This is a genomic window from Mesorhizobium sp. M0854 (assembly GCF_040319815.1).
GTDB lineage: Bacteria > Pseudomonadota > Alphaproteobacteria > Rhizobiales > Rhizobiaceae > Mesorhizobium.
On sequence record NZ_JAMYOL010000001.1, the window covers coordinates 343,921 to 401,591 of the forward strand.

Consider the following 57,671-nt stretch of genomic DNA (forward strand, 5'->3'; position numbering starts at 1 on the left):
TTTCGGGCTCGATCGGTTCGCGGTTGATCGATGGCGCCGGCGGATAGAGCCTGAGCGCCTCTTCGAAGGCGGCACGGGTGAGCGGCATGGCGTCGAGCCATTTCGTCGGGTCGGGCTCACGCGCCAGCACGGCATCGATCTCGTGCTCGATCTTTTCGCGCTCCCACGGCGCTTCGGCAAGGCAGTAGAGCGTCCAGCCGAGCGCCCTGGCCGTAGTCTCGTGGCCGGCACCGATGAAGGTGATGATGTTGTCCTCGACCTCGGCCCGGGTCAGCCCGCCCGGTCCCTCCGCTTTCAACAGCAGCGTGAGAAAATCCTGCGGCACGGTGTCCGGAGCGCGCCTCAGCCGCGCCTCGCGCATCTGCACCGTGTCGGTGACGATCTTGCGGAAGTAGGCCATGGTCTTGCGGCCGCGGATGCGGGTCAGACGCGGCAGCCAATCGGGTGCCCGCAACAGGTCGAGCGGATCGACCCGACCCATGGTCTCGAACAGGCGGTCGATCTCCTTGGCAAAGCTGCCCGGCTCGCCTGAAATCTCACCGGAAAACAGCGTCTCGGCCAGGATGTCAAAGGTAAGCAGCGTCATGTCGTGAGCGATGTCGAACGTGCCGCCGCCCTCGTAGCGCGTGACGAACTCCCGCGTGCGCCTCAGCATCGGCTCGGCAAAACCGAAGATATGGCGCGGCGTGAACACCGGCGCCATGGCCTTGCGTGAACGCCTCCACACCTCGCCCTCGGCGGTCAGCAAGCCGTCGCGCAGGATCGGCCGCAGGATCAGCTGGCGAACCGTCGCCATCTTGTAGTTCTTGGCGTTATCGACCAGCACGTGGCGAATGAGACCGGGGTCGTTGGCGATGACCAGCGGCCCGCCGATGCCGGTCACCGAAATCCAGGGCTCGTTGTAGGTCGGGTCGCCCCACAGTTCGAGCGGATTGCGGTAGACGATGCGGATCATCTCCAGCGTCGAGGGCGGCGCGGTGCGCGGCTTCGGCGCCGGCGGGACGAAGGGGACGGGCTGACTGTCCATGACTTGCTCCGCTGACACCTCAATGTAGTGGCGGGCAAGGCAGGCGTCCATGTGAGCGGACGACAAGGTGATGCATCCGCTGTCTGGAATGTGACCCGGGCACCGGAAAGTGCCTGCTTGCTGTGTCCGGCTGCGTGTCTTAGGTGGCAGCACCACAGATGTCAGAACCGGCGGGAGCCTGCCTTGAAGCACCAGTTGAACGTCATCATCGGCAGCACGCGGCCGGGCCGCGCCGGACCCGCTTTCGCAAAGTGGCTGGAGAGCTTTGCGCGCGAGCATGGCAAATTCGAGCCGGTGCTCACTGACATCGCCGCATTCAACCTGCCGGTGCTGGACGAGCCGCGTCATCCGAGACTCGGCAAATACGAAAACAGCCACACGAAAGCCTGGTCGAAAGCAATCGACGCAGCCGACGCATTCGTCTTCGTAGCGCCGGAATACAATTATTTCACCGCTCCCGCGATCGTCAACGCGGTCGACTACCTGCTCAGGGAATGGCGATACAAGCCGGCCGCCATCCTCAGCTACGGCGGTGTCTCCGGCGGTTTGCGAGCGGCGCAGGCGGTCAAACCGTTGCTGACCGCCGTCGGTGTCATGCCGATTCCGGAAGGCGTGGCGCTGCCGATGTACCAGAAGCTGCTCGACGAGACCGGCGCCTTCCTGCCCAGCGAGCAGGTGCTCGGCGGGGCCAGGACCATGCTGGACGAGCTGTTCCGCTGGAGCGAAGCGCTGAGGCCGATGCGCGCCAGCTAACAACGCGAACGGCCGAACTGGCCGATGCCATAACTTGCTCATGCCATAAAGAGATGGAATGCTCCGGCAAATGACCGGGCCGGGGCGGTTCGATTTGCGTTTTCTGTTTGCCTTGCTGCTGATCCTCTCGACGGCCTCCGCTGCAATGGCGGAACGGCGCGCTGCGCTGGTCATCGCCGAGAACGACTACCGGCTGATCCGGCCGCTCGCCAATCCCGTCAATGACGGCGAGATCATGGAAACGGTGCTGAGGAAGCTCGGTTTCGAGGTCTTCCTCGAAACCAACCGCGACCTGCGGCGCATGCGCCGGGCGCTTGACGATTTCCGCGAGGATGCCAAAGGCGCCGACGTGGCACTGGTGTTCTTCTCCGGCCACGGCGTCGAGATAGCCGGCGAGAATCGGCTCCTGCCGGTCGATGCAGACGCGTCGTCGCTCGCTACGCTGGAACGGACCAGCCTGCCGCTGGAGGAGATCCGCGCGACCGTCGCCGCCACCAGCGAGGTCGGACTGATCGTGCTCGATGCCTGCCGCAGCGATCCGTTTGCGGCTACGGGCGGCGAAGGCCGCGGCGCAACGGCGCTGGTAAAAGAGGTCAGCGACAAGGTCCGGCCGGGTCTTGGCCGCATCGGGCGGGCAGAAAACATCCTGTTTGCCTTCTCGGCGGCGCCCGGCGAGACCGCCGCGGATGGGACGGACCAGAATTCGCCGTTTACCGCGGCGCTGACGAAATACCTCGGCACCGAAGGTCTCGAGATCCGCTCCGTGCTGACGCTCGTGCAGCAGGAGGTTTACGACCTCTCGCGTGGCAAGCAATTGCCCTATGTCGAGAGCGGCCTGCCGCAGCTGTTCTTTGCCGCCTCGGCCAAGGAGAAATTGCCGGAACGCGAACGCCTGTTGCTGGCCATGGCCGAGGTGACGCCTCAGATGCGCGGCGAAGTGGAGAAGATCGCCAGCGACGCCGACATGCCGCTGGCACCGCTCTATGGCGCGTTGATCAGTTCCGATGCCGGCCACCTCTCCGCGGACAGTCTGAACGCCAGGCTGCGTGAGGCAGCCGACGCCTTCGTCAAGGTGCGGAGCGAAATGCAGACGCTTGGATCCGACGATCTCAGAGTGTCGGCGTTGCGCCGGCAGGCCGAAGAGCAGCTTTCGCTGGGAGCGTTCGATGCGGCGCGGAAAAAGCTCGCCGAGGCAGCCGAGATCGACAGTGTCTCTCGCAACGCTTTGAAGGCCAATTTCGTCAGCCGCACGCTCTCCGAGGCCGCAACGCGCTATTTGTCCGGCGGGGCGGCGCGCGCCGACCTCGACTACGCCACAGCCATCAAGGACTATGAGTCCGTGCTCGCGCTTTATGGCGAAGCCGGACAGGTGGTGCTGTCGCTCGACGATGCCGACCGCTTGATCCGCACGCTGGACGAGCTCGGCAAGCTCTATACCACGATCGGCAATATCGATGCGGCCGGCCGCGCGTTCGAGGCGCTGCAAGCCGATCTTGAGCGGCGGTCGCATCATGAAACCGATCCCAACGTGAAGCGCGACTTCGCCGTCAGCCACGTCAAGCTCGGCAACGTGCGGATTGCGCAAGGCAATCTGCCGACAGCGCTGCAGAATTATGAGACGGCCAAGACCATTCTGCAGGGCCTGACCGAGGCAGAACCGGCTAATCTGGAGTGGTTCGGCGACCTCGCCATGGCCGACGACAAGATCGGCAACGTATTGGCGACGCAAGGCGATCTGGCCGGCGCCGCAGAGGTCTACCAGGAAAGCCTGTCGATCAAGAAGCAGCTCGCCGCCGGAGAGCCGGACCGTGCCGAACTGCAGCGCGACCTGACCATCACCTACGATGAGATCGGTCACCTTGCCCATATCGCAGGCCAACTGGACAACGCACAGGCGGCCTATGAAGAGAGCCTGAAGGTGCGGCTGGCGCTCGCGGCGGACAAACCGGGAGACGCCGACCGGCAGCGTGACGTCTCGGTCAGCCACGATACGATAGGCGACCTGCTGCGCGAACGCGGCGACGCCGCCGGGGCGCTGGCGGCCTACAAGGAAGGTCTGGCGATCGTCAAGCAACTGGCGAAACGCGATCCGGACGACACCGAGTTGAAGCGCGACCTGTCGGTCGGCAACGCCAAGATCGGCAATGCGCTGAGCGACCAGCAGAATTGGCCGGCGGCACTTTCGGCTTATCGTAAGGCACTTTCGCAGGCCAGCGCGCTCGCCGCCGGCGACCCGAACAACACCGAATGGCAGCGCGACCTTTCCGTGTGCATCGAGAAAGTCGCCGGCGTCCTGGCGATACAGGGCGACCACAAAGGCGCGCTGAAAGCCTATCTGGACAGCTACGCGATTGCGCAGAGGCTGGCCAAGCTCGATCCCGCCAATTCCGACTGGCAGCGGGACTTGTCGATAACGCTGTCCGAAGTCGCCACGCTGCGCCTCAGGCAGCGCGACGTCAGGGGCGCCCGGCAAGCCCTTCAGGACAGTCTGGCCATTCGCGAGAAACTTGCCCGGTCCGATCCGGACAACGCCACCTGGCAGCGCGACCTGGTGGTCGCCTATATCGACTACGCCCAAGTCGCAAAGGACCCGAAGGCTGTGCTTTCCAAGGCGCTCGACATGACGCTCGAGCTCGACCGGAGCGGGCGGTTGGCACCGCGCCACAAGTTCATGATCAAGTTTTTACGTGAGCGGCTGGCCAGGATCGAAGCCAGGCGCCGATAGCCTGCTCACGCGATGGTCATTCCGTTCCGAAATGCCTGCAAACCTTGGAAAAACCGCCTTTTGCGCCTATATCTACGACATTAGAAATGCGCGATTCGAAGCCGATTTTTCGCGCTCTGCACACGGCATCAATCAGACAGGTTTTCATGAGCGACCAGACCGACATCGCCAACGGCGTTGAAGCCGAATACGGCGCCGATTCCATCAAGGTTTTGAAGGGCTTGGATGCCGTTCGCAAGCGGCCGGGCATGTATATCGGCGATACCGACGACGGCTCGGGCCTGCACCACATGGTCTATGAGGTGGTCGACAACGCCATCGACGAAGCACTGGCCGGCCATGCCGACCTGGTGACGGTGACGCTCAATCCGGACGGATCGGTGACGGTCATCGACAATGGCCGCGGCATTCCGACCGATATCCACACCGGCGAAGGCATTTCAGCGGCCGAAGTGATCATGACGCAGCTGCATGCCGGCGGCAAGTTCGACCAGAACTCCTACAAGGTCTCAGGCGGCCTGCACGGCGTCGGCGTGTCAGTCGTCAACGCCCTGTCGGCCTGGCTGAAACTGAAGATCCGCCGCAACGGCCAGATCTACGAGATGAGTTTCACGCATGGCAATGCCGACGCGCCGCTGCGCATCACCGGCAGTTATGAACAAGACAAGGTCCCCGGCACCTATGAAGGGCGCAGCGGCAGCGAAATCACGTTTCTGCCGTCGTCCGAGACTTTCACCATGGTCGAATTCGACTACGGTACGCTGGAGCATCGGCTGCGCGAGCTCGCCTTCCTGAACTCCGGCGTGCGCATCGTTTTGACCGATGCCCGCCATGCCGACATCATGCGCCATGAATTGCACTACGATGGCGGGCTGGAAGAGTTCGTCCGATATCTCGACCGGACGAAGAAGCCGTTGCTCGACAAGCCGATCTCGATCCGCGCCGAGCGCGACGGCATCACGGTCGAAGTCGCCATGTGGTGGAACGACAGCTACCATGAAAACGTGCTGGCCTTCACCAACAACATCCCGCAACGCGACGGCGGCACGCATCTGGCAGGCTTCCGCGGTGCGCTGACGCGCCAGATAACCGGCTATGGCGACTCCTCGGGCCTGACCAAGAAGGAAAAAGTGGCGCTGATCGGCGATGATTGCCGCGAAGGGCTGACCGCGGTGCTGTCGGTCAAGGTTCCCGACCCGAAATTCTCCTCGCAGACCAAGGACAAGCTGGTGTCGTCCGAGGTCCGCCCGGTGGTCGAAGGGCTTGTCAACGAAGCGCTCGGCACCTGGCTCGAGGAGCACCCGACCGAGGGCAAGGCGGTCATCGAGAAGGTCATCCAGGCCGCTGCCGCGCGCGAAGCCGCGCGCAAGGCACGCGACATCACCCGCAAGAGTTCGCTCGGCGTCACCTCGCTGCCCGGCAAGCTGGCCGATTGCCAGGAGCGCGATCCGGCGAAATCCGAGATCTTTATCGTCGAGGGCGACAGCGCCGGCGGCTCGGCCAAGGGCGGCCGTTCGCGCCAGAACCAGGCCATTCTTCCGCTGCGCGGCAAGATCCTCAATGTCGAGCGCGCCCGCTTCGACCGCATGCTCGGCTCCGACATGATCGGCACGCTGATCACCGCGCTCGGCACCTCGATCGGCAAGGACGAGTTCAACGCCGACAAGCTGCGCTACCACAAGATCATCCTGATGACCGACGCCGATGTCGACGGCGCCCACATCCGCACCTTGCTGCTGACCTTCTTCTTCCGCCAGATGCCGGAACTGATCGAACGCGGTCATCTCTACATCGCGCAGCCGCCGCTCTACAAAGTGACGCGCGGGAAGAGCTCGCAATACATCAAGGACGAAGCCGCCTTCGAGGAATTCCTGATCGGCTCCGGGCTGGAAGAAGCGTCGCTTGCGCTCAGCACAGGCGAGGTGCGGGCCGGGCAGGACCTGCGCAGTGCCATCGACGACGCCTTGGCTGTCCGCCAGCTCATCAACGGATTGCACACGCGCTATAACAGAGGCGTGGTCGAGCAGGCAGCGATTGCCGGCGCGCTCAACCCGGAGATCTTCACCGACCTCCGCCGCGCCAACGAGACGGCCGAGCGTGTTGCCCGTCGTCTCGACATTATCGCCGAGGATACCGAGCGCGGCTGGATCGGCCGCATGTCGACCTCGAACGAGGGCATTGGCGGCTATGTCTTCGAGCGAACGGTGCGCAGCGTCAAGGAGTTCGCGCATCTCGACCTGGCGCTGATCAATTCCGCCGACGCACGCCAGCTCGACCGCTATGCGCCGCGCCTGGCGGAAATCTACGGCGAGCCGCCGGTGCTGCGCCGCAAGGATGTCTCGGAAACCATTTCGGGGCCGCTGGCACTGCTCAATGCCGTGTTTGCCACCGGCCGCAAGGGCCTGACCATGCAGCGCTACAAGGGCCTTGGCGAAATGAACGCCGAGCAGCTCTGGGAAACGACGCTCGACCCGAATGTGCGCTCGCTGTTACAGGTCAAGGTCAATGACGCGACTGATGCGGACAGCTTGTTTTCACGGCTGATGGGCGACGAGGTCGAGCCAAGGCGCGAATTCATCCAGGAAAACGCGCTGTCAGTTGCCAATCTGGACATCTGAGCCAAGGCCGAGATACCCAGCCAGCAGGCATGAAGTGTATTGGTGCGCCTTGGCGCACCAATACGACTGCTGCAACGCAACAAAGATCACCAGGACCGCCGGAACGGAAAGGCTTTCAAGGCATTGTAGTTGATCACAATCGCCGCAGGAGGCATCCATGGGACGTGGCATTTTGCTCTGGCTTCTCGGAGTCCCAATTCCGATCATTATTCTGATCATGCTGTTCGCACGGTAGGGAGGCTTCGATGCAGTCCACCGTAACAGCTGTCGACGTTTCCGCCCCGACGGAATCCGCTTCCACTGCTGTCAGCTGGGGGCCAATCGTCGCCGGCGCCTTTGCTGCGTCAACGCTTACCTTCATCTTGATGCTGCTCGGCTCCGGGCTTGGGCTGAGCATGGTATCGCCATGGTCCGGCTCGGGTGCGTCAGTCACCACTTTCGCCGTTTCCACCGCCGTCTGGCTGATCGTCGTGCAGTGGCTGTCCTCGGCCCTGGGTGGCTACCTCGCCGGACGCCTGCGCACCAAATGGGTCGGCATCCACACCGATGAAGTCTTCTTCCGCGATACCGCTCACGGCTTCCTGGCCTGGGCGCTGGCGACGCTGCTCGTCGCCGGCGTGCTCGGCACGGCGCTTTCGGCCGCGATAGGTACCGGTGTCCAGGCTGCTTCGACTGTGGCATCGGGCGCGGCAATGGGCGCTTCGGCAGGTGCTGCTGCAAACGCGGGTAGCGCCTCGACTGACAACGCCACATCGTATTTCGTCGATACGCTGTTCCGCCCGGCCGATCCGGCAAGGCTCGCTGCCGCCAATCCGGAGAGCGACGCTGCGGCAACGGCGCAGGCATCGCGCATTCTAATCGCGAGTGCCGCAGCAGGCGAAATATCGGCCGACGACAAGACCTATCTATCGCGGCTGGTGGCCGCCCGCACAGGCCTGTCCGAAGCGGATGCCACCGCTCGCGTCGATACGGTAATCGCCAGAGCGCAGGACGCCAAGGTCAAGGCCCAGCAGGCGGCCGACACCGCCAGAAAGGCAGGCGCGACCTTCTCGTTGATTGGCGCGCTGTCGCTGGTCGTCGGGGCCTTCATTGCCAGCGCGGCTGCAGCACTTGGCGGCAGGCAGCGCGACGACGAGGAAGCGATTTTCCTGACCAATCGTTGATCGGTGACTAAGCGAACTCGGTCCGCTTCGGGAAGATTACGCCCGAAGGGGACCTTGCTTTGAACTGCCGCCGCGCATTGCTTGCCGCCTACAGCTCAGCTTCCAGTTTGCGGCCGAGATCGACCGCATCGCGCAGCACGGCAAGGTGCGAGCGCGGCTGTACGCCGGCCAGCGCGTCGACCTCGACGCCGCTCGCCGTCAGCGACCAGTAGAGCCTGTGCGTGAAGACGCGGCCGCCCGAGCCGCGCAGCTCGACCTGGATGTTTTCCACGCCGGGACCAAAATTTTCCGTCATCCGCCCTGAAATCGGGTCGCCGGTCAGCCAGCCATTGCCCCTGTCGAAAATATTGGTCCAGCGTGTCGCGGCAAACACCGCGCCATGATGCACTGCCCGCTGCGGCTTGCCGGAATGGCTGCGCCCTTCCTGGTAGAGCATGGTCCCGCCCGCCGCTCTGTCGGCGATCGGCGGGCATGCTGAAAACAGGCGCTCGGCGATGCCGCGCCTGAATTCGGCGAGGTTGTAGGTCACCAGAAACTCGCTGTGGGTCAGCGGACTGCCGAGCGTGACGAAATCGCTGATCTTCCACGGCAGCGGATGATCGGCGTCGCCGACGCGAAGCTGCCGGTAGAGCTCCCATTGGCTGCGCCGGAATGCGGGGAGGTCATCGAGGCTGTCGGGCCAAGCGGAGGCATCGGCGACCAGCGTCGCCTTGTCGACGGCGTGGATCGCCTTCAGCCTCGCTTTGTCGCGAATGGCTTCCAACTTTCTAGGCCTGAAATCGGCCCACAATATCTGCAACAGATCATAGGCGATGATCGACCCGAGGCTGTGCGAGACCAGCACGATGCGGTCATAGGCATCGTCCATCATGAGACGCTTCAGCAGCTTGAGGCCACGCTCGCGGACCAGCGCCCGCTTCTCGACCGTTGCCGCTTCGGCCCGCACATAGGCGGCGACGTCGCCGAAATAGGGCAAGCCAAACTGGTCCACCGACCAGATGACGAACGACGCCAGAACCGTGACAAGCACACCCGTCGTCCAGGAGATGTAGCCTTGCCAGGTCGACGTTGCGAGCGCCAGCGCCGCGCCCAGGACCACGAGGGTGGCCAAAAGCGTGACGACATAGAGTTTGAGCACATCGCGCGGAATATCGGCCGGCTTGCGCCAGAGCAGGGTCGTCACCCAGGCAGCAAGGCGGCTTCGGGTCGTGCCCTGGGTGATGTCGGCCCAGTAAAGCTCGTAGAAATCGGTGCGGCGGCCATCGACATCATAGGGCGTGGTGATCCGGCGGAGTTCGTGCGAATTGGTCCGGCTGTCGGGCGTGATCCAGCTCTGGTTGATCTTCGCACCCATCGGGTCGGCCGGATCGGGGACATGGGCATAGAACGGTGCACGGGCCGGATCGTGGCTCCATACGGCCTGGACAAACTCCCTCAACGTGTCCATGGGCCGCTGCTCGCCCATGCCGTGCACGACCACTACCGCCTGGCTGCGCTTGCGTGGCGCCTTCTCTGCTGCGGTCAGATCGGCGGCCGGCGATGCAGCAGAACCAGGGTCGGGCACCAGCACCTCCACGATGACGCCGTTAGCAAGACGACGGGTCGGCATCGTAGCTTCAGAACCGGTAACAGCCAAGAAAAAGCCCGGCGCGGAGCCGGGCTGTATTCGACGATCGGCAGTGAGTTGGCAGCGACGCCGTTTCAGTGATCCATCGCTTTGACGATCTCCTCGGTCATCTTCTTGGCGTCGCCGAGCAGCATCATGGTGCCGTCCTTGTAGAACAGCGTGTTGTCGATGCCGGCATAGCCGGAGCCGAGCGAGCGCTTGACGAACAAGCAAGTGCGCGCCTTGTCGACGTCGAGGATTGGCATGCCGTAGATAGGTGAGGACTTGTCGTCACGAGCCGAGGGATTGGTGACGTCGTTGGCGCCGATGACATAGGCGACGTCGGCCTGCGCGAACTCAGAGTTGACGTCCTCCAGCTCGAACACTTCGTCATAAGGCACGTTGGCTTCGGCCAAGAGCACGTTCATGTGGCCGGGCATGCGGCCGGCAACCGGGTGGATGGCGTATTTGACGTCGACGCCGTTGGCCTTGAGCTTGTCGGCCATCTCGCGCAGCGCGTGCTGCGCCTGGGCGACGGCCATGCCGTAGCCCGGCACGATGATGACCTTTTGCGCATTCATCATCAGATAGGCGGCGTCCTCGGCCGAGCCCTGCTTGACCGTGCGCTCGATGCCGTCGTTGGCAATGGCTGATGTCTCGCCGCCGAAGCCGCCGAGGATGACCGAGATGAAGCTCCGGTTCATGCCTTTGCACATGATGTAAGACAGGATGGCGCCCGACGAGCCGACCAGCGCGCCGGTGATGATCAGCGCCAGATTGCCGAGCGTGAAGCCCAGGGCGGCCGCGGCCCAGCCCGAATAGGAATTCAGCATCGACACGACCACCGGCATATCGGCGCCACCGATCGGGATGATGAGAAGCACACCCAGCGCCAGCGAGGCGGCAACGATCAGCCAGAACACCACCTTGGACTCGGTGGTGACGAGCAGCACGATCAGCACGATCAGCGCAATGCCCAGGGCCGCGTTGATGAAGTGGCGGCCACCGATCATGATCGGCTTGCCCGACATGCGGCCGTCAAGCTTCAAGAAGGCGATGACCGAGCCGGTGAAGGTGATGGCACCTATGGCAACGCCGAGGCTCATCTCGATCAGTGCCTGGGCATGAATATCGGCGACCGTGCCGATGCCGAAGCTTTCCGGTGCATAGATGGCGGCGGCCGCCACCATGACCGCGGCAAGACCGACCAGCGAGTGGAAGGCGGCGACCAGCTGCGGCATCGAGGTCATGGCAATGCGCCGTGCCGTGACCGCACCGGCCGAGCCGCCTATCAGCAGCCCGAGCACTATGAGGCCGAAGCGCCCGGCCGAAGGGGTCGCCAGCGCCAGCGTCGTGGCGATGGCGATGCCCATGCCGATCATACCGTACATGTTGCCCTGGCGGCTGGTGGTCGGATGCGACAGGCCGCGCAATGCGAGGATGAACAGGATGCCGGAGACCAGATAGAGAAAGGAGGCGAAGTTGGCGTTCATAGCGGCCTACTTTTCCTTCTTCTTGTACATGGCCAGCATGCGCTGGGTGACGAGGAAGCCGCCGAAGATGTTGACCGATACCAGCATCAGAGCAACGAAGCCGAAGCCGGTGGCAAGCCCTGAGGCCGAGATGCCGACGGCCAGCAGCGCGCCGACGACGATGACCGAGGAAATGGCGTTGGTGACCGCCATCAGCGGCGTGTGCAGTGCCGGTGTGACGGACCACACGACGTAGTAGCCGACGAAGATCGCCAGGACAAAGATGGCGAAGCGAAAGACGAAGGGATCGATGGCACCGCCGGACAGCGCGTGAGCGGCGTCACCCGCCGCCTCGGTGCCGGGCGCGGCCGCCAGGTTCTGCACAGCGAGCCGCACGGCAGCTGTCGCCTGGTCGAGCTGGTCGAGGGCTTTCTGCAGCGTCTGATCCATCACGCGATCCCTCCGGTGGTCTTAGGCTTCCTCGCAGCGGCCGTTTTCTTCGCAGCCGGCTTCGCCGAAGCCTCGGCAACCATCGTCCTGGCCGGAATGGCCGGTGGCTCGACATATTGGCCCTTTGGCGGCTCCTGCTCAGCCTTTGCGAAAGCCGGATGCACGATCTTGCCGGCATCGGTCAGCATGGTTGCCTTGACCAGCTCGTCGTCGCGGTTGATGGCCAGCATCTTCGCCGCCTTGTCGACCAGCGTCTCGAGGAAGGCATAGAGGTTCCTGGCATAGAGAAGCGAGGCCGAGGCGGCGACGCGACCGGGAACGTTGAGATGGCCGACGATCTTTACCCCGTTGGCGGTGGTCATCACCTGCCCGGGCACGGCGCCCTCGACATTGCCGCCGCGCTCGACCGCAAGGTCGACGATCACCGAGCCGGGTTTCATCGAGGCGACCATCGCCGCCGAAACCAGCTTCGGCGCCGGCCGGCCGGGGATCAGCGCCGTGGTGATGACGATGTCCTGCTTGGCGATGTGCTCGGCAGTCAGCGCCGCCTGCTTGGCCTGGTATTCCTTCGACATTTCCTTGGCGTAGCCGCCGGCCGTCTCGGCCGCCTTGAACTCCTCGTCCTCGATGGCCAGGAATTTTGCGCCGAGCGAGGCGACCTGCTCCTTGGCGGCCGGGCGCACGTCGGTGGCGGTGACCACGGCGCCGAGGCGGCGCGCGGTGGCGATGGCCTGCAGACCGGCGACCCCGACGCCCATGACGAACGCCTTCGCAGCCGGCACCGTGCCCGCCGCCGTCATCATCATCGGCAACGCCCGGTCATATTCGGCAGCCGCATCAATCACCGCCTGGTAGCCGGCGAGGTTGGCCTGGCTGGATAGAACGTCCATCGACTGCGCCCGGGTGATGCGCGGCATGAACTCCATGGAGAAGGCAGTAACACCGGCCCTGGCAAGGGCTGCGACGGCAGCGTCGTTGCCGTAAGGATCCATGATCGCAACGATAGCGGCGCCGGCCTTGTAGCCCTTCAGCTCGGCGTCCGTGGGGCGGCGCACCTTCAGCACCACATCGGCCCTGGCTGCATCGCCGGCCTTGCCGATCGCGGCGCCCGCCTTGGCAAACTCCTCGTCGGGAACGCGCGACGCCGTGCCGGCGCCGGTTTCCACGATTACGTCGAAACCCAGTGCTGCCAGCCGCTTCACCGTATCGGGCGAGGCCGCGACGCGAGGCTCGTTTGCGTCGAGCTCACGAGGGATGAAAACCGTCTGTCCCACCGCACGATCCTTTCGGCCGGAACCCTGTTACCGCAAGACACCAACCGACCCCGGCGGCGCCTTCGACAAAGGTTGGAGGAGTTATCGGAGAATAAAGGCGCCGATGGCCAGGATCAGCACGAAGAGGATAGTCGCCGAGAAGAAGCCGCCCACAAAGAAGCCGAACGCCATGGCAAGAAGCACGGCGGCGCAAAATAGCGACCCATATTTGGCCAGCATCACAAAGCCGGCATAGGTGCGGTCGTGCTCGGCATAGTCCATCTTCGCGCCCAGTTCGACAGGACCGGTCGGCGTGTGTTCAGCCATTGGAATACCCCTTCGAAGACATCTTTCAGGCACATAGCGAAAAGCCGCGTTAAGGGCAATGGCGCTATTGCCGCATCGCCGCAGCCAACAATCTCAAGTAAAACTTGAAATCGCTGCGCGGAGCGCGGCGATACCAATCACAATGGATGGCAGGTCCGCTATTGCCGATGCCGTTAGCCGGCGAGATGCGGGAACAGCCCGAGCAGGCCGACAACGATCAGATAAAGGGCGACGATATAATTGAGCAGCCGCGGCATCACCAGGATCAGCACGCCTGCGATCAGGGCGATGAGCGGGGTGAGGGCGAGCGTGGAAATGGTCATGTCGGTTCCTTTGATCGGATGGCTATCGAAGCGATGCTTGGTGGATGCCGGCCATGCCGACCTACCACCAGCACCCTTGCCCAGAACGCCGAAGCGACCGGAAGGCTCCATGGGCTCGTTCAGGCGGCTTCGCGAAAATACTTGGCGGTGGGCAGGATGGTCAGCGGGGCGAGTTCGCCGGCACCGGGCGTATCGAACAACATGCGCTGCTCCATTGGCGTCGAACGGAAGAACGGAAAGCGAGCGTAGGTTTCATTCTTGATCGCCAGGACATCGGCTTGATAAAGCAGCGCGAAACAGTTGATCACGCCGGCATAGGGCCGCGCATCGCCAATCGGTCGCGCCCGATAGATGCGCTTGTAGAAAGCCGCATGGTCCTCGCGGATCATGGATATGCAATAAGGCGCGCCGAAATGGAAGCAAGCCATGCCCGCAAGGCGCAGCGTCACATACGGGATCTGCGGGTAAAGCCGTGACCATTCGGCGTCCACGGCAAAACGGCTCGGGTCGATAAAGACTTCGCCGGCCGCCAGACGCGGCATCAACAAGTCCTTGTAGACGCTGAGCGCTGGTGATGTGGCGTTATCAGCAGACACGTTATGCAGGCGCATTGTGCTGACCAGCCGCCCCTCGATGTAAATTCCGAACGTGTGGCAATTGGGCAGTTCGTCAAACTCGTCATGGACCTGACGGGACGCATTCTCGGGCACCAGATCGTTCATCCGATAGGAATTGTAGCGCAGCCTGTAAATGCTTTCGAAGTCCTCGCCGCTTTCACAGCGTCGGTACTCCGTCCGGTCAAGCAGCGCATAAACATGTTGCGCGAAGCTGGACATGGTCTCGGACGCATCTTTCCCACCAGCGCCCGCCGCATGGCCGAGCGAACTCAACTGGGCACACATGAACTCTATTCCCCGCGATTACCGCCACCAGCCGACACTACGGACGGGTCATGAGATGTAAAGATGAAAATAAATAGGAGCTCGTTTACCGCTCGTTAGGGTTAACAATTAATAAAATTATACTAAAATACGCGGTTTTTCAGCGCGAAGTCACCGCCGCGGCGCCTTCCTTGCCATCTGGATGTCCTTGGCGAAGGGCCAGACGGTGCTCGACATCGTCTCGATGCCGGACGCGCTGAGTGCCGACCCGAACAGAAAGCCCTGGACCAGGTCCGGCTTGACCTGCAATGCCAGGATCTTGAGCTGTTCGAAGGTCTCGACACCTTCGACGGTAACCGAAAGTCCCAGCGGCCGTGACAGGTTGACGATGCCCTTGAGCAATTCGAGCGACCGGCTGTTCTGAGTGACATCCATCAGGAACGAGCGGTCGATCTTGATTTTGTCGAGCGGCAGTTTGTGGAGATAGCTGAGGCTCGAATACCCGGTACCGAAATCGTCGAGCGCAATGCGCACGCCGAGCCGCTTCAACTCCTCGATATATTGGCGTGTCAGCGACTTGTCGTCGAGCAGCGCCGTCTCGGTGACCTCAATCTCCAGACGTCCGGCGGAGAGACCGGATTCAGCCAGCGCGTCGCGAACCTTCTGGATGACATCACGGTTGCGGAAATCCTTGGCCGAGAGATTGACCGACACGCTGGTCTGGGCCGGCCATTTGGCGCATTCCGTGCAGGCCGCATGCAGGACGAAGGTGCTGATGTCGGAAATAATCCCCATTTCCTCCGCCAGCGGAATAAAGATACCGGGGGAAATCGGCCCGAGATCGGGATGATCCCAGCGGCACAGCGCTTCGCAACTGGCGATACGCATCGTGCTCATCGCGACGATCGGCTGATAGACCACCCGCAATTCGTTGTTTTCCACGGCGCTGCGCAGGTCCGCCTTCATCAGCTGACGGCTGCGGAAGGCAGCATCCATGGAGGCCTCGAACAGCCGCCAACCGTTCTTGCCAAGCTCCTTGGCCTTGTAGAGTGCAAGGTCGGCTTTGACGATCATGGCGTCAACGTCGGTATCCTTGACCCGCGACAGCACCGCGCCGCCGGAGGCCTGGATGCGTAATCCGTGGCCGGCGACATCGACCTCGCCCTGTAGATTGACAAAGATCTCGTCAACCTGGCCGGTCAGGTGGCTTTCATCCTCGATGCGCTCGAAGAAGATCATGAACTCGTCGCCGCCGAAGCGGCTGACGGTGATGCCTGGCCCAGCGACTGCCGCCAGCCGCTCGGCAACGGCGTAGATCAATCCGTCGCCGACCGGATGGCCGAGCGTGTCGTTGACGCTCTTGAAATCATCGAGATCGAGCACCACCAGCCCGCAGAGACGCTCGGGATCCCCTGAGGCCATGGCTTCCACCACCAACTCGTGGAAGTAGGCGCGGTTGGGCAGGCCGGTGAGACTGTCGTAGCGCGCCATGAAGCGGATCTTGTCTTCCGCCTCGACCCGGGCGGTCACATCCTCGAAAGTGACGACGCCCAGTTCCTGGCTGCCTTCGCGCGCCGAAAATTCATAGTGCTGGCCGTTGGTGAGCGAGACCAGGACCTTGCGGTCGCGGCCCTCGCGCAACGCACGCGTCAGCTGGGCTTCGATGTAACGGCAATCTTTCGGCGCCAGCATGCCGCCTGCAGCGCCGCGCATCAGCAGACCGTGGATCGAGCGGCCTAGCAGCGCATCGGCCGATTTGAGCGACATCAGGTGCGCGGCTTCGGCATTGGCCACCGCCACCCGGCCGTCGGGACCAAGCATGACAAGGCCATGCGACATGGTGTTGAGCGCGCGGTTGAAACGCTGCGCGATGCGGTTCGCCTTCTTTTCCTCCGACAGGGCGGTAAACAGGACTTCGCGGACGATGTCGGCGAACCGCTTGATCGCAAACAGAAAAGGGGCCGACATCAGACCGAGGATGATGTGGTAGATATCGCCGCGCAGGATAAAGCCAAGCGATATGGGCCATGTGGTGGTTATGATAAAAATCATGACCATCCGCGGCGACCCATAATTGCGGCCGGCAATCGACGTGACCGATGCCAGAGTGACGCAGACAGAGGCTATTTCGGCATAATTGTCGTGGCTGTCATTTGCCAGATAGATACTGACGAAACAGAACGCGCCAAGCATGAAACCATGCATCGAACCGAAAATTATGTAATCGTTTTCGCGATCATGGGCTTCTTCCCACGTCGTCGGGGAAGGAAGTCGCCCGTATTTTCGGATGTTGCGAAGGCGCAGAGTACCGACAATGATGAGCCCAGCGGCAACTAGAAGATACGCCAAGTCCATGGTCTTCCAATAGACCAGAATGACGAGGAGTGTCTGCGCAACAAGGCCGATCGACAGCGTGAACCCGTCGCGAAACAGCGTTTCCACGAACGGAATGTAAACGTCGACCGGAATCTCGTTTTTTCGTCTCAGATTCACGCCTGGATCCCAACCCTGGGGAACCCAGCAGTGTCACATTGGCCTTAAGAAAGGTTTAGAGCGGCGTTTCGAACCCTGCCAGCATCCATTGGTGACGCGGCGGAAGCAGGGAAACTACCGTTCAGGTAAACAAGGCGTATCACAGCGCTGAATTATTCGGCGGCTTGAAGTTGCGGCCGCAGCGGCGCCGTCGAGAGGCGGTCGAGCAGACGCTGGCGTTCGCCGGCGGCTTTTTCGGCACTGGCCTGCTTGACGTGGCCAAAGCCGCGGATGAGCGCCGGTACCGAAACAAGCGCGGCAGCAACCTCGATCTTGCCCGGCGCCAGCGCGCCGGCGACAAGTTCCAGGTCGGCTTCATAGAGGGCAAGAAGCTGCCGCTCCATACGCCTCTCGGCGCTGTAGCCGAACAGGTCGAAAACGGTGCCGCGCAGGCCCTTCATCGCCGCCAGCAGGCGGAACGCGTTCATCATCCACGGGCCAAAGCTCGATTTCTTCGGCTTCCCGTCACTGCCGCGCCTGCCCATGATCGGCGGTGCGAGATGGAATTCAAGCTTGCCGTAGCTCTGGAACTGCTTTGCGAGCTCTGCGGCAAAGGAGCCGTCCGTATAAAGCCGCGCCACCTCGTATTCGTCCTTGATCGCCATCAGCTTGAACAGGTTCTTTGCGGCAGCCTCGGTCACCACGGTCGACCCGGGCACAGCATTGGTTTCGGCCTTGCGCAGCGCCGCCAGTCTGTCGGCATAGCGCTTGCCATAGGCGGCGTTCTGGTAGGCGGTCAGGAAGCCGACGCGGCGAGCAATGATATCGTCCAGCGTCTCGGCAATGGCGGCATGCTGCGTGGCCTTGCCCGGCTGGGCGAGAAGGCTGCGGACGAAATCCGGCTGGTGGGCGGCGCGGCGGCCCCAGCGAAATGCCGCGACATTCATCGCTACCGCCTCGCCGTTGAGCTCGATCGCCTTCTCGACCGCCTCCGCCGACAGCGGCAAGCCGCCATGCTGGAAGGCGAATCCGAGCATGAACATGTTGGCACCAAGCGAGCTGCCGAACAGGGCAGTGGCGGTGCGGGTAGCGTCGAAGAAATGCGTCCTGTCGTCGCCCGCGGCCGTTCTTATCGCCTTCTTCAGCCGCTCGACGGGCAGCGAGAAATCGGCCGAACGGGCGAACTCGCCCGGCATGATCTCGGCAGTGTTGGCGAGGAAGATGGTATGGCCTTCGCGCACCGCGGCCAACACCTTCTTGGCACCTGAAACGACGAGATCGCAGCCGAGCACGAGATCGGCCTTGCCGGCCGATACCCGAATGGCGTGGATGTCGTCCGGCGTGCGGGCGATGCGGACATGGGTGAACACCGAGCCGCCCTTCTGGGCGAGGCCGGCCATGTCGATCATGCCGCAGCCCTTGCCTTCCAGGTGCGCGGCCATGCCCAGCACCGCGCCTATTGTGACGACGCCGGTGCCGCCGACACCGTCGATAATCGCCGCCCAGCCTTGTTCACCGAGCGTAAATTGCGCCGGCGCCGGCACGCCCGCGAGCGGGTCGGCCGCGCCGGCTATGCCTTCGGCTTTCCTGATTTTGGCGCCGTGAACGGTGACGAAGGAGGGGCAGAAACCGTTGACGCAAGAGAAGTCCTTGTTGCAACTCGACTGGTCGATCTTGCGCTTGCGGCCGAATTCGGTCTCGACCGGCTGGATCGAGACGCAATTCGACTGCACGCCGCAATCGCCGCAGCCTTCGCAGACCAGCTCGTTGATGAAGATACGCTTGTCGGGATCGGGGAAGGTGCCGCGCTTGCGGCGGCGACGCTTCTCGGCGGCGCAGGTCTGGTCGTAGAGCAGCACCGAGACGCCTTTGACCGAACGCAACTCGCGCTGGACGAGATCGAGGTCGTCGCGGTGATGGATGGTGGCGCCGGCGGGAAATTCCACCTTGCCGGTATATTTGTCCGGCTCGTCGGTGACGATGGCGATGCGCTCCACGCCCTCGGCGCGCACCTGCCTTGCGATCATGTCTACCGTCAGGCCGCCCTCGTGCGGCTGCCCACCGGTCATCGCGACGGCGTCATTGTAGAGGATCTTGTAGGTGATGTTGGCGTCGGTCGACAGCGCGAAACGGATCGCCAGCACACCCGAGTGGTTGTAAGTGCCATCGCCCAGATTCTGGAAGATGTGCTCGCGCTTCGAGAACGGCGCCTGGCCGACCCACTGCGCGCCCTCGCCGCCCATGGCGGTGAAGCCGACGGTGTTGCGGTCCATCCACAGCGCCATGAAATGACAGCCGATTCCGGCGGCGGCGAGCGAGCCGTCCGGAACCTTGGTCGAGGAATTGTGTGGGCAGCCGGAGCAGAAGAACGGCGTGCGCGAGGCGATGTCTGACGTGTCGGCCAGCATCGCCTGGAACTGGCGCAACTTCGCCACCCGCGCGGCGATTTCTTCCGACGGGCCGATCGTTCGCAAAATCCTCTCGCCGAGCTCGATGGCAATATCGTTGGGGTCGAGCGCGCCCTTGGCCGGGAACAGCCAGTCGCCGCGCTCGTCCTTCTTGCCGACGATGACCGGCTGCGTCGCGGTGCCGTAAAGGTTCTCGCGCAGTTGTACCTCGATCAGCGAGCGTTTCTCCTCGACGACGACGATAGTATCGAGGCCGCGAGCAAAGTCGGCGATGTGTTGCAGGTCGAGCGGCCACGGGCAGCCGACCTTGAACAGCCTGATACCGATACGACTGGCGGCCGCTTCGTCGACGCCGATATCCTCCAGCGCCTGGCGAACATCGAGATAACTCTTGCCGATGGTGACGATGCCAAGCTTGGCGCTGGTGCCGCCCGAATAGACGATCCGATTCAGCCCATTGGCGTGGATGAACGCTGAAGCGGCGGCGCGCTTGTATTCATGCAACCGCTCCTCCTGGCCGAGCATGTCGATCTCATTACGGATGTTGAGGCCGCCGGGCGGCATGTCGAAGTCCGGGATGACGATATCTAGCCGGTCGAGCGCGGCATCGACCGAGGCTGTCGATTCGATGTTGTCCTTGACGCATTTGATCGCCGCCCAGGTGCCGGCAAAACGCGACATGGCAAAGCCGTAAAGGCCGTAGTCGATGATCTCCTGGACGCCGGCCGGATTAAGGATCGGCACCATGGTGTCGACGAACAGGAACTCGGTGGCATGCGCGTTGGTCGAGGATTCGGCCATGTGGTCGTCACCCATCAGAGCCAGCACGCCGCCATGTTTCGACGACCCGGCGAGATTGGCGTGGCGGAACACGTCGCCGGAGCGGTCGACGCCCGGACCCTTGCCGTACCAGACCGAAAAAACGCCGTCATGGGTACCCTCGCCCAGCAATTCGGCCTGCTGCGAGCCCCAGCAGGCGGTGGCGGCGAGCTCCTCGTTGAGACCGGGCTGGAAGACGATGTCCGACTGCGCGAGCTGGTTCCTGGCCTTCCACAGCTGCATGTCGAGGCCGCCGAGCGGCGAGCCGCGATAGCCGGAGACGAAACCGGCGGTGTTCAGGCCAGCCCGGCGGTCGCGCTCGCGCTGCATCAGAAGCATGCGGATGACTGCCTGGGCACCCGACAGGAAGATGCGCTCCTTTGCCAGGTCGAACTTGTCGTCGAGCGCGACATTGTGCAGCGTCATCAGGCATTTCCTGTGCGGAGGCCGCGCGCCTGGAGGTGCGCGGCCAACGTCGGAGTCGAGTGCCCACAGTCTTTCTTCCCTTGCCGGGGAGGTCAAACAAAATCGAAGGTGCCAGGCGGTCCGCAACAAACGATCCGTGCGCGGCCGTGTGGCGCCACGAAACGCCTGTCGGGGAGGATGGCCGAGCATGAAAAATTCCGGCGGCGGTCAGTGCCGCTGGTGATGCATCATGCAGCCTTTGGGCAACTGGGCTTCGGTTCACCGGGCAGCTTGCCGTCGACATGGCCGGCCAGGTCCTTGTTGAGCTCGTAGACTGGCCCGACCACCAGAGGCCGGTCGGGCAGGACCGACTGGTCGAGTGAGGACGTCAGAGTGGTCGCGAAACTCTGCAGCAACTTGCCGCTGGAATCCTCGATGCGGATCGACACCGCATAGGGCTTGTCCTTGACAACGCAGGTAAGCGGCGGGCTGGTGAGCGTCACATGCGGCAGCTTCGGCCATATTTTCTGGGTGACGATGATCGGATCACCGCCGGCCGGGTTCTGGAAGGAGACCACAGCGACCTGCCCCTCACCCACCGGCCGCAGCGGATTGAGAGTGATGACATAGGTGGCGATACCCAGCCGGTAGTTGAACTCGAACAGCTTCCCGGAAATGGCGAACAACTGGTCCTTGCCGGAATCACGGCAGGCGCCGAGCGCGGCCGCCGCGAACAACGCCGCGACGACAATCATCGCGCGTGAGAATCTTCTAGACATTGGTGACCTCCCTGGCCGCGGTCCGGCGGCGATAGTGTCGGTTTGCCTTCTGGCGGTTGCCGCACACCGCCATGTCGCACCAGAGGCGGCTGGAATTCCGGCTTTTGTCGACAAACAGCCAGCTGCAGTTCGGACATATCCTCAGCCTGGCAATGGTGTCGCTACGCAGCAGCGACAACGCCGAGACCGCAAGCGCGGCCTCGAAGGCAATCGGCGTCGCCGGATCACCGAACGGTTTTCCAGGCGTGCCGATTTCGGTGCGGCTATGAGCGAGGCCATCGGCGCAGGCTTCCAAGAATTTCGGCATATCGCCGGTCGCGATCGCACCTTTCGATACCGCGCCGCGAAACAGCCGATCGGTCGTCTCCCGGATCGACAGCACCACCGGTGCGATCTTTTCAGGCGCCGGCGCTACGAGCCGCCTGCCACCGAGCTCGGCGGCGCGAAAGGCACTCGCGGCTTCGGCAAAGCGGGCGATCTCGGCCGGATCGTCGAAACGGTCGAAAGTTTTCTCCGGATCGTTCCGCAAAACGACGGTGTTCGCCGTATCGAGCGCCAGCATGCCACCGGTAAAGCGGTGCGGAGTCCAGGATACTGTCATATGGCGAATCTAACTGATAACTCGCGTTTGACAAGTTAGATTCCGGGTGCAACGCTTGTCACTGAGGCGATCGCCGTACTGAGAATATCGTTCGTCCCAAACCTCTGCCCCGATTGCGGGGCATGCATAGAGGGTCTTGCATGCTCTATTTCTTCCAGCAGGTTCTGAACGGGCTGCATTCGGGCGCGCTCTACGCATTGCTTGCATTCGGCTACGTGCTGACCAACGGCATCCTGCACCGTACCAATCTTGCCTATGGCGCGCTGTTCGCCTTTTGCGGGCATACGATGATCCTCACTGCGGCGTTCGGCTATCAGGCGCTGTGGCTGACGCTGTTTGCATCGGTCGCGCTCGGCGTAGCTGCGGCATTCCTTTATGCGGCGCTGCTCAGCCATGTCCTGTCGCGAAGTATCTTCGAACCGCTGGCCGACCGCTCGCCCAACGCCATCGTGGTGACGACGCTCGGCATATTGCTGGTCTTGTCGGAAGCCAGCCGCATCGCCGCCGATACCCATGACCTATGGTTGCCGCCAATGCTGGCCCAGACCATCGTCTTCGCGCAGAATGCCAGCTTCAAGGCGACGTTGACGCTGATCCAATTGCTCGATTGCGCCGCCGTACTGGCGGCCATAGCGCTGGCTGCCTGGGGCTTCGCATATTCGAGCTTCGGCCGGAGCTGGCGCGCCGTATCCGACGATCCCAAGGCGGCTGCGATGTGCGGCGTCGATGTCCGTGCGGTGTTTCGGCGTGCGGTGCTTTTCGGCGGCCTTTGCGCGGCACTGGCCGGCGTGCTCGCCGCCTTCTACTACGGCAACATCAGCTTCGGCACAGGGTTGGTCTACGGGTTGAAAATCCTGTTCGTGACCGCAGTGGGCGGCTATCTTTCGCCTTTGCGGGCGGCACTGGGCGCCGCCGCTTTCGGCATGGCCGAATCGCTATGGGCCGGCTATTTTCCGCTCGAATGGCGGGACGGCTGGATGTACCTGTTCCTCGTCGCCATGCTTGTGCTGATCGGCGCCGGCCGCGACCAACAGAAGATCGCCTGAGCCGCACCCGACTTTGCTTGGGTGAAAGCGCCGCATGTCCTTGGACATGCAAAGGACGCGGCAGCATTTTGCCGCCCGTCATCTCACAACTGTGTTTATGCGGGCTGTCCCGTGTTGACCCGCCGGACCACGCACTGCATACCGTTGGTCCACAGCGACACGACGGACAGGGAACCGCCGCGCTCTGACACAAGGGAGGAATGCATGGCAGGGCTTCTCGCTCTTTCCAGAACCATTGACCGTTTGAACGAATTCATCGGCAAATGGGTTTCGTGGCTGATCCTGCTGGCGATCCTGGTAAGCGCCGCCAACGCCGTCATCCGCAAGGTGTTCGACATGTCCTCGAACGCCTGGCTGGAATTGCAATGGTATCTGTTCGGCGCCGCCTTCATGCTGGCCGCCGCCTACACGCTGAAGCAGAACGACCATATCCGCATCGATATCGTCTACGGCATGTTCTCGCGCCGCGTGCAGCACTGGATCGACCTTTTCGGTCACGTCTTCTTCCTGATGCCGTTCGTGACGTTGATGGTGGTCTATTTCGTTCCCTATGTGTCGCTGTCGTATCGCAGCGGGGAGATGTCGAACAATTCCGGCGGGCTGATCATCTGGCCGGCGAAGGCGATTTTGCTGGTCGGCTTTTTTCTGCTCGCGCTGCAGGGCATTTCCGAAATCATCAAGAAAATCGCCATCATGCGCGGTCAGATGGACGATCCCACTCCGTTCATATCGGTGCATGAGCAGGCCGAGCTCGAAGCCAAGGCGCTCGTCGAAGAGGTGCGCTCGTGATCGAGTTCATCGCCCAGAACATGGCGCCGATCATGTTCGCCTCGCTGGTCGTCTTCCTGCTGATCGGCTATCCCGTCGCCTTCTCGCTCGCCGCCAACGGCCTGATGTTCTTCTTCATCGGCGTGCTTCTGTCGCCCTATTCGGGCGGCTCGATCAATCTCGCCTGGCCGTTGCTGCACGCGTTGCCGGATAATTTCTACGGCAGCCGGGTGATGTCGAACGATACGCTACTGGCGATCCCGTTCTTCACCTTCATGGGCATCGTGCTCGAACGATCCGGCATGGCCGAAGACCTGCTCGACACGATCGGCCAGTTGTTCGGACCGGTCCGTGGTGGCCTCGCCTATGCCGTGATTTTCGTCGGCGCGCTGCTCGCCGCGACGACCGGCGTGGTGGCGGCCTCCGTCATTGCCATGGGTCTGATTTCGCTGCCGATCATGCTGCGCTACGGCTACGACCGGCGGCTGGCATCCGGCGTCATTGCCGCGTCCGGGACGCTCGCCCAGATCATCCCGCCGTCACTGGTGCTGATCGTCCTGGCCGACCAGCTCGGCCGCTCGGTCGGCGATATGTACAAGGGGGCGCTGATCCCCGGGCTCATTTTGACCGGCATCTACATGCTCTACATCCTGCTCATGTCGATCTTTCGGCCGAAGTCGATGCCGGCACTGCCGCTGGAGGCCCGCACGCTCGGCCACGGTGTGCTGTCGCTGCTGGCGGCGCTGCTGGCGGCGGTGGTTGTTTCCTATGCGGCGTATCGCTACCTCGCACCGAACCATGGCGGCAACGCCGATATCCTCGGCGCCACTACTGGCGTCATCTTCATCTATGTCGTGGCGATCGTCGACCAGCGCCTGAAGATCAACCTGATGTCCAGACTGGCACAGCAGGTGATCATCGTGCTGATCCCGCCGCTGGCGCTGATCTTCCTGGTGCTGGGCACCATCTTCCTTGGCATCGCCACGCCGACGGAAGGCGGCGCCATGGGCGCCGTCGGCGCGCTGGCAATGGCGGCGATGAAGGGGCGGCTGTCGCTCGACGTGGTCAAGCAGGCGCTGGCCTCGACGACCAGGCTGTCGTCCTTCGTTCTGTTTATCCTGATCGGCGCGCGGGTGTTCTCGCTGACCTTCTACGGCGTCAATGGCCACATCTGGGTCGAGCACCTGTTGACATCGCTGCCGGGCGGTGAAGTCGGTTTCCTGATTGGCGTCAACATCCTCGTCTTCGTGCTCGCCTTCTTCCTCGACTTTTTCGAGCTTGCCTTCATCATCGTGCCGCTTTTGGCGCCAGCGGCTGACAAACTCGGCATCGACCTGATCTGGTTTGGCGTGCTTTTGGGCGTCAACATGCAGACCTCCTTCATGCATCCGCCCTTCGGCTTCGCGCTGTTTTATCTGCGCTCGGTCGCCGCGCGCGTGCCCTATCTCGACCGACTCACCGGCAAGCAGATCGCGCCCGTCACCACAGGGCAGATCTATTGGGGCGCAGTGCCCTTCGTCTGCATCCAGGTGATCATGATCGGCCTGACCATCGCCTTCCCGCAGATGGTGATGCACTACAAAGGCACTGTCGTCGATCCTGGCACCATCAACTACCAGGTGCCGGAAACGCCTGGCATCGGCTTGTCGCCGCTTGGCACGCCGCCGGCCAACGGCGGCACTGCCCCGGCCTCACCTTCCCCACCGGATTTGTCGCAGCCGCCGAGCTTCGACGAAAAGCCGCCCGCGAAACCGGCGGCGCCGGCAATCGATCTGTCGCAACCACCGAGTTTCAACTGAGGAAGGCCCGGCAGCCATGAAGGCGGTTCGGTTGGAGCGAGTGGGCAGCCTCGCCGTGTGCGAGGTCGAGAAACCGACCGCCGGGCCGAACGATCTGCTGGTGCGCATCGAGGCGTGCGGCGTCTGCGGCACCGACAGGCATCTTTTCCATGGTGAATTCCCGTGCACGCCGCCGGTGACGCTCGGGCATGAATTCTCCGGCATCGTCGAGGCGGTCGGACCTGCCGTATCCGGCTTTTCCGTCGGCGACCGCGTCACCGGCGATCCCAACATTGCCTGTGGCCGATGCGAGCATTGTCAGGCCGGCCGGGTCAATCTCTGCGGCAATCTACGCGCCATCGGCATCCATCGCGATGGCGGCTTTGCCGAATATCTTGTCCTGCCCCAGAAACAGGCCTTCGTCTTGCCAGGCGATCTGAAGCCTACGCATGGTGCTTTCTGCGAGCCGCTCGGCTGCTGCCTGCATGGCGTGGACCTTGCCGCGATCAAACCAGGCTCGTCGGTCGCGGTGCTCGGCGGCGGCGTGATCGGCCTGCTCACCGTTCAACTGGCAAAGCTCGCCGGTGCGACGACCATTATCTTGTCGACCCGTCAGGCCTCGCGGCGGGCTCTTGCCGAGCAATTTGGCGCAACGGCGACGCTCGATCCCAGCGCCTTCGATGTCATCGATGCGATCGTCGGCCGGTCGGGTTTGATGCCGGGCGGCGTCGACGTGGTGTTCGAATGCGCCGGCGTGAAAGACACTGTTGAGCAGGCGATGCGGCTGGCCAAAGCGGGCGGCACCGTCGTCGTCGTCGGCGTGATGCCGCAAGGCATGAAAGTGGCGTTCGAACCGTTCGATCTGCTGTTCCGTGAGTTGAAGGTCCTGGGTTCCTTCCTCAACCCCTTTACCCATCGCCGGGCCGCCAATCTTATCGCCTCGGGGACGATCGAAGTAGATCGGCTGATATCACGACAGGTCAGCCTCGACGAGGCGGTGGCGATCATTGCCAACCCGCCGGCGCCAGGCGAGGTCAAGGTCGTGGTGGTGCCCGACTGATCGCAAATGAATGCGCTACGGCGCCAGTGTTCCGAAAGGAACACTGGCGCCGCGAAGCAACAGGATCAGAGCTTGGCATTGCGCTGCTGGACCATCATGAAGGTGTCATAGTTGTACTCGGCCACCTGCGCCCAGAGATAATGCTCCTTGCGGAACGCCTTGATCGAATCCCAGATCTTCTTGAACGGCGCATTCGAGGCTTCCATCTCGGCATAGACTTCGTTGGCCTTTTCGAAACAGGCGGCCATGATCTCCTGGCTGAACGGGCTCAACTTGGCACCGCCGGCAACCAGCCGCTTAACCGCCGCCGGATTGAGATAGTCGTATTTCTGCAGCATGTTGGCGTCGGCCGCTTGAGCGGCAGTATGCACCAGCGACTTGTAAGCCGGCGAAAGTTCGTCGTATTTCGCCTTGTTGAACATCAGATGGACGGTCGGTCCACCTTCCCACCAGCCGGGATAGTAGTAATAGGGCGCAACCTTATAGAAGCCGAGCTTCTCGTCGTCGTAAGGGCCGACCCATTCGGCGGCGTCGATCGTGCCTTTTTCCAACGCCGGATAAATGTCGCCACCGGCGATCTGCTGCGGAACCACCCCGAGCCTTTGCACCACTTTGCCGGCAAAACCACCGATACGCATCTTGAGGCCGGAAAGGTCGGCGACCGTTTTGATCTCCTTGCGGAACCAGCCACCCATCTGCACGCCGGTATTGCCGCCCGGCAGCCCGAACAGACCTTGCGTCGCCAGGAACTCGTTGAACAGATCGATGCCGCCGCCATGATAGTGCCAGGCGTTGATGCCGCGCGCGTTGAGCGAAAACGGAACCGCCGCTCCCAGCGCCCACGTCGGGTCCTTGCCCCAGTAATAGTATGCCACGGTATGGCAGGCCTCGACCGTGCCGGCTGTGGTGGCATCGGCGGCCTGCAGGCCGGGAACGAGTTCGCCGGAGGCGAAGACCTGGACCTGGAAGTTGCCGTCGGTCGCCTCCGACAGCATCTTGGAAAACACTTCGGCGCCGCCATAGATCGTATCGAGCGACTTCGGGAAGGACGACGCCAGTCGCCAGGTCACTTTCGGATTGGACTGGGCGATGGCCGGCGCAGCAAGTGTCGCGGCAGCGGCCGCAGCGCCGAAACCGGTGGTGCCGGCCTTGCGGATGAACGAACGACGATCCATGAAGTTCCTCCCTTTTGGATCCACTGACCGACATTCGGGACACTTCGGCGCCCGGATCGGCTTCGAGCCGACAATACACAGGCAAGGAGTCGAGTCCAGCACGGCAGCCCGGTTTGAGTGGCGCATTTCGGGGAAATTCACGGCGTTGGGGCAGATCTTGCAACTATAGTCTAAGGTCGATTAACTGGCCTACGCGACACGCCGAAACTTGCCATGGAAATGCGCCTTCGGATCGCCTATTTTGCAGGCAGATAATTCGTTGCACCCGATGGGATCCGGACCAAATGCACCAGCCGCTCGTCGCCGTATCGACCGATGTCCGCCAGTTCGACAATTACACCTGGCATGCCGCGCCACAGCAATATCTCGAAGCGGCGCTTTCGGGTGCAGGCGTGTTCCCGCTGCTGGTACCGTCCTTCGGCGACCGGCTCGACTTCGACGAACTGCTTTCCGCCGTCGACGGCGTCATGGTCACCGGCTCCAAATCGAACGTTCATCCCTCGCTCTATGGCGGTGACGCCAGCGAAGCCAATGGTCCTTACGACTCCGCCCGCGACGCGACGACGTTGCCGCTGATCCGCCGGGCGGTGGAGCGCGGGGTGCCATTGCTCGCCATCTGCCGCGGCATCCAGGAGATGAATGTGGCGCTGGGTGGCACGTTGGCCACCGAAATCCAGGAACGCGCCGGTTCGCTCGATCATCGTGCGCCGGCAAGCGACAATCAGGACGAACGCTTCGCCATCCGCCAGAGCGTGGCGATAAAACCCGGCAGCTGCCTGGCCGGGGTCTTCGGCGCCGGCGATATCATGGTCAATTCGGTGCATCGCCAGGCCATCGACCGGCTTGGCCCAAAGCTGCAGGTCGAAGCGGTCGCCGCCGACGGCACTGTCGAGGCGGTTTCGGTGCGCGATGCACGGGCTTTCGCTGTCGGCGTCCAGTGGCATCCCGAATACTGGGTCAAATCGGACAGTATCTCGGTAAAGATATTTCGCGCATTCGGCGATGCGGTGCGCCTGCATCAGGCGGCGAAATCGGGTGTGCGCGCAGCCGCGGAATAGTCCTGCCGCGCTCGCTAGTTGCCGGCTGACGCCAGCGTCAGCAGCGGCAGCGCCGGCGCGTAGGATTCGTAACCATCGCCGTCGGCGACTGAGAACATGACGATCGGATCGGTGCCGTTGGCGCTGAAGGTGACCGTGCCGTCATCCTGCTCTCGCCAGAACTTCGCCTGCTCGACGCCGGGCAACACCCGGCGGCAATTTGCTGCGACCGTCAACAGCGACAGGCCTTGCGAAATCTCGGCGCCGCGGCTGACCGCACAAGACCCCTCGTTGCCATGGGCTACCAGCCTGTAGTTGCCGGATGAAAGCGGTGACTCACTGGCCGCACGGCTTTCACCGCTACCGGCGTAAAACAGCTGGGCGCTGCCGAACAGCACAGCGACTGCCATCAATGCAGGAAGCGTCTTCATCCTGGTTCTCCGCGCATTTCAAGCGCGCCGGTTCGAAGAGATCAGGGAGGCGCGCTTCATCTTGCTGTCATGTCCTGTCAGGCGGACATACACTGCGAGGGGACCAGAATGATTCCGAAGGGTTAAGCTGAAGTTAATAGATATGGCAGCCCGCTTACGGCCTTGCCTTGACATTTGCCGTCTCCGGCACCGGCGTCAGCGCCTTGCGCTGCGAAAACCACGAGACCAGATTGTCGACGCAAAGGTTGGCCATGGCGCGGCGCGTATGCTCGGACGCCGAGCCGACATGCGGCAAAAGCGAGGTGTTGGGCGCGGCAAGCAACGCCGCTGGCACATTCGGCTCGTCGGCAAAGACGTCTAGCCCGGCAGCGGCGATGCTGCCGCTGGCAAGTGCGGCGGCAAGGGCTGGTTCGTCGACCGTGCTGCCCCGGCCGATATTGACGAAGACGCCGTTCGGCCCCAGAGCCGAGAGGATTTCGGCATTGACGGCCTTTTCCGTCGAGGCCCCGCCGGGCGCCACCGAGATCAGTGTGTCGACCGCCTCGGCGAGACCTTTCAGCGTCGGGTGATAGTCATAGGACAGGCCTTCGACGCGGCGCCGGTTGTGATAGGCGATGGGCAGTCCGAAAGCATCGAGCCGCCGGGCAATGGCGAGGCCGATGCGGCCCATGCCGAAGATGCCGACATGGCGACCGCGCAAAGTCAGCCGGCTCAGCGGATAGTTGCCGTTGCGCAGCCAGCTTCCGTCGCGCAGCCAGGCCTCGGCGCGCGGCAGTTCGCGGACGGCATTGATCAACAGGCCGAGCGCCGTATCGGCGACCTCTTCGGTCAGCACATCCGGCGTGTTGGTGACCATGATGCCGCGCCGTGCGGCGTGGCGGATATCGACCGAATCATAGCCGACGCCGAAATTGGCGATAATCTCGAGCTTTGGCAGCGCGTCCATCAACGCGGCGCTTATGCCGCCAAAGGCGGCTATGCCGCGCACCGTATGACGCATCTCGTCGGTGACCAGCGACGGATCGGCGCGTTCGATCCGGACGCGGCTGAACGCCCCGTCGATGCGGCCGACCGCATGGTCGTTGAACTGGCCCGGCACCAGAATGGTAACAGCTTGCTGTTCGGTTTTTGTCATGCACGTTCCACCGGTTTGCCGGTCGACTGGCGCACATGCAGTTCCGGCTTGATCAGTTCCTGCGACGGCCGCACCGTCTGTCCGTTGAGTTTGTCGAGCAGCGCGCTGGCGGCGCGGCGGCCAACCTCGCGCTGGCCGTTCCACACGGTAGTCAGCGCCGGCGTGGCGATCGCCGCTTCCTCGAGGTCGTCATAGCCGGTAACCGAGATGTCGATGCCCGGCACCAGCCCGGCGCGGGCAATGCCATTCATCAGACCGATGGCGACGAGGTCGTTCCAGCAGCAGGCCGCGGTCGGCCTGTCCTTCAGCGCCAGGAACTGCCCGGCAGCCTCGAAGCCGGCCTGCTTCGTGCGCGGGCCGGCAATGCGCCAGGACGGCCTGACCTCAAGCCCTGCCGCCTCCATGGCGTTGACATATCCCTGATAGCGGTCGCGGCCGGTCGACGTCTGGTCGGTACCGCCGATCATGGCGATGCGCTTGTGGCCAAGCGAGATCAGATGGTTGGTGGCAAGCCCGGTGCCATAGGCATCGTCGCCGCGAAACACCGGCACGTCGGCACCTTCGACGGTGCGTGCAATCAGCACTGCCGGGAGACCGTTCTCCTCGGCCAAGATTATGTCTTCGGGCGGCGTGCCGATGGCCGGCGACATGATGACCCCGTCAGCGCCAAGCTGCAGAAGCGTGTCGATGAAAGTGCGTTGTTTCTCGAGCTGGTCGTAGTGGTTCGACAGGATGAAGGTTTGCCGGCTGCGGTCGAGCTCGCTCTCTATCGAACGCAATATCTCGGCAAAGAACGGGTTCATGATGTCGTGGACGACGACGCCGACTATGCCCGAGCGCGAGGTGCGCAGGCTGGCGGCGCGGCGGTTGTAGATATAGCCGATGGCGCGTGCATGTTCCTTGATGCGATCGCGGGTGCCGCCGGCGACCAGCGGGCTGTCGCGCAAGGCCAGCGAGACCGTGGCCGTGGACACGCCGAGCGCATCCGCGATGGTCGAAAGCTTGATCTTCTGTGCCAGCGCCCTGCGCTCCCGAAGCAATTTAAACTGTTTAAAGGCCGGCTCTTATGCCATCGATTCCGAGCAAATCAAAGTTTTTTTGCCAGCGCTTCCGCGTCCGCGCCCAGCGTTGCGCGGTTGCGCAAGCGGAGCCGGTGCTCGCGGTGAACGATGTAGAGGCCGCTGGCGACGATGACTGTGGCACCGACCAGCGTCCAGCGATCGGGAAACTGGTTGAAGACGATCAGGCCGGAGATGATCATCCAGATCATCTGCGAATAGGGATAGGGAGCCAGGGCCGTGGTGGTGGCAAGGCGATAGGCCTGCACAATAAGCCAATGACCGATGGCGCCGAAGACGCCAAGCATCAGCAATATGAACCAGTGCCAGCCATCCTGCGGCAGCGAAGGCGAAAACGGCAGTGTCGGCAGCAGCAGCACGGCCGGCGCCAGCGCCGAAAACAGGATCAGGCTTTCCGAGGTTTCCGTCGCCGACATGCGGCGCGTCATGATGACGTAGAAACTGTTCGATAGCATCGAGCCGAGCGCAAAGAGATGGCCGACGCCAAAAACGCCGACGCCCGGCCGGGTGATGATGAGGACGCCGACAAAGCCGCTCATGATGGCCAGCCAGCGCCGCCAGCCAGCCCATTCGCCGAGCAACGGACCGGCAAGCGCGGTGATCACCATCGGGCCGAAGAAGTAGATCGAGGTGGTTTCCACCAGTTGCAGCGTCCGCAGCGCCAGAATGTTGAACATCGTCGATCCGAACAGGAGCAGACCGCGCGTGATGTGCGCCGGCAGGTTGGCGGGACGAAAGCGCAGCGGCTCGCGCCATCCGCGCAGAAAGACGCCGACGATCAGCACATGGACCGCGAAGCGGGTCCAGGCGACGATCAGCGCCGAGACGCCGGCCAGCACAAGGTACTTGCTGCTGGTGTCGAGGAAGGTGAAAAACACATAGACGGAAAGCATGCACACGATCGCCGCTGGCGATGTCGCGCTTTCGTCATGTCTTGGGGGAGCATTCAATTTCAGGCCGGACGGGAAGCAAGGCGGTCCCTCACCAATGCGGTAATTGTCGCCTGCGGGCAAGCCAAAACAGGCTGGCACAACGACAGCCGCCGACAGGCTCAGTTTGTTTCCCAGTGGCCGACCTAGTGGCCGACGACTCAGGCGTGCATGCGGGCGCCCTTGGTGATCTTGTCGACGAGCTTCTTTTCGGCGCGAAGCGCGATGCCGACCACCTTGGCATCCTCCGGCGCAAATTCGGCAAAGACGGCGCGGTTGGCCAGATCATACCCGGTCGAAAACATTTCCTCGACATAGAGCGAAACCGTCACACCACGCTCCAGCGCCCGCCGCTGGATCGCGCCGAGCGTCTGGCCGTCCGCCGAAAGCACGATGACCGGCTGGATCGACAGCGGGTTGTAGATATTGCCGGCGCGATCACGGTAGGGGTCGCCGATAATGTCGGGAAATTGCGCGACGATGCCGCTGGTCAGAAAGGCGGTGACATTGAGCTTTTGCCAGACGGGAAGATCATCCTTGAGCACGATTGCAAATTTCGTATCGAACATGCGACAGTTTCCAATCCGAAAAGGGGGCCAATCCGAGGCTGCGAGTGAAGCGATGGCGCACGATCTGGACCGGGAAGCCTTTCAGGGTCTTGGACGTTTGTGCGTGGATGCAGCCGAGAACTGCATCGTACCGGCACCCGGTGCTGCCGGGATGGAACGCATCGAGGCCCGGTTCCACGGCAATGCCTTCGATCTCCATCGCCACGACACCTATGCGATCGGGGTGACGCTTTATGGCGTGCAGCGCTTCCGCTATCGCGGCCAAACGCATCAGAGCCTGCCTGGCCAGATCATTATCCTTCATCCCGACGAACTGCACGATGGCGGTGCCGGCACCGAAGACGGCTTGCGATACAGAATGCTCTATTTGGAGCCGTCCCTGATGCTCGATTGTCTCGGCGGCGGATCACTGCCATTCGTCGGGAATGCCGTGGTGACAGACCGCGATCTCCGGGCGACGCTGCTTTCCGCGCTCGGGCCGTTGAATCAGGAACTGGACGAGCTGTTTGTCGTCGATTTCATGACGCAGCTTATGCAAAGCTTGGCCCGGCACGCCGGTCAGCGGACGAAACCGGTAGCGAAAACGGCGTGGCGCGCCGCCAGCCTGGCGCGCGACTATCTGGAGGAAAATGTCGCGCGGATTGTACGTTCAGACGAATTGGAGGCGATAACCGGATTGGACCGTTATGCCCTTTCGCGGCATTTCCGCGCCACCTTCTCCACCAGCCCGCACCGGTTCCTGGTGATGCGCCGGCTTCAGCGGGCCCGTCGGATGATCGAAGCCGACGAGCCGCTGGCGCAAATCGCCATCGCAGCCGGCTTCAGTGATCAAAGCCATTTCAATCGGCATTTCAAGAAGGCGTTCGGCGTCACACCGGGACGTTGGTCGGCACTGACGCGACGGCCGCCAGCGGCGAACGCGTGACCTTATTCAAGGATCTTGTCCTCGATATCCAGTTCGTCATCGGGGAGCACCATTTCGCCGTTCGAAAGGTTCGCCTCGACACGGGCAAGCAGCTTGAACAGCGCTTTCTGATCCTTCTTGTCGAGACCCTTCAATGCCTGCTTTTCGGTCTTCTTCACCGATTTCTCGATGGCGTGGATGATTTCGCGGCCGGTGTCGGTGAGGAAAATATGCGCCTGGCGGGCATCGGCGGACGAGGCCCGCTTCTCCAGAAAGCCCTGCGCCTGCAGCCGGTTGATGGTCTTGGTGATGGTCGGCGGACGCACGCCGAGGCGGCCGGCAAGGTTGCCGGGCGTCTGCCCGTCCTCGCGGTCGAGCGCCAGCATGATCTGGTCCTGACCGGCATAGAAACCATGCGCCAGAAGCCGGGCGGCGAGCGCCGTGCGCGCCAGCCGCGCCGCCGAATGCAGCCGGCTCATTGTTGCAGTCTTGTCCGCCTTGGCCATGCTCATCCCTCCTCGGCCGAACCGGAACGGGCAGCATAGAAGCAGGCCGCCGATTGGCAATGACGATCGAAACATTCCGGCTCGGAAAATAGCTTTGCCGGCAAGCTTCGCGGTGTTCGCCGTGGCTAATGCCAGATGTTTATTTCAGTTAGATGACAAACGACTTTCCGCAATGGCTGGATGGGGACGTGACGAGGTGTTCTCAACCAGGTTTCACCGCGACCACCATCAACGCCTGATAGGCGTCCGCCATTTCCCGCAGCGCTGCCTGCGACAGCGGCCCGGCCTGCCGCGCAATGCCGTCCCGCGCGTTCGATGTATCGCGTTTGCAGGGGCGATCTTTATAGGGCGCGACGGTGGCGAATATCTGCTCGCTGAGGCTGTCGGGGAAGAACATCTGGCCGGTCATCACCGAGCGGTCGTCGGGGAAGATCTTGAAATGGATGTGTGTGGTGCGGCCGCGATACCAGCCGGGATAGATGGTGGCGAAAGAAGCGATGCCGCTTTCATCGGTTCTCTGCCAGCCGCGGAGAAAGCTCTGGCCGGACGTGTCGATATCCTGCCCGTCGCCCTGTCCGGGATATCCGGAATAGGCGCCCTGGGCATCGCAATGCCAGATATCGACGCGTGCGCCGGGAAGCGGGCGGCAGGCGGCGTCGACGATTTGCAGCCGCACATTGAGGGCGATGCCCTTCTTGCCCTCGGTGATGTCGGCGCGTTCGAGCTTCGGGTCGAAATAGAACGGCCCTTCGGTGACCTCGGGCGTGATGGCGCAGACGCCGGCACCGGCCTCGAACAAAGCAAGCCCGGCATAGGGCGAAACCTGCCCGGCCCTTGCACCGGCGGGCAGGAATATGCCGCCAGCGGTAACCGCAACGAGACCGAGCGCCTGCCGACGGCTTAGTGGCAAGGACTTGTCGGACATCTGGCGCCTCTTCAACCCGAACAGCTCCGTAAATGACCCCGCCTATCTAGGGCCCGCTGTCAGGCGGCGCCAATGAAAGTTCGGTAATGTGAGGAAAGTTCGGCAATACCAGCCCCTCTTTGGCCCACCGGTTTGCCTCGTGCAAAAGCCGAGCACACATCCTATATGGAGCCGACAATCCCTATTCGAGGCACAATATGAGCGACGCACAGACGCAGATCCCCGTAACCGTCCTCACCGGCTATCTCGGCGCCGGCAAGACGACACTGCTCAACCGCATCCTTTCGGAAAACCACGGCAAGCGCTACGCCGTCATCGTCAATGAATTCGGCGAGATTGGCATCGACAACGAGCTGATTGTGGAATCCGACGAGGAAATATACGAGATGAACAATGGCTGCGTCTGCTGCACCGTGCGCGGCGACCTGATCCGCGTCGTCGAAGGCCTGATGCGCAGGCCTGGCCGCTTCGACGCCATCGTCGTCGAGACCACAGGCCTCGCCGATCCCGTGCCGGTGGCGCAAACCTTCTTCATGGACGACGACGTGCGTTCCAAGACCAGGCTCGATGCGGTGGTGGCGCTGGTCGACGCCAAGCACTTGCCGCTGCGCCTCAAGGATTCCCGCGAGGCCGAGGACCAGATCGCCTTTGCCGATGTCGTCGTGCTCAACAAGACCGATCTGGTCACCCCCGAAGAGCTGAGCAAGGTGGAGGCGACGATCCGCGCCATCAACCCGGCGGCACGAATCCACCGCACCACACGCGCCAGCGTGGCGCTGTCCGAGGTGCTCGATCGCGGTGCGTTCGACCTGTCCCGGGCGCTGGAGAACGATCCGCACTTCCTCGAGGCGCATGACGATCACGACCATCATGATCATGATCATGACCACCATCACCATGATCGCGACGGCCATGATCACCACGATCATGACGGGCATCATCATGCGCACCCTTCCGACATCCATGACGTGACTGTGCAGTCGGTGTCGCTGCGCGGCGGCGAGATGGACCCGAAAAAGTTCTTCCCGTGGATCGAGAAGGTCACCCAAATGGAAGGCCCGAACATCCTGCGGCTGAAAGGGATCATTGCGCTGAAAGGCGATGACGAGCGCTATGTCATCCAGGGTGTGCACATGATCATCGAGGGCGACCACCAGCGCGCCTGGAAGGACGACGAGAAGCACGAGAGCCGGCTGGTGTTCATCGGCCGCGAACTCGACGCCGAGCGACTGAAGACAAGCTTCGAGGCCTGCCAGGCCGCTTGATTTAGCTGCCCTTTCTTCCTTCTGGGAGAAGTGCAGCCTAAACGCTGGCGGTCTCTCCTCACCACGATCCGAAGCACGGGTTGAGACCCGCAGCTCAACCCCTTAAGGGTGAGGCAGCAGAAATCTCGAACGGAATGATCTCTCATGCCGACAGTCGCCCCGCTCGATCTCGAAGGCCACTGCCTCGCCGCCGTGTTTCTCGGCGACGTGCCGCATTTTGCGCTGGCCGACGGCACAATCCATCGGCTCGACCACGGCCACAAGACGGTGCAGGCCAATGACGGAATGCTCGCCGCCTTCCATGATGCGGCAAACGACCGACTGATCACCGGTGGTGAGGACGGCAGGATCTTTGCCGTGACCCCAGGCGGCAATACAACGGAATTGGCGACCGCAGGCAAAAAATGGATAACCAGCGTCGCCGCCGGGCCGCAAGGCGCTGTTGCCTATGCTTCGGGCAAGATTGCCTATGTGCGCTTTGCCGACGGTAAAACCAGGGAATTCTCGCATCCGCGCTCAGTCGAGGGGCTTGCCTTCTCGCCCAAGGGCATGCGCTTCGGCGTTGCCCGCTACAATGGCGCGACGCTGCACTTCCCGGCTGCCGACGGCAGGCCGGTCGAGCTCGAATGGGCCGGCGCCCACACCGGCATCACCTTCTCGCCGGACGGCGGCTTCCTCGTCACCACCATGCAGGAAAACGCGCTACATGGCTGGAAGCTCGCCGACGGCAAGCACATGCGCATGTCCGGCTACCCCGGCAAGGTCAAAAGCCTGTCGTGGAGCGCCAAGGGCAAATGGCTGGCGAGTTCCGGCGCGCCGGCGGCGATCGTCTGGCCGTTTTCGGGCAAGGACGGGCCGATGGGCAAGGCGCCGCTGGAACTCGGCACGCGCGGCAATGCGATGGTCACCTCCGTCGCCTGTCACCCGAGCCAGGACGTCGTTGCTATCGGCTATGATGACGGGATGGTGATGGCGGTGCGCTTCGCCGACGCCAAGGAAGTGCTGTTGCGCCGGCCCGGCAAGGGCGCCGTCACTTCGATGATGTGGGACAAGGAAGAGCGCCGCGTCGCCTTTGGCAGCGCTGCTGGCGACTGCGGCGTCATCGATATTTCGGCGTAGCCTGTTACTTACTCGGCTCCGCAAGATACTTTGCCGGTCAATTCAGCCTGCTTGCCGTCCTTTTCGGCCTCAGCCGTTCCATCATAGATTGAGAGCAAATAGCGGCCGTCATAGACGCCTTCGTCGCTGGCCTTGGTCAGGATCGCCAGTTCGACGTAGCCGTAGGCGTTTTCGACCTGCCGTTCGTGGTAGACGAGCAGCCGCAATTCCTTGTTGTCGAGCCAATATTGCGTGAGGTTCTGATCCTCGAACACCGTCTTGCGCAGACTGTCGGCAGCCGGCCTGCCCAGAATCTCGAGCTCGCCGCTAAAATTGAAGGTCGGCCCGCCCATGCCTCTGGTGACCCCGGCACCGATCTGAAATTTGACGGCTGCATCCTCGGCGGAACACCAGATGCCGCCGGACGCCAGAGCCGCACCAACCGACGACAGCAACGTTGCTGCGCAGACGATCGCCCGCGCCATCTTATGCCCTCCAGCCGAAGTACCATTGGCGCCCGAAGGCGGCTCGCGGTCAAGCGCCTGATTTCATTCAAATGACCGCTGACCCAACACAGGGCAGCCGCCCGGCCAATTGCGGTAGCGGCCGCCGATTGTCTAATGTGCGACTGAGAGGGCCGCCATGAACGTCATGAACCATGCAAAGACTTCCATCGGCGGCATCGGCCCGGCCCGGATCGCCGAGTTACGCGCGACCGAGGCAGAAGTCTTCTGCCGGGCGCGGCCGAAATCGATGGCGAAAATCGGCAATGGCCTGCCCGGCTTCTTCGGCGGCGTGCCGATGCATTGGATGAACGACTGGCCGACGCCGTTCCCGATCCTTGTCGATAGTGCCAGGGGCGCCATCATCAGAGATATCGACGGCAACCGGCTCGACGATTTCTGCCTTGGCGACACCGGCTCGATGTTCGGTCATTCGCCGCCGCCGGTCGCACGCGCCATCCGCAGGCAGGCCGGACGCGGCCTGACCTACATGCTGCCTGCCGAGAACGCCCTCGCCATCGGGCCGCTGCTGCAGCAGCGTTTCGGCTTGCCATTCTGGCAGATCGCGACGACGGCGACCGATGCCAACCGCTTCGCGCTGCGGGTTGCCCGCGCCGTTACCGGCCGGGAGAAGATACTGGTCTTCAACGGCTGCTATCATGGCTCGGTCGACGAGACGATGGTGCGGCTGGTCGCCGGGAAAGCGGTGAATCGACCGGGACTGGCCGGCGAGTTCCGCGACCTGACGCGGGCGACTGATGTCGTCGAGTTCAACGATCTGCCGGCGCTCGACGCGGCACTCCGGGGCAACGATGTCGCCTGCGTCATCGCCGAGCCGGTGCTGACCAATTCCTGCATGGTGCTGCCCGAAGCCGGCTTTCATGATGGCTTGCGGCGTCTCACCCGTGCGACCGGCACGCTGCTTCTAATCGACGAGACGCATACAATCTCGACCGGTCCCGGCGGCTATACAAGCAAATACGGGCTGGAGCCGGACCTGTTCGTGCTAGGCAAGCCGATTGCCGGCGGCGTACCGGCGAGCGTCTGGGGCATGAGCGAAGACGTTGCGGCCCGCTATGCCGCTTATATCAGCCGGAAAGAGCCCGGCTACTCCGGCATGGGGACAACGCTGTCGGCCAATCCGCTGCAATTCGCAGCGATGCGCGCCACGCTCGAATATGTCATGACCGACGAGAACTACAGCCATATGGACAATCTGGCGCGGCGGCTCGACGCCGGGCTGACCGCCGTAATCGATCGCTATCGTCTGCCCTGGCATGTTGCTCGCGTCGGTGTCCGTGTCGAGTTCATCTGCGCGCCGGGCCCGCTGAGGAACGGCGGCGAAGCGGAGGCTGCGCACGTGCCGGAGCTCGAGGCGGCAATCCATGTCGCGCTGGTCAATCGCGGCGTGCTGATCGCACCCTTCCACAACATGATGCTGATCTCTCCTGCGACCAGCGCCGCCCAGGTGAACCGGCTGATCACTGCCTTCGGCGCGGTTGCGGCAAAGCTTACGGCGTGAGACAAGCTTGCGGCATGAAACAAGCGCCCAAGCAAAGTTTGAACCTGGTCACGGCATCCCCTTCGGGCTCGACGCCCGCCGAGGCGCTGGCCTTTCTCGACGCTCATCCCGAGATCGAAGCGTTCGACATCGTGCTGACCGACGCCAATGGCGTCGGGCGCGGCAAGATCGTGCGCCGGCATGAGTTGATGAGCATCTTCGAGGGGGGCCGGCACATGCCGATCTCGATCCTCGGCCTCGACATCACCGGCGAGGATGTTCACGAGACCGGGCTGATCTGGACGACGGGCGACGGCGACCTGCGGGCGTGGCCGATCCCCGGCACACTGGTGCCGCTGTTCGGCACCCAGCCGCCGCGCGGTCAGGTGCTGATGGCGATGTACCATCTCGATGGCCAGCCGATGTCGTCCGACCCGCGGCTGGCACTCGCCCGCCAGGTAGACATCCTCGCGGCCCAGGGCCTGCATCCGGCCGGCGCCTTCGAGCTCGAATTCTTCCTGCTCGCCAACGAGCGCGACGCCGAAGGCAAGGTGCAGCCGGCGCACGCGGTGCTTGACGGACGCCGCTCGGCCAAGACTGAGGTCTATTCCGTCGACCATCTGCACGGCATGGAGCCGCTGTTTTCCGACATCTACGCCGCAGCCAAGGTGCAAGGCATCCCGGCCGAGACGGTCATCTCGGAATATGCGCCCGGCCAGTACGAGCTGACGCTCAACTACCGCAAGGATGTGATGCGGGCGGCCGACGATCTCGTGATGCTCAAGCGACTGGTGCGGGCGCAGGCGCGCCGTCATGGTGTCACCGCTTGCTTCATGGCCAAGCCGATCGAGAAATATGCCGGCTCGGGCATGCACTTTCATGTCTCGCTGCTGGACGATGCCGGCAAGAATGTCTTTGCCGAAACCGGCGGCGAAAGCTGGTCGCTGCCGCTGCTGCGCGGCCTCGGCGGACTGATCCAGACGATGGCGGAATCGATGCTGGTCTTCGCGCCGCATGCCAATTCATGGCGGCGCTTCGTCTCGCAATCCTATGCGCCGGTGGCGCCGACCTGGGGCGTCAACAACCGTTCGGTGGCACTGCGTGTGCCGGCCGGCGATGCCAAGAACCGCCGCATCGAGCACCGGCCATCGGGCGTCGACGCGAATCCTTACCTAGTGGCAGCAACGGTGCTGGCCGGTGTCGTCAAAGGCCTCGACGAAGGCCTCGATCCCGGTCCCGAAACCACCGGCAATGGCTACGAATCGGCCGTCACGCGCACGACGATGCCGGTCGACTGGCGTGCCGCGATCGAGGCGGCAAGGGCGTCGACCTTCCTCAAGGGCGCATTGGGCGAAGACCTGCACCGGACGTTCGTGGCGATCAAGCAGTCGGAATATCTGCGCGTGGCGCGCACGGTCAGCGAACTGGATTATCACCTCTATCTGCACGAGGTGTAGGGCATCACATCGTCGGCCATCCGCCGGTGAAGGCCCATGCGGAATAATTTCAACGGAACCTTCGGCGGGCTTTGCTCATTGCGTGTCTGATTGCAGGAGCGAGCAAGGCCGCCTTAGTCATGATCGCCAGGATGCAGACAACCCCGACGCCGCACCATGCCAAAGTGCAGGCAAGACGCTTGCCTGCAAGCAAGTCTCCGGAAACGACAGAAATCGACGCCAGGACGATTCCTGAACTGCGCGAAACGGCCAAGATCTGCCGCCGCTGTCCGCTATGGCACGACGCCACGCAGACCGTGTTCGGTGAGGGCCCTGATAAAGCTAAGGTGATCTTCGTCGGCGAACAGCCGGGCGACCAGGAGGACCTGGCGGGCAAGCCCTTCGTCGGTCCGGCGGGCAAGGTGTTCGACGCGATCCTGGACGATGCCGGCGTCGATCGGCTGAAAGTCTACGTCACCAACGCGGTCAAGCATTTCAAGTTCGAGCCGCGAGGCAAGCGGCGCATCCACTCCAAGCCGAACGCCGGCGAGGTGCAGGCTTGCCGCTGGTGGCTCGACAAGGAAATCGATCTGATCAAGCCCAATCTGGCGGTGGCGCTCGGCGCAACGGCGGCGCAGGCGCTGCTTGGCAAGGTGGTGCCGATCATGAAGATGCGTGGGGCCGTCGTGGAGCGCGACGATGGCTTGCGTGTCTTCGTCACCATCCACCCGTCCTTCATCCTGCGCATTCGCGAGCCGGCGGACAAGCAGGCAGAACGCGACCGGTTCCTGCAGGATATGAGAGCGGTGAAAAAGCTGATGGCCGCCTGAGCTATTTGATCAATATCGCCCGGAGATCGTTGACGTTTGTGCCGGTCGGACCGGGTGCGAAAAGGTCATCTACGGCATTGAATGCCGTCCAGGCGTTGTTGCCGGCAAGCATGGCCTTGGCATCGATGCCCGCCTTATGCATCCGCGACACTGTCGAGCCGTCGGCGAAGGCGCCGGCATTGTCTTCCGAACCGTCTATGCCGTCGGTGTCGGCGGCCAGTGCGTGGACGCCCGCCATGCCGCTGATCCCAATGGCGAAGGCGAGCAGGAATTCCGAGTTGCGGCCGCCTTTGCCTTTCGCGCGCAAGGTCACGGTCGTCTCGCCGCCCGACAGGATCAGCACCGGTTTTGCGAATGGCCGGTTGCGCGTCGCCACTTCGCGCGCGATTGCAGCGTGGACGCCGCCGACCTCACGCGCCTCGCCCTCGATGGAATCGGAGAGAATGACCGCTTCGATACCTTGGTACCTGGCTTCGGCCGCAGCCGCTTCCAGCGATACGCCGGCCGAGGCGATCAGATGTACCTCGTTGCGCGAAAAACGCGGATCATCGACAAGCGGTGCATCGGCGGCCGGCGAATTGATGTGCGCCATCACTGAAGCCGGTAGTTTCATGTCATAGGCGGCGATCGACGCTAATGCATCTTCGCGGCTGCCGGAATCGGGAACGGTCGGGCCGGAAGCGACCAGCGCCGGGTTATCGCCCGGAATGTCGGAGACCACCAGCGACACCACCTTGGCTGGATAGGCAGCGGCCGCCAGCCTGCCGCCCTTGATCGTGGAAACATGTTTGCGGATGGTGTTCATCGCGGCGATCGGCGCGCCGGAGGCGAGCAGCGCCTCGTTGACAGCGATCTCATCGGCCAGCGTCAGACCTTCGGCAGGTGACGGCAGCAGCGCCGAGCCGCCGCCCGAAACGAGCGCCACGACGAGGTCGTCCGCAGTCAGTCCCTGGACCTTTTCGAGCAGCCGTCGCGAGGCCTCCAGCCCCGCGGCATCCGGCACCGGATGCGCCGCCTCGATGATCTCGATGCGCCGGCAGGCCGCGCCATAGCCGTAGCGGGTGGCGACCAAACCTTCGATCGGCCGGTCCCACACTTTCTCGAAAGCCGCCGCCATCTGCGCCGAGCCTTTTCCTGCACCGATGACGATCGTCCGTCCCTTCGGCCTTGCGGGCAAATGATCCTTGATCGTCCTCTGGGGATCGGCGGCGGCAACGGCGGCGTTGAAGATCGAAATGAGAAAGGACTTGGGATCGAGCGCGGTCATACTGAGCTACCACGGACGCTGTGCGAGCTTCTGCGGCGTTTGCGCTGCCCCTCACCCTTACCCTCTCCCCGTATAGAGACGGGGAGAGGGGATCGCCAGCGTTGGAGCGTTTCCCTTCTCCCCGTCAATACGCGGGGAGAAGGTGCCGGCAGGCGGATGAGGGGCAGCGCCAACGTCACGATGTTGCTTCTGGCGGCAGGAGCAACTCCTGGTTATCGACGCCCAAGTAGCTACACAGCGTATCGACGACCACTCCGTGGTCCTCGCGCTCCGGTAGACCGGAGACGGCGATCACGCCGATGACGCCAGCGCCCTTGACAGTGATGGGAAAGCCGCCACCGGCCAGCACATAGTCGGCAATGTCCAGCCCCTCGCCGGGCTTGAAGCTGCGGTCGGGGCGCTGCTGCTCCAGCACAATGCGGTAGGTGCTTTTCAGGAACCGCCGCACGACGTTGATCTTGCGCCGCGCCCAGTCCGGATTGGAGGCGTTCGAGCCGGGCATTGCCGCATAGAACAGCGGCCGGTCGAAAGTTCTGATATCAACGATGATTGGCAGGTTTTCCTTGAGGGCCCGGTCGCGGATCGCCGAGCCGATCTCGAAAGCGACGGCTTCGTCGAAGGCCGAAAAGACAAGCGTGGCTTCCTGTTTCTTGATCAGAGCGATGTCGTCCGCAACGGCCATGTCGTTCCCCTGTCGATCTCGCCTGTTGCTTTGGCGGATGGCTGCCGCCCGGTCAAGCCGGCCGCATACGACGGCTAAACCGCTATATCCGCCTTGGCCGCCCGGCCGGCGACATAGACCTCGCGCACGGCGCGGTCGTCGCCGAGTGTCTGCAGCAGAAATAATTCCTCGGCGAGCGTGTCCGCCGTCTCCACCCGCAGCCGCATCGCCGGCGTGGCGCGGGCGTCGAGCACGATGATATCGGCGTCGCTGCCTTCCTCCAGGGTGCCGATCTTTTCCGCAAGCGACAGCGCCTCGGCATTGCCGCGGGTCAGCTGCCAGAAGGACTGGAACGGATTGAGCTTCTCGCCGTTCAGCGCGATCACCTTGTAGCCCTCGTCCATGGTGCGCAGCATCGAATAGTTGGTGCCACCGCCGACATCGGTGGCTGCGGCGATGCGAAGCGGCTTCTCGCGGCGGCTATAGCGCTGATAATCGAACAGGCCCGAGCCGAGAAACAGGTTGGAGGTTGGGCAGAACACCGCCACCGAGCCGCTATCCGAAAGCGCATCCGCCTCGCGTTCCGACAGGTGGATGCAATGGCCGAACAGGCTTCTGCGCCCGAGCAGCCCATAGTGTTCGTAGATGTCGGTGTAGTCCCGCGTCTGCGGGTATAATTGCTGCGTGAAGGCGATCTCGGCGTGGTTTTCCGACAGATGTGTCTGCATGTGCAGATCAGGATATTCGCGGCAGAGCGCGCCCGCCATCTCCAATTGCTCGGGCGACGAGGTGATGGCGAAGCGCGGCGTGATGGCATAGTGCTGGCGCCCCTTGCCGTGCCACTCATCGATCAACGCCTTGCTGTCGTCATAGCCCGATTGCGGCGTGTCGAGCACGCCGTCCGGCGCGTTGCGGTCCATCATCACCTTGCCGGCGATGTTGAGCATGTTGCGGTCGTGCGACTCGGCAAAGAACGCTTCGGCAGATTCCTTGTGTACCGAGCAATAGGCCGCCACTGTCGTGGTGCCGTGGCGCAACACTTCATCCAGGAACAGCCTGGCGATACGGCGGCCATGCTGGGCGTTCTGGAATTTGGTCTCTTCCGGAAAAGTGTAGGTGTTCAGCCAGTCGAGCAGTTCGGCGCCGAAGGAAGCGATGACCTGCATCTGCGGAAAATGTGCATGCGCATCGATGAACCCGGGCAGCAGCAGATGTGGCCTGTGGTCGATTTTTTTTGTTCCCTCGCCCGCCTTTTTCTCGACCTCGGTATAGGCGCCAGCGGCAACGATCCTTCCGTCGCGCATCAGCAGGCCGCCATCTTGCTCGTAGCGCCAGGCGGAATGGTCGTCGATAGTTTCTGGCCAGCGCAAAAACGACAGCGTGCGGCCGCGCAGGAGCGTGCTGGTCATGCTATTTCCCCGCGCCTTCGAACCAGGCTACCAGCAGTGCCCGTTCCTTGTCGGTGATCTGGGTGACGTTGGCGGGCGGCATGGCGTGGCTGCGTCCGGCCTGCAGGTAGATCTCGCCGGCGTGCTCGGCGATGCCGGCATCGGTGTCGAGCATCACGCCCTTCGGTGCGTGGTAAATGCCCGCGTAGGACGGCTCCGCCGCATGGCACATCGAACAGCGGCCAAGCACCGTATCGCGCACGGCAGGGAAATGCGCCGAGGCAACGTAGACCTGTGCCGCCGAGGACGTTTTGACCTCGCCGGTCAGCAGCTTCGGTGCCGTCGACAGCCAGATGATGACGACGAACAGGACGGCGGCCGCCAGCCAGGTCCAGGTAGGATTGCCTTTGCGCGCATGCCTGGTGTTGAAATAGTGCCGGATCAGCACGCCGATGATGAACACCAGCGAGGCGATGACCCAGTTGAACTCTGTCCCGAACGCCAGCGGATAATGGTTCGACAGCATCAGGAACAAAACCGGCAGCGTCAGGTAATTGTTGTGCAGCGAGCGCTGCTTGGCGATCTTGCCGTATTTCGGATCAGGCTTACGGCCGGCGATCAGGTCGACGACGACGATCTTCTGGTTGGGGATGATGACCATGAAAACGTTGGCCGACATGATAGTCGCGGTAATGGCGCCGAGATGCAGGAAGGCGGCGCGGCCGGTGAACAGGTGGGTCAGTCCCCAGGCCATGAATACCAGCACCCCATACAGCACCAGCATCAGGCCGGTGTCGCTGTTGCCGAGCGGCGAACGGCACAAGAGATCGTAGACCACCCAGCCGACGCCGATGGTCGCCAGCGACAGCAAGATGCCTGTAGGCACCGACATGGCAAGGACATTCGGATCGATCAGGAACAGGTCCGCCCCGGCATAGTAGACGACGCACAGCATGGCGAAGCCCGACAGCCAGGTGGCGTAGGATTCCCACTTGAACCAGGTCAGATGCTCGGGCATCTCAGCCGGCGCCACCAGATATTTCTGCACATGGTAAAAGCCGCCGCCATGCACCTGCCATTCCTCGCCGAAGGCTCCGGCAGGCATGCCCGGACGCTGGCGCAGCCCGAGATCGAGCGCGACGAAATAAAAGGACGATCCAATCCAGGCGATACCGGTGACGACGTGCAGCCAGCGCACGGCGAAACTCAGCCAATCCCAAAAAATCGCGAAATCCATCATGAAAAAATCGTCCCTGCCGATCCACTGACTTTACGGACTGGAGCGCAAACGGAAAGGGCCGAGCTGCACGATGACTTTCAAAAAAAATTGGAAAATACTAGGCTGATCATACGCAGCCACATGAGAGCCACGGAAGCCGCATGGCCTATCTCGACAACATCGCCGTTTTCGTCCGCGTCGTCGAGCTCGGCAATTTGTCGGCGGCTGGGCGCGACATGCGCATTTCGCCCGCGGTCGCCTCTAACCGGATCAAGGAGCTCGAGAAGCACCTGGGCGTCAGGCTGTTCAACCGCACGACGCGACAATTGATGCCGACCGAGCACGGCACGGTGTTCTACTCTGGCGCCAAGCAGGTGCTGGAGGCGGTCACCGAGGCGGAAGCGGCGGTCAGCGCGCTATCCGGCCAGCCGCGCGGCACCATAAAGGTGACAGCGCCGCTCGGCCTCGGGCGGCGGCTGGTAGCATCCGGAATCCCGGATTTCCACGACAGGTACCCAGATATCGAGGTGCGGCTCCGGCTTTCCGATCACAATGTCGATATCATGAAGGAAGGCATCGACGTTGCGTTCCGGCTGGGCATCATCGAGGATTCCAGCCTCAGGATGCGCGGCATCATGGACTGCGAACGCGTGCTGGTAGCGGCTCCGCAATATCTGGACGTGCGCGGCGAGCCGACCGAGCCGCAGGAGTTGATCGGCAAGAAACACGATTGCCTGATGCTGCGCTATTCCGGCGCGCGCGAATATGTCTGGACGCTGCAGACGCCGAATGGGCCGCAAAAGTTCGAGGTGCACGGCCCCTACGATACTGATGATGGCGACGTGCTGACCGGCTGGGCGCTGTCCGGCCGCGGTATCATCAACAAGCCGCGCTTCGAGGTCGAGCCGTTTATCCGCGACCAGCGGCTGAAGGTGATCCTGAGCAATACGCCGCCGACGCCGGTGCAGTTCGCCGCCGTCTACCCGCACAAGAAGCTGCAGGATCCGAAGGTGCGGCTGCTGCTCGATTTCATGGCCGAGCGCTGCCAGCGGCTGATCAGGGATATTCTGGCCGGCAAATGATCGCTGGCTGGCCGGTTGCTTTCCGTCCAGCCGGCGAGATAATTCTCAAGGAATCTCGCTCAACGGGGAAAAGCGATGGCCAACGGCGCCACAATGTGTCTCGCCGTTTCACTGTCTCCGGAAGCCGCTCCTTCCCATCCGCCCGACGCCGGCCCGGACTTCAGTCTGCTGACGCGGTTCGTGCAAGAAGCCGAAGCGGCCGGTCTGGATATGGTGTTGCTCGGCGATTCCGCGCCGGTTGCAGGCGGGCTGAACCGGCAAATGCGCTTCGAAGCAACGACCTTGGTGGCGGCCCTGGCGACGGTGACAAGCAGGATCGGCCTCGTCGCTGCCGCGTCGACGGTCGCCCACCAGCCCTATAATCTCGCGCGCCGTTTCGCCTCGCTCGATATCATCAGCCATGGCCGCACCGGCTGGAACACGAGCATGATGCCCGACCCGCGCGAGGCCGCCAATTTCAGCCGGCCGGAAGGGTTTTCCTGCGACGATTTCCGCCTGCGCGCCGATGAATTCATCGGCATCGTGCAAGGCTTGTGGAAAGGCTGGGACGCAGACGCGCTGCTGTTCGACAAAGTTGGCGGCCGCTTCTTCGATCCCGAGAAGATGCACCTTCTCGACCACAAGCGCGAATACTTTTCCGTGCGCGGGCCGCTCAACGTGGCGCGGTCGCCGCAGGACACGCCGGTGCTGGTCATGTCCGGCCTGTCCGAGCCCGCCATGTATATCGCCGCCCGCACCGCCGATGTCGTCCTGCTGGATGAGCCATCGATCGAGCCGGCGAAGGCTGGCGATCTGAAGCGCCGTGCGCTTGCCTTCGGGCGCAGGCCGGAGGCGCTGAAAGTGCTGATGAACGTTACCGGCAGCGCCGAAATAACCGCCGCGCCGGACCTGTTTGCGGACAGCCTCGAAGAGTGCTTTCGCTCGAAAGCCTGCGACGGCTTCAATATCGCCATGCCGTTCACATCGGCGCTCGACGATTTCGTCGGTCTCGTGCTGCCGGAGCTTCGCCGCCGCGGCCTTGTCCAGTCCGGCTACAGCGCGGCGACACTGCGCGCCCATCTCGGGCTTGCAGGGGAGGATCGGCAATGAGCGCCGGTCGAGGCCAGATGAAGCTCGGCGCCTTCCTGTGGGCGACAGGCCACCACATCGCCGCCTGGCGCCATCCGCAGGCGCATGTCACGGCCGGCATCGACATCGATCATTACATCCAGCTGGCGCGGACGGCGGAAGCGGCAAAGTTCGACATGATCTTCTGCGAGGACGCCGCCGGCGTGCGCGAGGCCAATGTCAACATCGCCAGCCAAACGTCGCGCTCGATCGGCTTCGAGCCGATCAGCCTGCTTGCCGCGCTCGCCGTCCAGACGGCGCGCATCGGCCTCGTCTCCACGGCGTCGACGAGCTATAACGAGCCTTACGGGCTGGCGCGAACCTTCCTGTCGCTCGACCATCTGAGCGGCGGCCGTGCCGGCTGGAACCTTGTCACTTCCGCCAGCCAGATCGAGGCCGCCAATTTCGGCTCGACCGGTCTGCGCCCGCATGCCGACCGCTATGAACGGGCGCGCGAATTCGCTGCCGTGGTCGCTGGCCTTTGGCAAGGCCAGGGCGGACACGAAGGCAGAAGCTTTTCGGTGCGCGACCCGCTTGATCTGCCGCGCTCGCCACAAGGTGCGCCGGTCATGGTTCAGGCGGGAGCGTCGGACGAAGGCCGCGATCTCGCCGCCCGGACCGCCGATGTGGTGTTCACTGCGGCGCAGACATTCGAGGAGGGGAAGGCCTTCTACGACGACCTCAGGGGACGGCTGGCGGCCTATGGGCGCGAGCCGGACGACCTCAAGATCATGCCTGGCGTCGCGCCGGTCGTCGCGGCAAGCGAAGCGGAAGCCCGGGCAAAACATGATGAACTGCAGGAGCTGATACCGGACGATGTCGGTGTCGCGCTGCTTTCCAGCTATCTCAGCATACCCGATCTCGCGCGCTATCCCATCGACGGACCGCTGCCCGAGCTGCCGGCCAGCGAAGGCATGCAGAGCCGGCAGGCGCTCGTCATCGAGCAATCACGCCGCGATAAGCTGTCCATTCGCCAGCTTGCCCGTCATTTCGCCGGCGCGCGCGGCCATTGGCGCGTCGTCGGAACGCCCGCCCAGATCGCCGACGAGCTCGAGGCACGCTTCGAGGGCGGCGCCGCAGACGGTTTCAACGTCATGCCATCCTATTTTCCCGGCCAACTCGATGCCTTTGCCACACTAGTCGTGCCGGAGCTACAGCGGCGCGGGCTGTTCCGTACGGATTATGAAGGCAGCACGCTGCGCGACCATCTGGGCTTGAAAAGGCCGGCGTAAACGACGAGCGGAACGAAAGTCGGAGATCGCCGTTTTGGGATGCTGTGCCGCGCGGCGATGAGGGCGTCTGCGCGCATGTTCGATTGACCTTCCACAAACTTCGCCCTCTTCAAACCAAGCGGACGCAACCGCCACAGGAGCCGATCATGGATGCCATCGCCACCCGCAACGACCTGCAATCCAATGCCAAGAAAGAGTGTATCGATCTTCTCAATGCCCGCCTCGCTGACGCCATCGATCTGGCCTTGATCACCAAGCAGGCGCACTGGAACGTTAAGGGACCGCAATTCATCGCCATCCACGAGATGCTCGACACGTTCCGCGAGGAGCTCGACGGCCATGTCGACACCATTGCCGAGCGCGCCGTACAGCTCGGCGGGACGGCGCTCGGCACATCGCAAGAGGTGTCGAAGGCGACTATGCTCGAGGCCTATCCGACCGACATCCACAAGACCCGGGATCATCTGGCGGCGCTGATCGACCGCTATGCCGCAACCGCCAAGCGGGCACGCGCGGCGATCGACGAGGCGGCCGGCGCGGGCGATGCCGACACCGCCGACATCTTCACCGCCTATTCACGCTCGCTCGACAAATTGCTGTGGTTCCTTGAGGCGCACACGCAGGAGAAGGAATAGCCAAAACGTCAGCCAGCCATCGCCTTGCGGTGAGGGGCTTTGGACTGAGCGAACGGTGCCGCCGCATGGCCGGCCAACGCTGTCATAATCTCGGCTACGGCGAGTGCGGCGATCACCTGCGGGCGCTTGTCCTTAACGGCATCGCCGCCGATCGGCGAGACGAGGTGGGCAAATTCCGCCTCGCTTCCGTCCGCCGATTTCAGGAACCAGTTCCAGAAGGTCGCCTTCTTGGTCCTGGAGCCGATCATGCCGACATAGGCGGCATCCCGGCGTTTCAGAGCCTCGGCGACGATCAGGAAGTCCAGCGCGTGGTCATGTGTAAGGACGACGAAGGCGGATCCAGCCGGGGCTTCGCGCACCATCGCCTCAGGCATCGGCGTCAGCTTGGTTTCGACCGCTTCCGGCATGCCTTTGAGCGCCTCGGCTCGCGTCTCGACAACGACGACATGCACCGGCAGCAAGGCCATCGCGGAGGCCAGCGCTTGGCCGACATGGCCGCCGCCGAGGATGTAGACATGCGGTCGCTGCGCTTCCTCGGTTTCCGCCGCCGCAACCAGCTTGGCTTCAAGCGCAGGGTCGACTAGCTGGATCAGGAGCTCGACCCTGCCGCCGCAGCACTGCCCGATGTCCGGGCCGAGCGCGATGTCGAGGGTGGCGCGGATATCCCTCCCCGTTGAGGGGAGGGTGGCGGCGAAGCCGCCGGGTGGGGTCGCCGCGGCAGTGCTCGACGCGCTGGCGGTACCTTCTGAGACGACCCCCTCTGGCCGCTCCGCGGCCATCTCCCCCTCAAGGGGGGAGAAAAGCATCTGTCGCGCTTTGTCGATCGCCATGTATTCGAGCTGGCCGCCGCCGATCGTACCGAAAGTGGCCGATCCTGAGACGAGCATGAAGGCACCCGTCTCGCGCGGCGTCGAACCTTTTGTCCGGGCCACCTCAACGAAGGCGACCCGGCCGGCGCCGGCAAGAAAGGCTTTCAGGCTCTGCACTTTCGCGTTCATCATTTGCGTTCCCTATCGGGAAATATAGAGTTTTTCGGCCTGAATTGCACGTTTTCCGGGATTCAAGTGCCGGTTTTGGCTTCGCGCTTCAGCCGTTCGATCGCCATCAGCACACGCTCCGGCGTGGCCGGCGGGTCGAGGCGCGGGCAGATCTTGTGGCTGGCAACGCTCGCCACTGCGTCCGACAGCGCATGCAGCACCGACATTGCGAGCGGAAAGGGCGGCTCGCCGACCGCCTTGGAGCGGTACACCGTCGGCTCGCCTGCTTGCGCCCAGTCGGCCAAAGTCACATTAAAAATCTTCGGCCGGTCCGACGCGAGCGGGATCTTGTAGGTCGATGGCGCATGGGTGCGCAGCCGCCCCTTGTCGTCCCACCACAGTTCCTCCGTTGTCAGCCAGCCCATGCCCTGGATGAAGCCGCCCTCGATCTGGCCGAGGTCGATGGCGCGGTTCAGCGAGCGGCCGGTTTCGTGCAGGATGTCGGTGCGCTCGACGATATATTCGCCGGTCAGCGTGTCGACAGACACTTCCGAGCACGCGGCGCCGTAAGCGAAATAGTAGAAGGGATGGCCCTCGCCCTTGTCGCGGTCCCAATGGATTTTCGGCGTCTTGTAGAAACCCGCCGCCGAAAGCTGGATGCGCGCCATATAAGCCTGCCTGACGAGATCGGCGAAGGCGATCTCCTGGTTGCCGATGCGCACGCGGTTGGGCAGGAACAGCACCTGGTCGCGCGGCACCTGGTATCTCTCGACGGCAAAATTGGTCAACCGGTCCTTGATCTGGCGGGCGGCATTCTGCGCCGCCATGCCGTTGAGGTCGGAGCCGGAAGACGCGGCGGTGGCCGAGGTATTCGGCACCTTGCCGGTCGTCGTCGCGGTGATCTTGACCTGATCGAGGTCGATCTGGAACTCTTCCGCCACAACCTGCGCCACCTTGACATAGAGGCCCTGCCCCATCTCGGTGCCGCCGTGGTTCAGATGCACCGAACCATCGGTATAGACATGCACCAGCGCGCCGGCCTGGTTGTAATGGGTGGCGGTGAACGAGATGCCGAACTTGACCGGCGTCAGCGCCAGTCCGCGCTTGATGAAGCGGCTGTTGGCATTGAAAGCATCGATGGTGCGGCGGCGCCTCGCATAGTCGGAACTCGCCTCCAGCTCGGCGACGATGCGGTGGATGATGTTGTCCTCGACCGTCTGGTGGTAGGGAGTGATGTTGCGGTCGCTGGTGCCGTAGAAATTCTTCTTGCGGATTTCGAGCGGGTCCTTGCCGACGGCAAACGCGACTTCGTCGATGACGCGCTCGGCGCCGACCATGCCTTGCGGGCCGCCGAAGCCGCGAAAGGCGGTGTTCGATACCGTATTGGTGTAGAGCGGCGCCGATTGCGCGTGCACCGCCGGCCAGAAATAGGTGTTGTCGCAATGGAACAGCGCGCGGTCAGTGACCGGGCCGGAGAGGTCGGCCGAGAAGCCGCAGCGCGCCGCGAACATGAAATCTACGCCCAGAATATTGCCTTCGTCGTCGAAGCCGACCTCGTAGTCGACGAGGAAATCGTGGCGTTTGCCGGTGGCGATCATGTCGTCGTCGCGGTCAGGCCGGATTTTCACGGCCCGATGATGTTTCTTCGCGGCGATAGCGGCCAATGCCGCAAACTGATTGCCTTGCGTTTCCTTACCGCCGAAAGCGCCGCCCATCCGGCGGATTTCCACCGTCACCGCATGGCTCGGCACACCCAGCGCATGGCTGACCATGTGCTGGATTTCGCTCGGGTGCTGGGTCGAGGAATAGATGGTGACGTCGTGGTCCTCGCCGGGGATGGCCAAGGCGATATGACCTTCGAGATAGAAATGCTCCTGGCCGCCTATGCGCATTTTTCCCTTCAGCCGGCGCGGCGCCGCATTGATCGCAGCCGCTGCATCACCGCGCCTCAGCGTCAGCGGCGGCGTGACCAGCTTATCTTTCCGGGGATCGAGCTCACCGACATCGGCGACGAACGGCAATTCCTTGTATTCGACCTTGGCCAGCCTCGTTGCACGGCGCGCCTGCTCGCGGGTTTCGGCAATGACGCAGAAGATCGGTTGGCCAAAGAATTGCACCTTGCCGTCGGCCAGCACCGGCTCGTCGTGACGGCCGGTCGGCGAAATGTCGTTCTCGCCTGGCACGTCGCTCGCCGTCAGCACGTCGATGACGCCGGGTGCGGCGCGCACCGCCGACAGGTCCATGCTGGTGATGGTGGCATGCGTCGCCGTCGAAAGCCCAAGGCAGCCGTGCAGCGTGCCGGCCGGTTCCGGCATGTCGTCGATATAGACGGCCGTGCCACTGACATGCTTGTGCGCGGAATCATGGCGCTGGTCGGTGGCGACGCCGCCGGCGATTTTTTGCGCCTTCAGGTTGGGGGTGGCGTGCTTGTTCATCATGCCGCCTCGTGCCGTGATACCTGGATCGGCGCCCGGGTGCCGGTGGTTTCGGCAAAGAAGCGCAGCAGCAGGTTGCGTGCCGCCAGCGCCCGGTATTCGGCGCTTGCCCGCATGTCGGTCAGCGGCGTGAAATCGCCGGCGTACGCGGCCATCGCCGCCTCGACCGTCGCTTCCGTCCAGGGCTTGCCAAGCAATGCCTTTTCGACGCCAAAGGCTCGCTTCGGCGTTGCCGCCATGCCGCCATAGGCGATGCGCACATCCGCCACCGTGTCATGCTCGGCGAGCTTCAGGAAAAACGCGCCTAGCGCTGCTGTGATGTCTTCGTCGCGGCGCTTGGTGATCTTGTAGACGGCAAATTTCGTCTCGCTACCTGGCACCGGAACATGCACGGCCTCGACGAATTCGCCGGGCTGCCGGTCCTGCTTGCCATAGGCGATGAAAAACTCCTCTAGCGGGATCGTTCGACACTTGTCGCCGCGGCGCAGCGTCAGGCGGGCACCGAGTGCGATCAGCGGCGGCGGCGTGTCGCCGATCGGCGAACCGTTGGCGATATTGCCGCCGATGGTGCCCATGTTGCGCACCTGATCGCCGCCGATGCGGTCGAACAGCGGGCCGAGCGCCGGGATGCGTTTCGCCAGTGTCGAGAAGGCTTCGCTATAGGTGACACCGGCGCCGATCGAGACGACGCCCTTGTCCTCGGAAATCCCGCACAGACCATCGAGATTGCCGATGAAAACCGCCGGCGCAATATCGCGCATGTGCTTGGTCACCCAAAGGCCGACATCGGTCGAACCCGCGACGATAGTGGCGCCCGGCTCCTTGACGAGTACGCTGGCCAGATCGTCGGCATTGGCCGGCACGATCAGCCGCTTGTTGCCGGAGCCGATCTCGATGCGCGAACCGTCCTTCATCGCTTCGAGCTTGGCCGTGACTGCCTTGCGCTCCGCCGCCAACGGATCCTTTGCCGCCGTGCCGTAGCTGGAGATGGCGCGCGCCGCGCGCATGATCGCCTCGTATCCGGTGCAGCGGCAGAGATTGCCTTGCAGCGCCTTTTCGATGGCGGCGTCCGACGGCTCCGGCGCCCGCATCCACAGAGCATAAAGCGACATGACGAAACCCGGTGTGCAGAAGCCGCATTGCGAGCCGTGGAAATCGACCATGGCCTGCTGCACGGGATGCAGTTTTCCTGCGTCGCCGCGCAGATGCTCGACGGTCACGACATGCGTGCCGTCTAGCGAGCCAAGGAAGCGGATGCAGGCATTGACGCTTTCATAGACCAGTGTTCCACCGGAGAGCCTGCCGACCAGCACCGTGCAGGCGCCACAGTCGCCCTCGGCGCAACCTTCCTTGGTGCCGCGCAGCGAGCGGTCGAGCCGCAGCCAGTCGAGCAGGGTCTGGTCGGGTGCAATCGTGCCGAGCGCGACGTCCTCGCCATTGAGGATGAAGCGGATTTCGTTGCGTGTCTTGATCCCTGCCATCTCAGCTTCCCCGGTAGGTCGAATAGCCGTACGGCGACAGAAGCAGCGGCACATGATAGTGCATCGGCTCGGCCATACCGAAGCGGATCGGCACATGGTCGAGGAAGGCCGGTTCCGCCAGTTTTGTCCCTTGCCCGCGCAGATAATCGCCGGCCGCAAAGACCAGCTCGTATTCGCCGGTGCGGAATTCCGCGCCGGCAAGCAGCGGAGCATCGCAACGGCCGTCATGATTGGTGACGACCGTTTTCAGATGCGTCCGGGCCTGACCGTCAAGATGATAGAGCTCGATCGACAGACCGGCCGCCGGTTTGCCGGCCGCAGTGTCGAGGACGTGGGTCGTCAGGCGCCCGCCTTCGGCTTTCGACGTTTCCGCCACTGGCTGCTCCATTCCCTGAACGGTCGAACACTATTCATGAATTGTGCGCCAATTAAAGGCGATGCATAAGTCCCGGTCGAGCGGAGCGCGACAAAAACACTTTCAAAAATTTCGGGGGAATGCGCAGGCACTCCTTTCGACTATCCTGATCACAATTTCCGGCAGGAGCGAGAATGCGTTACGAACGAGACATGCGCGGCTACGGAGCCAATCCGCCGGATCCGAAATGGCCCGGCGGGGCGCATGTCGCGGTGCAGTTCGTCGTCAATTACGAAGAGGGCGGCGAGAATTGCGTCCTCCACGGCGACAAGGCTTCGGAGGCTTTCCTGTCGGAGATCGTCGGCGCCGCGCCCTGGCCCGGCCAGCGCCACTGGAACATGGAATCGATCTACGAATACGGCGCCCGTTCCGGCTTCTGGCGATTGCTGCGCCTGTTCAGCGAGGCACAGGTGCCGATCACCTGCTATGGCGTCGCCACGGCCCTGGCGCGTTCGCCCGACCAGGTTGCGGCGATGCAGGAGGCCGGCTGGGAGATCGCCTCGCACGGGCTGAAATGGATCGACTACCGCGACCATACCCCGGAAGACGAGCGCCGCGACATGGAAGCGGCGATCCGGCTGCATTATGAGGTCACAGGCGCGCGGCCGACCGGCTGGTACACCGGGCGCACCTCGATCAACACGGTGCGGCTGGCGGCGGAAGAGGGCGGCTTCGACTATGTGTCGGACACCTATGACGACGAACTGCCCTACTGGTTCGAGCATGTGGCACAGGACGGGTCGGCGAAGCCGCAGCTGGTCATCCCCTATACGCTCGACGCCAACGATATGCGCTTTGCCACGCCGCAAGGCTTCAACTCGGGCGACCAGTTCTTTGCCTATCTCAGGGATAGTTTCGATACGCTCTATGCCGAGGGCAAGGCAGGACGGCCGCGCATGATGAACATCGGCCTGCACTGCCGCCTCGTCGGCCGGCCGGGCCGGGTCGCGGCACTGAAGCGCTTCATCGACTACGTCAAATCACACGACAAGGTCTGGCTGGCACGGCGCATCGACATCGCAAAACATTGGCAGGAGACGCATCCGTTCCGGTTGCCGGCGCTGCGCCCGTCGAAAATGGAATTCGAGGCCTTCGTCCATACATTTGGCGGCGTGTTCGAGCATTCGCCGTGGATTGCCGAGCGCGCTTATGAGCTGGAGCTCGGCCCGGCGCATGACAGTGCCGGCGGCCTGCACAATGCGCTCTGCCGTGTGTTTCGCGCGGCCAGCGAGGCCGAGCGGTTTGCCGTGCTCAATGCCCACCCCGATCTTGCCGGAAAACTGGCACAGGCCAAGCGGCTGACGGCGGAATCGTCGAGGGAACAGGCTTCGGCAGGGCTCGACGCGTTGACCGAGAAGGAGCGCGAGCTGTTCGCAAAACTCAATGCCGCCTACGTCACCAGTTTCGGTTTCCCCTTCATTATTGCGGTGAAAGAAAAGACCAAGGCGGAGATCCTGGCCGAGTTCGAGGCGCGTATCGGCAACAGCCACGACGTCGAATTCGAAACCGCCTGCAGACAGGTCGAGTGCATCGCGCTGCTTCGTCTCAAGGACATGCTTCCGCAATAGGCTTCGGCTGCCGCCATGGGCCCTGGCTTCCGCAACAGGCTTGAATTTATGGATATGATGAAAATGGCCGAGCGAACCTATTATGCGCCGCAGGGCGGACATCCCGGCCAGAGCGAATTGCTGACCGGCCGCGCTGTGTTCACACAG

Annotated in this window: 50 protein-coding genes (2 of these 50 only partly in view); 21 read left to right on the plus strand and 29 right to left on the minus strand. The window is 63.1% G+C overall.

Annotated elements, in window-relative coordinates; genetic code table 11:
• On the minus strand, positions 1-1,027 hold the 5' portion of the coding sequence (locus NKH99_RS01520; RefSeq protein ID WP_353012190.1) for a cytochrome P450. 347 nt of this gene lie to the left of the window's left edge; the window shows 1,027 of its 1,374 coding nt (coding positions 1-1,027); the start codon lies at positions 1,025-1,027; its stop codon lies beyond the left edge, outside the window.
• 183 nt (positions 1,028-1,210) lie between these two features.
• Between NKH99_RS01520 and NKH99_RS01525 the strand changes: the two genes are divergently transcribed.
• From NKH99_RS01525 to NKH99_RS01540, 4 genes are all read left to right on the plus strand, one after another.
• Positions 1,211-1,780 carry an NADPH-dependent FMN reductase gene (locus NKH99_RS01525; protein ID WP_353012193.1) on the plus strand — a complete coding sequence of 190 codons (570 nt, stop codon included), beginning with the start codon at positions 1,211-1,213 and terminating at the stop codon, positions 1,778-1,780.
• A 58-nt stretch (positions 1,781-1,838) separates the two neighbouring features.
• Positions 1,839-4,505: a caspase family protein gene (locus tag NKH99_RS01530; RefSeq protein WP_353012196.1), complete on the plus strand. Its 2,667-nt coding sequence runs from the start codon at positions 1,839-1,841 to the stop codon at positions 4,503-4,505.
• Positions 4,506-4,651: 146 nt separating this feature from the next.
• Positions 4,652-7,123, plus strand: coding sequence for a DNA topoisomerase (ATP-hydrolyzing) subunit B (gene gyrB / locus NKH99_RS01535; RefSeq protein ID WP_352578576.1), 2,472 nt, complete (start codon positions 4,652-4,654; stop codon positions 7,121-7,123).
• 245 nt (positions 7,124-7,368) lie between these two features.
• The gene (locus NKH99_RS01540) at positions 7,369-8,286 is read left to right on the plus strand and encodes a hypothetical protein (protein ID WP_352501122.1); all 918 of its coding nucleotides are present in this window, start codon (positions 7,369-7,371) and stop codon (positions 8,284-8,286) included.
• A gap of 88 nt (positions 8,287-8,374) precedes the next feature.
• Here the strand turns inward: NKH99_RS01540 and NKH99_RS01545 are convergent, their stop codons facing one another.
• The 11 genes from NKH99_RS01545 to NKH99_RS01595 form a co-directional block, all read right to left on the minus strand.
• Positions 8,375-9,895, minus strand: a complete 1,521-nt coding sequence (locus tag NKH99_RS01545; RefSeq protein ID WP_352681484.1) for a hypothetical protein — start codon at positions 9,893-9,895, stop codon at positions 8,375-8,377.
• Between the two features lie 92 nt (positions 9,896-9,987).
• Positions 9,988-11,385, minus strand: a complete 1,398-nt coding sequence (locus NKH99_RS01550) for an NAD(P)(+) transhydrogenase (Re/Si-specific) subunit beta (protein WP_353012199.1) — start codon at positions 11,383-11,385, stop codon at positions 9,988-9,990.
• Between the two features lie 6 nt (positions 11,386-11,391).
• On the minus strand, positions 11,392-11,814 hold the full coding sequence (locus tag NKH99_RS01555) for an NAD(P) transhydrogenase subunit alpha part 2 (protein WP_036238371.1): 423 nt from the start codon (positions 11,812-11,814) through the stop codon (positions 11,392-11,394).
• Positions 11,814-13,088, minus strand: a complete 1,275-nt coding sequence (locus tag NKH99_RS01560) for a Re/Si-specific NAD(P)(+) transhydrogenase subunit alpha (RefSeq protein ID WP_353012202.1) — start codon at positions 13,086-13,088, stop codon at positions 11,814-11,816. The genes NKH99_RS01555 and NKH99_RS01560 overlap by 1 nt, the downstream gene beginning before the upstream one ends.
• Before the next feature lie 81 nt (positions 13,089-13,169).
• A complete protein-coding gene (locus NKH99_RS01565; RefSeq protein WP_254816044.1) occupies positions 13,170-13,394 on the minus strand; it encodes an aa3-type cytochrome c oxidase subunit IV in 225 nt (74 codons plus the stop codon).
• A 173-nt stretch (positions 13,395-13,567) separates the two neighbouring features.
• The gene (locus tag NKH99_RS01570) at positions 13,568-13,717 is read right to left on the minus strand and encodes a DUF3096 domain-containing protein (protein WP_352469885.1); all 150 of its coding nucleotides are present in this window, start codon (positions 13,715-13,717) and stop codon (positions 13,568-13,570) included.
• 119 nt (positions 13,718-13,836) lie between these two features.
• A complete protein-coding gene (locus NKH99_RS01575) occupies positions 13,837-14,619 on the minus strand; it encodes an N-acyl amino acid synthase FeeM domain-containing protein (RefSeq protein WP_023676258.1) in 783 nt (260 codons plus the stop codon).
• A 150-nt stretch (positions 14,620-14,769) separates the two neighbouring features.
• Positions 14,770-17,091: a putative bifunctional diguanylate cyclase/phosphodiesterase gene (locus tag NKH99_RS01580; protein WP_353012205.1), complete on the minus strand. Its 2,322-nt coding sequence runs from the start codon at positions 17,089-17,091 to the stop codon at positions 14,770-14,772.
• A gap of 152 nt (positions 17,092-17,243) precedes the next feature.
• Positions 17,244-20,723 (minus strand): indolepyruvate ferredoxin oxidoreductase family protein, encoded by a 3,480-nt coding sequence (locus tag NKH99_RS01585; protein WP_353012208.1) that lies wholly within the window; start codon positions 20,721-20,723, stop codon positions 17,244-17,246.
• A gap of 227 nt (positions 20,724-20,950) precedes the next feature.
• Entirely contained in the window at positions 20,951-21,481 is a 531-nt protein-coding gene (locus tag NKH99_RS01590; RefSeq protein WP_352452209.1) for a hypothetical protein, read from the minus strand.
• The gene (locus NKH99_RS01595) at positions 21,474-22,082 is read right to left on the minus strand and encodes a CGNR zinc finger domain-containing protein (RefSeq protein ID WP_352469881.1); all 609 of its coding nucleotides are present in this window, start codon (positions 22,080-22,082) and stop codon (positions 21,474-21,476) included. Before NKH99_RS01595 ends, NKH99_RS01590 begins: the two co-directional genes overlap by 8 nt.
• A 140-nt stretch (positions 22,083-22,222) precedes the next feature.
• Here NKH99_RS01595 and NKH99_RS01600 point away from each other — a divergent pair, with 140 nt between their 5' ends.
• The 4 genes from NKH99_RS01600 to NKH99_RS01615 all read left to right on the plus strand — a co-directional run bounded on the left by NKH99_RS01600 (position 22,223) and on the right by NKH99_RS01615 (position 26,734).
• Positions 22,223-23,128, plus strand: coding sequence for a branched-chain amino acid ABC transporter permease (locus NKH99_RS01600; protein ID WP_023676253.1), 906 nt, complete (start codon positions 22,223-22,225; stop codon positions 23,126-23,128).
• 204 nt (positions 23,129-23,332) lie between these two features.
• A complete protein-coding gene (locus NKH99_RS01605; RefSeq protein ID WP_023676252.1) occupies positions 23,333-23,917 on the plus strand; it encodes a TRAP transporter small permease subunit in 585 nt (194 codons plus the stop codon).
• Positions 23,917-25,695 (plus strand): TRAP transporter large permease, encoded by a 1,779-nt coding sequence (locus tag NKH99_RS01610; protein WP_352540496.1) that lies wholly within the window; start codon positions 23,917-23,919, stop codon positions 25,693-25,695. The genes NKH99_RS01605 and NKH99_RS01610 overlap by 1 nt, the downstream gene beginning before the upstream one ends.
• Before the next feature lie 16 nt (positions 25,696-25,711).
• Positions 25,712-26,734, plus strand: a complete 1,023-nt coding sequence (locus tag NKH99_RS01615; protein WP_352540377.1) for a zinc-dependent alcohol dehydrogenase family protein — start codon at positions 25,712-25,714, stop codon at positions 26,732-26,734.
• Positions 26,735-26,799: 65 nt separating this feature from the next.
• Here the strand turns inward: NKH99_RS01615 and NKH99_RS01620 are convergent, their stop codons facing one another.
• Positions 26,800-27,909 (minus strand): TRAP transporter substrate-binding protein, encoded by a 1,110-nt coding sequence (locus NKH99_RS01620; protein WP_352540376.1) that lies wholly within the window; start codon positions 27,907-27,909, stop codon positions 26,800-26,802.
• A gap of 284 nt (positions 27,910-28,193) precedes the next feature.
• Here NKH99_RS01620 and NKH99_RS01625 point away from each other — a divergent pair, with 284 nt between their 5' ends.
• Positions 28,194-28,967 (plus strand): gamma-glutamyl-gamma-aminobutyrate hydrolase family protein, encoded by a 774-nt coding sequence (locus NKH99_RS01625; RefSeq protein ID WP_352540375.1) that lies wholly within the window; start codon positions 28,194-28,196, stop codon positions 28,965-28,967.
• A gap of 14 nt (positions 28,968-28,981) precedes the next feature.
• Here NKH99_RS01625 and NKH99_RS01630 read toward each other — a convergent pair whose 3' ends face one another.
• The 5 genes from NKH99_RS01630 to NKH99_RS01650 all read right to left on the minus strand — a co-directional run bounded on the left by NKH99_RS01630 (position 28,982) and on the right by NKH99_RS01650 (position 33,089).
• Positions 28,982-29,377: a hypothetical protein gene (locus NKH99_RS01630; protein WP_352469876.1), complete on the minus strand. Its 396-nt coding sequence runs from the start codon at positions 29,375-29,377 to the stop codon at positions 28,982-28,984.
• A 154-nt stretch (positions 29,378-29,531) separates the two neighbouring features.
• Positions 29,532-30,512, minus strand: a complete 981-nt coding sequence (locus tag NKH99_RS01635; protein ID WP_352818653.1) for a 2-hydroxyacid dehydrogenase — start codon at positions 30,510-30,512, stop codon at positions 29,532-29,534.
• On the minus strand, positions 30,509-31,531 hold the full coding sequence (locus NKH99_RS01640) for a LacI family DNA-binding transcriptional regulator (RefSeq protein WP_352470174.1): 1,023 nt from the start codon (positions 31,529-31,531) through the stop codon (positions 30,509-30,511). Before NKH99_RS01640 ends, NKH99_RS01635 begins: the two co-directional genes overlap by 4 nt.
• Positions 31,532-31,599: 68 nt before the next feature.
• The gene (locus tag NKH99_RS01645; RefSeq protein WP_352818656.1) at positions 31,600-32,484 is read right to left on the minus strand and encodes a DMT family transporter; all 885 of its coding nucleotides are present in this window, start codon (positions 32,482-32,484) and stop codon (positions 31,600-31,602) included.
• A 197-nt stretch (positions 32,485-32,681) separates the two neighbouring features.
• Entirely contained in the window at positions 32,682-33,089 is a 408-nt protein-coding gene (locus tag NKH99_RS01650; RefSeq protein ID WP_254816031.1) for a DUF2000 family protein, read from the minus strand.
• Between the two features lie 52 nt (positions 33,090-33,141).
• On the opposite strand from NKH99_RS01650, the gene NKH99_RS01655 reads away from it, so the two are divergent.
• Positions 33,142-34,014, plus strand: coding sequence for an AraC family transcriptional regulator (locus NKH99_RS01655; RefSeq protein WP_352995529.1), 873 nt, complete (start codon positions 33,142-33,144; stop codon positions 34,012-34,014).
• A 2-nt stretch (positions 34,015-34,016) separates the two neighbouring features.
• Here the strand turns inward: NKH99_RS01655 and NKH99_RS01660 are convergent, their stop codons facing one another.
• Positions 34,017-34,499 carry a MarR family winged helix-turn-helix transcriptional regulator gene (locus NKH99_RS01660; protein ID WP_352454736.1) on the minus strand — a complete coding sequence of 161 codons (483 nt, stop codon included), beginning with the start codon at positions 34,497-34,499 and terminating at the stop codon, positions 34,017-34,019.
• Positions 34,500-34,701: 202 nt separating this feature from the next.
• Positions 34,702-35,424 (minus strand): intradiol ring-cleavage dioxygenase, encoded by a 723-nt coding sequence (locus NKH99_RS01665; protein ID WP_353012212.1) that lies wholly within the window; start codon positions 35,422-35,424, stop codon positions 34,702-34,704.
• Positions 35,425-35,621: 197 nt separating this feature from the next.
• On the opposite strand from NKH99_RS01665, the gene NKH99_RS01670 reads away from it, so the two are divergent.
• Both NKH99_RS01670 and NKH99_RS01675 read left to right on the plus strand, forming a co-directional pair.
• Positions 35,622-36,689, plus strand: a complete 1,068-nt coding sequence (locus tag NKH99_RS01670; RefSeq protein ID WP_352767327.1) for a CobW family GTP-binding protein — start codon at positions 35,622-35,624, stop codon at positions 36,687-36,689.
• 144 nt (positions 36,690-36,833) lie between these two features.
• Positions 36,834-37,808, plus strand: a complete 975-nt coding sequence (locus tag NKH99_RS01675) for a WD40 repeat domain-containing protein (protein ID WP_352818672.1) — start codon at positions 36,834-36,836, stop codon at positions 37,806-37,808.
• An 8-nt stretch (positions 37,809-37,816) separates the two neighbouring features.
• Here the strand turns inward: NKH99_RS01675 and NKH99_RS01680 are convergent, their stop codons facing one another.
• Positions 37,817-38,272, minus strand: a complete 456-nt coding sequence (locus NKH99_RS01680; RefSeq protein ID WP_353012217.1) for a hypothetical protein — start codon at positions 38,270-38,272, stop codon at positions 37,817-37,819.
• A gap of 157 nt (positions 38,273-38,429) precedes the next feature.
• Between NKH99_RS01680 and NKH99_RS01685 the strand changes: the two genes are divergently transcribed.
• From NKH99_RS01685 to NKH99_RS01695, 3 genes are all read left to right on the plus strand, one after another.
• Positions 38,430-39,812 (plus strand): aspartate aminotransferase family protein, encoded by a 1,383-nt coding sequence (locus NKH99_RS01685; RefSeq protein ID WP_353012220.1) that lies wholly within the window; start codon positions 38,430-38,432, stop codon positions 39,810-39,812.
• A gap of 14 nt (positions 39,813-39,826) precedes the next feature.
• The gene (locus tag NKH99_RS01690) at positions 39,827-41,248 is read left to right on the plus strand and encodes a glutamine synthetase family protein (RefSeq protein WP_353012223.1); all 1,422 of its coding nucleotides are present in this window, start codon (positions 39,827-39,829) and stop codon (positions 41,246-41,248) included.
• 86 nt (positions 41,249-41,334) lie between these two features.
• The gene (locus NKH99_RS01695) at positions 41,335-42,057 is read left to right on the plus strand and encodes a UdgX family uracil-DNA binding protein (protein ID WP_280952098.1); all 723 of its coding nucleotides are present in this window, start codon (positions 41,335-41,337) and stop codon (positions 42,055-42,057) included.
• Between the two features lies 1 nt (position 42,058).
• Here the strand turns inward: NKH99_RS01695 and NKH99_RS01700 are convergent, their stop codons facing one another.
• The 4 genes from NKH99_RS01700 to NKH99_RS01715 form a co-directional block, all read right to left on the minus strand.
• Positions 42,059-43,324 (minus strand): glycerate kinase type-2 family protein, encoded by a 1,266-nt coding sequence (locus tag NKH99_RS01700; RefSeq protein ID WP_353012226.1) that lies wholly within the window; start codon positions 43,322-43,324, stop codon positions 42,059-42,061.
• Between the two features lie 175 nt (positions 43,325-43,499).
• On the minus strand, positions 43,500-44,006 hold the full coding sequence (locus NKH99_RS01705) for a heme-degrading domain-containing protein (RefSeq protein ID WP_353012229.1): 507 nt from the start codon (positions 44,004-44,006) through the stop codon (positions 43,500-43,502).
• 74 nt (positions 44,007-44,080) lie between these two features.
• Positions 44,081-45,394 (minus strand): guanine deaminase, encoded by a 1,314-nt coding sequence (guaD, locus tag NKH99_RS01710; protein WP_353012232.1) that lies wholly within the window; start codon positions 45,392-45,394, stop codon positions 44,081-44,083.
• A 1-nt stretch (position 45,395) separates the two neighbouring features.
• Positions 45,396-46,613 (minus strand): urate hydroxylase PuuD, encoded by a 1,218-nt coding sequence (locus NKH99_RS01715; RefSeq protein ID WP_352768985.1) that lies wholly within the window; start codon positions 46,611-46,613, stop codon positions 45,396-45,398.
• Between the two features lie 140 nt (positions 46,614-46,753).
• Between NKH99_RS01715 and NKH99_RS01720 the strand changes: the two genes are divergently transcribed.
• From NKH99_RS01720 to dps, 4 genes are all read left to right on the plus strand, one after another.
• Complete coding sequence (locus NKH99_RS01720) at positions 46,754-47,674, plus strand: LysR family transcriptional regulator (protein WP_352452229.1); 921 nt, start codon at positions 46,754-46,756, stop codon at positions 47,672-47,674.
• 75 nt (positions 47,675-47,749) lie between these two features.
• Entirely contained in the window at positions 47,750-48,763 is a 1,014-nt protein-coding gene (locus NKH99_RS01725; RefSeq protein WP_352768983.1) for an LLM class flavin-dependent oxidoreductase, read from the plus strand.
• Positions 48,760-50,013 carry an LLM class flavin-dependent oxidoreductase gene (locus NKH99_RS01730; RefSeq protein ID WP_352767337.1) on the plus strand — a complete coding sequence of 418 codons (1,254 nt, stop codon included), beginning with the start codon at positions 48,760-48,762 and terminating at the stop codon, positions 50,011-50,013. The genes NKH99_RS01725 and NKH99_RS01730 overlap by 4 nt, the downstream gene beginning before the upstream one ends.
• Positions 50,014-50,159: 146 nt before the next feature.
• Positions 50,160-50,648: a DNA starvation/stationary phase protection protein Dps gene (dps, locus tag NKH99_RS01735; protein ID WP_352469859.1), complete on the plus strand. Its 489-nt coding sequence runs from the start codon at positions 50,160-50,162 to the stop codon at positions 50,646-50,648.
• A gap of 8 nt (positions 50,649-50,656) precedes the next feature.
• Here the strand turns inward: dps and xdhC are convergent, their stop codons facing one another.
• From xdhC to uraH, 4 genes are all read right to left on the minus strand, one after another.
• Positions 50,657-51,646, minus strand: coding sequence for a xanthine dehydrogenase accessory protein XdhC (xdhC, locus tag NKH99_RS01740; RefSeq protein WP_352769236.1), 990 nt, complete (start codon positions 51,644-51,646; stop codon positions 50,657-50,659).
• A gap of 62 nt (positions 51,647-51,708) precedes the next feature.
• Positions 51,709-54,060, minus strand: coding sequence for a xanthine dehydrogenase molybdopterin binding subunit (gene xdhB, locus NKH99_RS01745; protein WP_352767441.1), 2,352 nt, complete (start codon positions 54,058-54,060; stop codon positions 51,709-51,711).
• Positions 54,060-55,541 carry a xanthine dehydrogenase small subunit gene (gene xdhA / locus NKH99_RS01750; RefSeq protein ID WP_352768979.1) on the minus strand — a complete coding sequence of 494 codons (1,482 nt, stop codon included), beginning with the start codon at positions 55,539-55,541 and terminating at the stop codon, positions 54,060-54,062. The genes xdhB and xdhA overlap by 1 nt, the downstream gene beginning before the upstream one ends.
• Position 55,542: 1 nt before the next feature.
• The gene (uraH, locus tag NKH99_RS01755; protein ID WP_352469857.1) at positions 55,543-55,917 is read right to left on the minus strand and encodes a hydroxyisourate hydrolase; all 375 of its coding nucleotides are present in this window, start codon (positions 55,915-55,917) and stop codon (positions 55,543-55,545) included.
• A 173-nt stretch (positions 55,918-56,090) separates the two neighbouring features.
• On the opposite strand from uraH, the gene puuE reads away from it, so the two are divergent.
• Both puuE and NKH99_RS01765 read left to right on the plus strand, forming a co-directional pair.
• Positions 56,091-57,524, plus strand: a complete 1,434-nt coding sequence (puuE, locus tag NKH99_RS01760; RefSeq protein ID WP_352768976.1) for an allantoinase PuuE — start codon at positions 56,091-56,093, stop codon at positions 57,522-57,524.
• Positions 57,525-57,587: 63 nt separating this feature from the next.
• Positions 57,588-57,671, plus strand: the start of a protein-coding gene (locus NKH99_RS01765) for a bifunctional allantoicase/(S)-ureidoglycine aminohydrolase (RefSeq protein WP_502895675.1). Its footprint extends 765 nt past the window's final position; the window shows 84 of its 849 coding nt (coding positions 1-84); its start codon is at positions 57,588-57,590; the stop codon falls past the right edge of the window.

Coding starts and splice junctions, on each gene's coding strand:
- NKH99_RS01530 (WP_353012196.1), top strand. CDS start 1,839: ATGCTCCGGCAAATGACCGGGCCGGGGCGGTTCGATTTGCGTTTTCTG.
- gyrB (WP_352578576.1), top strand. CDS start 4,652: ATGAGCGACCAGACCGACATCGCCAACGGCGTTGAAGCCGAATACGGC.
- NKH99_RS01540 (WP_352501122.1), top strand. CDS start 7,369: ATGCAGTCCACCGTAACAGCTGTCGACGTTTCCGCCCCGACGGAATCC.
- NKH99_RS01545 (WP_352681484.1), bottom strand. CDS start 9,895: ATGCCGACCCGTCGTCTTGCTAACGGCGTCATCGTGGAGGTGCTGGTG.
- NKH99_RS01550 (WP_353012199.1), bottom strand. CDS start 11,385: ATGAACGCCAACTTCGCCTCCTTTCTCTATCTGGTCTCCGGCATCCTG.
- NKH99_RS01555 (WP_036238371.1), bottom strand. CDS start 11,814: ATGGATCAGACGCTGCAGAAAGCCCTCGACCAGCTCGACCAGGCGACA.
- NKH99_RS01565 (WP_254816044.1), bottom strand. CDS start 13,394: ATGGCTGAACACACGCCGACCGGTCCTGTCGAACTGGGCGCGAAGATG.
- NKH99_RS01570 (WP_352469885.1), bottom strand. CDS start 13,717: ATGACCATTTCCACGCTCGCCCTCACCCCGCTCATCGCCCTGATCGCA.
- NKH99_RS01575 (WP_023676258.1), bottom strand. CDS start 14,619: ATGTGTGCCCAGTTGAGTTCGCTCGGCCATGCGGCGGGCGCTGGTGGG.
- NKH99_RS01585 (WP_353012208.1), bottom strand. CDS start 20,723: ATGACGCTGCACAATGTCGCGCTCGACGACAAGTTCGACCTGGCAAAG.
- NKH99_RS01590 (WP_352452209.1), bottom strand. CDS start 21,481: ATGTCTAGAAGATTCTCACGCGCGATGATTGTCGTCGCGGCGTTGTTC.
- NKH99_RS01595 (WP_352469881.1), bottom strand. CDS start 22,082: ATGACAGTATCCTGGACTCCGCACCGCTTTACCGGTGGCATGCTGGCG.
- NKH99_RS01600 (WP_023676253.1), top strand. CDS start 22,223: ATGCTCTATTTCTTCCAGCAGGTTCTGAACGGGCTGCATTCGGGCGCG.
- NKH99_RS01605 (WP_023676252.1), top strand. CDS start 23,333: ATGGCAGGGCTTCTCGCTCTTTCCAGAACCATTGACCGTTTGAACGAA.
- NKH99_RS01615 (WP_352540377.1), top strand. CDS start 25,712: ATGAAGGCGGTTCGGTTGGAGCGAGTGGGCAGCCTCGCCGTGTGCGAG.
- NKH99_RS01620 (WP_352540376.1), bottom strand. CDS start 27,909: ATGGATCGTCGTTCGTTCATCCGCAAGGCCGGCACCACCGGTTTCGGC.
- NKH99_RS01625 (WP_352540375.1), top strand. CDS start 28,194: ATGCACCAGCCGCTCGTCGCCGTATCGACCGATGTCCGCCAGTTCGAC.
- NKH99_RS01630 (WP_352469876.1), bottom strand. CDS start 29,377: ATGAAGACGCTTCCTGCATTGATGGCAGTCGCTGTGCTGTTCGGCAGC.
- NKH99_RS01635 (WP_352818653.1), bottom strand. CDS start 30,512: ATGACAAAAACCGAACAGCAAGCTGTTACCATTCTGGTGCCGGGCCAG.
- NKH99_RS01645 (WP_352818656.1), bottom strand. CDS start 32,484: ATGCTTTCCGTCTATGTGTTTTTCACCTTCCTCGACACCAGCAGCAAG.
- NKH99_RS01650 (WP_254816031.1), bottom strand. CDS start 33,089: ATGTTCGATACGAAATTTGCAATCGTGCTCAAGGATGATCTTCCCGTC.
- NKH99_RS01655 (WP_352995529.1), top strand. CDS start 33,142: ATGGCGCACGATCTGGACCGGGAAGCCTTTCAGGGTCTTGGACGTTTG.
- NKH99_RS01660 (WP_352454736.1), bottom strand. CDS start 34,499: ATGGCCAAGGCGGACAAGACTGCAACAATGAGCCGGCTGCATTCGGCG.
- NKH99_RS01665 (WP_353012212.1), bottom strand. CDS start 35,424: ATGTCCGACAAGTCCTTGCCACTAAGCCGTCGGCAGGCGCTCGGTCTC.
- NKH99_RS01670 (WP_352767327.1), top strand. CDS start 35,622: ATGAGCGACGCACAGACGCAGATCCCCGTAACCGTCCTCACCGGCTAT.
- NKH99_RS01675 (WP_352818672.1), top strand. CDS start 36,834: ATGCCGACAGTCGCCCCGCTCGATCTCGAAGGCCACTGCCTCGCCGCC.
- NKH99_RS01680 (WP_353012217.1), bottom strand. CDS start 38,272: ATGGCGCGGGCGATCGTCTGCGCAGCAACGTTGCTGTCGTCGGTTGGT.
- NKH99_RS01685 (WP_353012220.1), top strand. CDS start 38,430: ATGAACGTCATGAACCATGCAAAGACTTCCATCGGCGGCATCGGCCCG.
- NKH99_RS01690 (WP_353012223.1), top strand. CDS start 39,827: ATGAAACAAGCGCCCAAGCAAAGTTTGAACCTGGTCACGGCATCCCCT.
- NKH99_RS01700 (WP_353012226.1), bottom strand. CDS start 43,324: ATGACCGCGCTCGATCCCAAGTCCTTTCTCATTTCGATCTTCAACGCC.
- NKH99_RS01705 (WP_353012229.1), bottom strand. CDS start 44,006: ATGGCCGTTGCGGACGACATCGCTCTGATCAAGAAACAGGAAGCCACG.
- guaD (WP_353012232.1), bottom strand. CDS start 45,394: ATGACCAGCACGCTCCTGCGCGGCCGCACGCTGTCGTTTTTGCGCTGG.
- NKH99_RS01715 (WP_352768985.1), bottom strand. CDS start 46,613: ATGATGGATTTCGCGATTTTTTGGGATTGGCTGAGTTTCGCCGTGCGC.
- NKH99_RS01720 (WP_352452229.1), top strand. CDS start 46,754: ATGGCCTATCTCGACAACATCGCCGTTTTCGTCCGCGTCGTCGAGCTC.
- NKH99_RS01725 (WP_352768983.1), top strand. CDS start 47,750: ATGGCCAACGGCGCCACAATGTGTCTCGCCGTTTCACTGTCTCCGGAA.
- NKH99_RS01730 (WP_352767337.1), top strand. CDS start 48,760: ATGAGCGCCGGTCGAGGCCAGATGAAGCTCGGCGCCTTCCTGTGGGCG.
- dps (WP_352469859.1), top strand. CDS start 50,160: ATGGATGCCATCGCCACCCGCAACGACCTGCAATCCAATGCCAAGAAA.
- xdhC (WP_352769236.1), bottom strand. CDS start 51,646: ATGAACGCGAAAGTGCAGAGCCTGAAAGCCTTTCTTGCCGGCGCCGGC.
- xdhB (WP_352767441.1), bottom strand. CDS start 54,060: ATGAACAAGCACGCCACCCCCAACCTGAAGGCGCAAAAAATCGCCGGC.
- xdhA (WP_352768979.1), bottom strand. CDS start 55,541: ATGGCAGGGATCAAGACACGCAACGAAATCCGCTTCATCCTCAATGGC.
- puuE (WP_352768976.1), top strand. CDS start 56,091: ATGCGTTACGAACGAGACATGCGCGGCTACGGAGCCAATCCGCCGGAT.